This window comes from Sphingomonas sp. T1, assembly GCF_902506585.1.
In the GTDB taxonomy this organism is placed as follows: domain Bacteria; phylum Pseudomonadota; class Alphaproteobacteria; order Sphingomonadales; family Sphingomonadaceae; genus Sphingomonas; species Sphingomonas aerolata.
On the sequence record NZ_LR733875.1, the window covers coordinates 3042185 to 3099325 of the forward strand.

49 protein-coding genes and 1 tRNA gene (1 of these 50 running past the window's edge) are annotated in these 57141 nt (G+C 68.3%); 24 read left to right on the forward strand and 26 right to left on the reverse strand.

Annotation, left to right across the window (positions count from 1 at the left end; all coding sequences use genetic code 11):
• From GV027_RS13870 to GV027_RS13880, 3 genes are all read left to right on the forward strand, one after another.
• A partial coding sequence (locus tag GV027_RS13870; protein WP_236559225.1) for a hypothetical protein occupies positions 1–453 on the forward strand: 453 nt, incomplete at its 5' end.
• Positions 428–1756 (forward strand): aspartyl/asparaginyl beta-hydroxylase domain-containing protein, encoded by a 1329-nt coding sequence (locus tag GV027_RS13875; protein ID WP_236559226.1) that lies wholly within the window; start codon positions 428–430, stop codon positions 1754–1756. The genes GV027_RS13870 and GV027_RS13875, both read left to right, overlap by 26 nt.
• 51 nt (positions 1757–1807) lie before the next feature.
• A complete protein-coding gene (locus GV027_RS13880) occupies positions 1808–2413 on the forward strand; it encodes an energy transducer TonB (RefSeq protein ID WP_236559227.1) in 606 nt (201 codons plus the stop codon).
• Between the two features lie 18 nt (positions 2414–2431).
• Here the strand turns inward: GV027_RS13880 and GV027_RS13885 are convergent, their stop codons facing one another.
• Complete coding sequence (locus tag GV027_RS13885; RefSeq protein ID WP_236559228.1) at positions 2432–3601, reverse strand: aspartyl/asparaginyl beta-hydroxylase domain-containing protein; 1170 nt, start codon at positions 3599–3601, stop codon at positions 2432–2434.
• An 85-nt stretch (positions 3602–3686) separates the two neighbouring features.
• A complete protein-coding gene (locus tag GV027_RS13890) occupies positions 3687–4787 on the reverse strand; it encodes a glycosyl transferase (protein WP_159512235.1) in 1101 nt (366 codons plus the stop codon).
• Positions 4788–4885: 98 nt separating this feature from the next.
• Here GV027_RS13890 and GV027_RS13895 point away from each other — a divergent pair, with 98 nt between their 5' ends.
• Positions 4886–5548: a sulfite oxidase-like oxidoreductase gene (locus tag GV027_RS13895; protein WP_159512236.1), complete on the forward strand. Its 663-nt coding sequence runs from the start codon at positions 4886–4888 to the stop codon at positions 5546–5548.
• Here GV027_RS13895 and GV027_RS13900 read toward each other — a convergent pair.
• Genes GV027_RS13900 through GV027_RS13910 form a run of 3 tightly spaced genes read right to left on the reverse strand, consistent with a single transcriptional unit; the run spans position 5545 to position 8536 of the window.
• Positions 5545–6795 (reverse strand): adenosylmethionine--8-amino-7-oxononanoate transaminase, encoded by a 1251-nt coding sequence (locus GV027_RS13900; RefSeq protein WP_159512237.1) that lies wholly within the window; start codon positions 6793–6795, stop codon positions 5545–5547. The genes GV027_RS13895 and GV027_RS13900 overlap by 4 nt on opposite strands.
• On the reverse strand, positions 6792–7415 hold the full coding sequence (gene bioD / locus GV027_RS13905; RefSeq protein WP_159512238.1) for a dethiobiotin synthase: 624 nt from the start codon (positions 7413–7415) through the stop codon (positions 6792–6794). The genes GV027_RS13900 and bioD overlap by 4 nt, the downstream gene beginning before the upstream one ends.
• Entirely contained in the window at positions 7412–8536 is a 1125-nt protein-coding gene (locus tag GV027_RS13910; RefSeq protein WP_159512239.1) for an 8-amino-7-oxononanoate synthase, read from the reverse strand. Before GV027_RS13910 ends, bioD begins: the two co-directional genes overlap by 4 nt.
• A gap of 170 nt (positions 8537–8706) precedes the next feature.
• Between GV027_RS13910 and GV027_RS13915 the strand changes: the two genes are divergently transcribed.
• The 3 genes from GV027_RS13915 (at position 8707) to GV027_RS13925 (ending at position 11499) form a co-directional block, all read left to right on the forward strand.
• Positions 8707–9714, forward strand: coding sequence for a class 1 fructose-bisphosphatase (locus GV027_RS13915; protein WP_159512240.1), 1008 nt, complete (start codon positions 8707–8709; stop codon positions 9712–9714).
• A gap of 77 nt (positions 9715–9791) precedes the next feature.
• Positions 9792–10274, forward strand: coding sequence for a hemerythrin domain-containing protein (locus GV027_RS13920; protein WP_159512241.1), 483 nt, complete (start codon positions 9792–9794; stop codon positions 10272–10274).
• Between the two features lie 43 nt (positions 10275–10317).
• Positions 10318–11499 carry a glycosyltransferase gene (locus GV027_RS13925; protein WP_159512242.1) on the forward strand — a complete coding sequence of 394 codons (1182 nt, stop codon included), beginning with the start codon at positions 10318–10320 and terminating at the stop codon, positions 11497–11499.
• 27 nt (positions 11500–11526) lie between these two features.
• On the opposite strand, the gene GV027_RS13930 is transcribed toward GV027_RS13925, so the two are convergent.
• The 4 genes from GV027_RS13930 to yajC are packed head-to-tail and all read right to left on the reverse strand — an operon-like array spanning position 11527 to position 14865.
• Complete coding sequence (locus tag GV027_RS13930) at positions 11527–11895, reverse strand: Mth938-like domain-containing protein (protein WP_159512928.1); 369 nt, start codon at positions 11893–11895, stop codon at positions 11527–11529.
• A gap of 39 nt (positions 11896–11934) precedes the next feature.
• A complete protein-coding gene (secF, locus tag GV027_RS13935; RefSeq protein WP_159512243.1) occupies positions 11935–12906 on the reverse strand; it encodes a protein translocase subunit SecF in 972 nt (323 codons plus the stop codon).
• Between the two features lie 16 nt (positions 12907–12922).
• Positions 12923–14527 (reverse strand): protein translocase subunit SecD, encoded by a 1605-nt coding sequence (secD, locus tag GV027_RS13940; RefSeq protein WP_056409036.1) that lies wholly within the window; start codon positions 14525–14527, stop codon positions 12923–12925.
• Positions 14527–14865: a preprotein translocase subunit YajC gene (gene yajC, locus GV027_RS13945; protein ID WP_031395363.1), complete on the reverse strand. Its 339-nt coding sequence runs from the start codon at positions 14863–14865 to the stop codon at positions 14527–14529. The genes secD and yajC overlap by 1 nt, the downstream gene beginning before the upstream one ends.
• Positions 14866–15065: 200 nt before the next feature.
• Between yajC and GV027_RS13950 the strand changes: the two genes are divergently transcribed.
• Positions 15066–15142, forward strand: a tRNA-Pro gene (locus tag GV027_RS13950).
• A 75-nt stretch (positions 15143–15217) separates the two neighbouring features.
• On the opposite strand, the gene GV027_RS13955 is transcribed toward GV027_RS13950, so the two are convergent.
• A complete protein-coding gene (locus tag GV027_RS13955) occupies positions 15218–15676 on the reverse strand; it encodes a DUF3617 domain-containing protein (RefSeq protein ID WP_159512244.1) in 459 nt (152 codons plus the stop codon).
• 58 nt (positions 15677–15734) lie between these two features.
• On the opposite strand from GV027_RS13955, the gene GV027_RS13960 reads away from it, so the two are divergent.
• The 5 genes from GV027_RS13960 (at position 15735) to GV027_RS13980 (ending at position 21191) form a co-directional block, all read left to right on the forward strand.
• A complete protein-coding gene (locus GV027_RS13960) occupies positions 15735–15920 on the forward strand; it encodes a DUF4169 family protein (RefSeq protein WP_056409275.1) in 186 nt (61 codons plus the stop codon).
• A 228-nt stretch (positions 15921–16148) separates the two neighbouring features.
• The gene (locus tag GV027_RS13965; protein WP_107045616.1) at positions 16149–16685 is read left to right on the forward strand and encodes a glycoside hydrolase family 108 protein; all 537 of its coding nucleotides are present in this window, start codon (positions 16149–16151) and stop codon (positions 16683–16685) included.
• Between the two features lie 509 nt (positions 16686–17194).
• Entirely contained in the window at positions 17195–18484 is a 1290-nt protein-coding gene (locus GV027_RS13970) for a c-type cytochrome (RefSeq protein ID WP_236559230.1), read from the forward strand.
• Positions 18481–18972: a (2Fe-2S)-binding protein gene (locus GV027_RS13975; protein WP_159512245.1), complete on the forward strand. Its 492-nt coding sequence runs from the start codon at positions 18481–18483 to the stop codon at positions 18970–18972. Before GV027_RS13970 ends, GV027_RS13975 begins: the two co-directional genes overlap by 4 nt.
• Positions 18969–21191, forward strand: coding sequence for a molybdopterin cofactor-binding domain-containing protein (locus tag GV027_RS13980; RefSeq protein ID WP_159512246.1), 2223 nt, complete (start codon positions 18969–18971; stop codon positions 21189–21191). Before GV027_RS13975 ends, GV027_RS13980 begins: the two co-directional genes overlap by 4 nt.
• A 38-nt stretch (positions 21192–21229) precedes the next feature.
• On the opposite strand, the gene GV027_RS13985 is transcribed toward GV027_RS13980, so the two are convergent.
• From GV027_RS13985 to GV027_RS14020, 8 genes are all read right to left on the reverse strand, one after another.
• A complete protein-coding gene (locus GV027_RS13985) occupies positions 21230–21595 on the reverse strand; it encodes a DUF4440 domain-containing protein (protein WP_031395307.1) in 366 nt (121 codons plus the stop codon).
• Positions 21596–21745: 150 nt separating this feature from the next.
• Positions 21746–24616 carry a TonB-dependent receptor domain-containing protein gene (locus GV027_RS13990; protein WP_328799448.1) on the reverse strand — a complete coding sequence of 957 codons (2871 nt, stop codon included), beginning with the start codon at positions 24614–24616 and terminating at the stop codon, positions 21746–21748.
• A 152-nt stretch (positions 24617–24768) separates the two neighbouring features.
• Positions 24769–25089, reverse strand: coding sequence for an HNH endonuclease (locus GV027_RS13995; RefSeq protein WP_159512931.1), 321 nt, complete (start codon positions 25087–25089; stop codon positions 24769–24771).
• Between the two features lie 31 nt (positions 25090–25120).
• Positions 25121–25618 (reverse strand): metallophosphoesterase family protein, encoded by a 498-nt coding sequence (locus GV027_RS14000; RefSeq protein ID WP_159512247.1) that lies wholly within the window; start codon positions 25616–25618, stop codon positions 25121–25123.
• Positions 25615–26133 carry a peptide-methionine (S)-S-oxide reductase gene (locus GV027_RS14005; RefSeq protein ID WP_159512248.1) on the reverse strand — a complete coding sequence of 173 codons (519 nt, stop codon included), beginning with the start codon at positions 26131–26133 and terminating at the stop codon, positions 25615–25617. The genes GV027_RS14000 and GV027_RS14005 overlap by 4 nt, the downstream gene beginning before the upstream one ends.
• Positions 26130–26933 carry an SDR family NAD(P)-dependent oxidoreductase gene (locus tag GV027_RS14010; protein ID WP_159512249.1) on the reverse strand — a complete coding sequence of 268 codons (804 nt, stop codon included), beginning with the start codon at positions 26931–26933 and terminating at the stop codon, positions 26130–26132. The genes GV027_RS14005 and GV027_RS14010 overlap by 4 nt, the downstream gene beginning before the upstream one ends.
• 10 nt (positions 26934–26943) lie before the next feature.
• Positions 26944–28482, reverse strand: a complete 1539-nt coding sequence (locus GV027_RS14015) for a GMC family oxidoreductase (protein ID WP_159512250.1) — start codon at positions 28480–28482, stop codon at positions 26944–26946.
• On the reverse strand, positions 28479–29837 hold the full coding sequence (locus tag GV027_RS14020; protein WP_201302625.1) for an alpha/beta hydrolase: 1359 nt from the start codon (positions 29835–29837) through the stop codon (positions 28479–28481). The genes GV027_RS14015 and GV027_RS14020 overlap by 4 nt, the downstream gene beginning before the upstream one ends.
• 203 nt (positions 29838–30040) lie before the next feature.
• On the opposite strand from GV027_RS14020, the gene GV027_RS14025 reads away from it, so the two are divergent.
• Both GV027_RS14025 and GV027_RS14030 read left to right on the forward strand, forming a co-directional pair.
• Entirely contained in the window at positions 30041–30775 is a 735-nt protein-coding gene (locus GV027_RS14025) for a hypothetical protein (protein WP_236559231.1), read from the forward strand.
• Positions 30776–30812: 37 nt separating this feature from the next.
• The gene (locus GV027_RS14030; protein WP_159512252.1) at positions 30813–31823 is read left to right on the forward strand and encodes an alpha/beta fold hydrolase; all 1011 of its coding nucleotides are present in this window, start codon (positions 30813–30815) and stop codon (positions 31821–31823) included.
• Between the two features lie 9 nt (positions 31824–31832).
• Here the strand turns inward: GV027_RS14030 and GV027_RS14035 are convergent, their stop codons facing one another.
• Positions 31833–32792 (reverse strand): alpha/beta hydrolase, encoded by a 960-nt coding sequence (locus tag GV027_RS14035; protein WP_159512253.1) that lies wholly within the window; start codon positions 32790–32792, stop codon positions 31833–31835.
• An 842-nt stretch (positions 32793–33634) separates the two neighbouring features.
• Here GV027_RS14035 and GV027_RS14040 point away from each other — a divergent pair.
• Positions 33635–33802 carry a hypothetical protein gene (locus GV027_RS14040; RefSeq protein ID WP_156360373.1) on the forward strand — a complete coding sequence of 56 codons (168 nt, stop codon included), beginning with the start codon at positions 33635–33637 and terminating at the stop codon, positions 33800–33802.
• 17 nt (positions 33803–33819) lie between these two features.
• Here the strand turns inward: GV027_RS14040 and GV027_RS14045 are convergent, their stop codons facing one another.
• From GV027_RS14045 to GV027_RS14065, 5 genes are all read right to left on the reverse strand, one after another.
• A complete protein-coding gene (locus tag GV027_RS14045; protein WP_159512254.1) occupies positions 33820–34989 on the reverse strand; it encodes an AMP-binding enzyme in 1170 nt (389 codons plus the stop codon).
• Positions 34986–36275: a sensor domain-containing diguanylate cyclase gene (locus GV027_RS14050; RefSeq protein WP_159512255.1), complete on the reverse strand. Its 1290-nt coding sequence runs from the start codon at positions 36273–36275 to the stop codon at positions 34986–34988. Before GV027_RS14050 ends, GV027_RS14045 begins: the two co-directional genes overlap by 4 nt.
• Positions 36276–36284: 9 nt before the next feature.
• Complete coding sequence (locus GV027_RS14055) at positions 36285–36653, reverse strand: phosphonate transporter (protein ID WP_031441021.1); 369 nt, start codon at positions 36651–36653, stop codon at positions 36285–36287.
• Positions 36654–36721: 68 nt separating this feature from the next.
• Positions 36722–37324 carry a response regulator transcription factor gene (locus tag GV027_RS14060; protein WP_031394609.1) on the reverse strand — a complete coding sequence of 201 codons (603 nt, stop codon included), beginning with the start codon at positions 37322–37324 and terminating at the stop codon, positions 36722–36724.
• Positions 37314–38768, reverse strand: coding sequence for a sensor histidine kinase (locus tag GV027_RS14065; protein WP_159512256.1), 1455 nt, complete (start codon positions 38766–38768; stop codon positions 37314–37316). The genes GV027_RS14060 and GV027_RS14065 overlap by 11 nt, the downstream gene beginning before the upstream one ends.
• A gap of 281 nt (positions 38769–39049) precedes the next feature.
• Between GV027_RS14065 and GV027_RS14070 the strand changes: the two genes are divergently transcribed.
• From GV027_RS14070 to GV027_RS14100, 7 genes are all read left to right on the forward strand, one after another.
• Positions 39050–39706, forward strand: a complete 657-nt coding sequence (locus GV027_RS14070) for a response regulator transcription factor (protein ID WP_159512257.1) — start codon at positions 39050–39052, stop codon at positions 39704–39706.
• Positions 39707–39863: 157 nt separating this feature from the next.
• Positions 39864–41060: a multicopper oxidase domain-containing protein gene (locus GV027_RS14075; protein ID WP_159512258.1), complete on the forward strand. Its 1197-nt coding sequence runs from the start codon at positions 39864–39866 to the stop codon at positions 41058–41060.
• A gap of 26 nt (positions 41061–41086) precedes the next feature.
• Complete coding sequence (locus GV027_RS14080; RefSeq protein ID WP_236559232.1) at positions 41087–42148, forward strand: multicopper oxidase domain-containing protein; 1062 nt, start codon at positions 41087–41089, stop codon at positions 42146–42148.
• Between the two features lie 68 nt (positions 42149–42216).
• Positions 42217–42807: an SCO family protein gene (locus tag GV027_RS14085; RefSeq protein ID WP_159512260.1), complete on the forward strand. Its 591-nt coding sequence runs from the start codon at positions 42217–42219 to the stop codon at positions 42805–42807.
• A 369-nt stretch (positions 42808–43176) separates the two neighbouring features.
• Positions 43177–50400, forward strand: a complete 7224-nt coding sequence (locus GV027_RS14090) for a peroxidase family protein (RefSeq protein WP_159512261.1) — start codon at positions 43177–43179, stop codon at positions 50398–50400.
• A gap of 3 nt (positions 50401–50403) precedes the next feature.
• A complete protein-coding gene (locus GV027_RS14095) occupies positions 50404–52164 on the forward strand; it encodes a type I secretion system permease/ATPase (protein WP_159512262.1) in 1761 nt (586 codons plus the stop codon).
• Complete coding sequence (locus GV027_RS14100; RefSeq protein WP_159512263.1) at positions 52161–53474, forward strand: HlyD family type I secretion periplasmic adaptor subunit; 1314 nt, start codon at positions 52161–52163, stop codon at positions 53472–53474. Before GV027_RS14095 ends, GV027_RS14100 begins: the two co-directional genes overlap by 4 nt.
• Positions 53475–53486: 12 nt before the next feature.
• On the opposite strand, the gene GV027_RS14105 is transcribed toward GV027_RS14100, so the two are convergent.
• Together GV027_RS14105 and GV027_RS14110 are read right to left on the reverse strand one after the other, a co-directional pair.
• Positions 53487–54368: a polysaccharide deacetylase family protein gene (locus GV027_RS14105; RefSeq protein WP_159512264.1), complete on the reverse strand. Its 882-nt coding sequence runs from the start codon at positions 54366–54368 to the stop codon at positions 53487–53489.
• A gap of 102 nt (positions 54369–54470) precedes the next feature.
• Entirely contained in the window at positions 54471–55415 is a 945-nt protein-coding gene (locus GV027_RS14110; protein ID WP_159512265.1) for a GGDEF domain-containing protein, read from the reverse strand.
• 420 nt (positions 55416–55835) lie between these two features.
• On the opposite strand from GV027_RS14110, the gene GV027_RS14115 reads away from it, so the two are divergent.
• Positions 55836–57141, forward strand: the 5' portion of a protein-coding gene (locus GV027_RS14115) for an exopolysaccharide biosynthesis polyprenyl glycosylphosphotransferase (RefSeq protein WP_236559233.1). It continues 215 nt past the right edge of the window; only the first 1306 of its 1521 coding nucleotides appear in the window; it begins with the start codon at positions 55836–55838; its stop codon lies off the right edge, out of view.

The following is a 57141-nucleotide window of genomic DNA, read 5'->3' on the forward strand; positions in this document are numbered from 1 at the left end:
GGTCGGACGGGTCATGGCATCGGGATCGCATATCATGGTCCCGACCGCTACCAGTCTTGGTACGTCCGGATCGGCCAAATTCTCGTTGCGAAACTGAAAGGACCCGTCATGATGCGTCTCGGCAATGCATTGCGGAGCGGCATGATGATGCGGACGACATGGTATGGATCGGCGGTCCGATCGGGTCTCGCCGCGGTGTCGCTGATCGTGGCGGCGCCGTCCGCGCTCACTATGGCAGCGGCCGGTGCGACGATGGCGCACCGCGATGAGGCGCCACCGGCCGCGACACCGCCGGCCGAGCGTCGGATCTGCAAGCGATCGGCGCCGTCGGGATCGCTGATCGAGACGCGACGCGAATGCCATACGCGCGCGGAATGGGACCAGATCGCACAGGCGGGACGTGCCGCGGGACAGGATATGGTCGAACGTGCCGCACGCAGCGGTGCGCAATAACGGCGCCCCGGTGATGCGCCAGCAGCCGGGGCCGTCGCTCGAGATGTTGTTGCAAGCCGCCGAAACCGCGCAGCGTGCCGGCGACGGTGCGCGGGCCTGCGCCGTCTTTCACGACGTGCTCGGCATTGCGCCCGAACATCCTGTTGCGCTCAACGCGCTGGGCCTCGACGCGTTGGCGCGGGGCGATGGTATGGCGGTCGGCTATTTCGCGCGCGCGACGACGGCTGACCCTGCCGCGTCGCCGCTCTGGATGAACCTGGCGAGCGCCTATCGCGGGCTCGGCGACAGCGTGGGTGAACAGACCGCGCTCGAACGCGCACTTGCGCTCGACCAGCGCAATCTGATGGCGAACGTCCGGCTGGCCGAACTGCAGGACCGCGTCGGTAACACTGCGGCGGCGGCGTTTCGCTGGGGTGGGGTGGCCACGATCGTTCAGTCGCTCCCCGAGCGGTCGCCGGCGTTGAGCCAGCTCCTCGTCCGTGCCTCTGATAGGATCGCGCAGCATACACGTGCGCTGTCCGATGCCATCGATACGGCGCTTGCACCGTTGCGGGAGGATGCGGCCGCGGACGACCGACGTCGCATCGACGTCTGTATCGATGCGATGCTCGGTCGTCGGGCGATCCATGCGCCGGTGCCCCACGGGCTGCATTTTCCATTCCTGCCCGCCGACGAATTCTTTCCCCGGCGGCATTTTCCCTGGCTGGCCGCGTTCGAAGCCGCCACGCCGGCGATCCGCGCAGAGCTGGAAAACCTTCTTGCCGATGGGGCATCGGGCTTCGCGCCCTATGTCGCGATGACGCCGGGCACGCCGCCGAACCGGTGGACCCCACTCGACGGGTCGGATCTGTGGAGCGCCCGATATCTGTGGCGGTATGGCGTGCGCGACGAAGCGGTGTGCACGCGGTGCCCGCAAACCGCGGCGATGCTGGAGACGCTGCCGTTGGCGGACATTCCCGGCCGCGGGCCGTCCGCCTTCTTCTCGGTCCTCAAGCCCGGCACGCGGCTGCCGCCGCATACGGGGGTCAGCAATATCCGGTCCGTCGTGCATCTCCCCCTGATCGTTCCCGACCGATGCGGCTTTCGGGTCGGTGGCGAGACCCGAGCGTGGCGCGTCGGTGAGGCGTTCGTGTTTGACGACACGATCGAGCATGAGGCGTGGAACGACAGCGACGAGATTCGCGCCGTCCTGATCGTCGACGTCTGGAACCCGCATCTCACCGCGAGCGAAATCGCGATGATGCGGCGGATGTTCGGGACGCTCGGCGCGCAGCTGGGCATGGCGGGCGACGTGGTGGATTGAGCTTGCCCGCGCGAGGCTGCGGTGGTGAAATACTGGCTGGGAGACGAAACTATGCGGACGACGCTGTCATGGGCAAGCCGAGGGTCGTGGGTCATCGCGCTCGTCGGGGGTATGGTCGGCTTATCGGCCGTCGGGGCGCAAATCGCACCCGTCTCCACTGCATCTGGAGACGATCCCGCGCTGCAGGCGCTCCGGGAAAAGAATGCACGGGTTCAGCTCGCCAATTATCCGCGCGGAGCGCTGCGTCGCGGTGAGCAGGGAACCGTCGGGATCAGCGTCACCGTGGACCGGCAGGGGCGGTTGCGCGAATGTGCGGTTTCGAAGAGCAGCGGTTTTGCGTCGCTCGACGAGGCGACGTGCGACTTCCTGTTCTCGCATGCGCAGATTGCGGCCTATGTCGCACCGGGCGGCGGCGGGCCGACGACCCGGCAGGAGGGGCAAGTCGTGTGGACGCTGCCTGCGGGTGTCCGACCCACGACCGCATCAGCAACCGCGGGGCCCTTGCCGGAGAAGAAGATCTGTCGTGCGCAGGCGAGGACGGGCTCGCTGGTCGCGAGCCAGCGCATCTGCCTGACCAAGGCGGAATGGCGACGCCAGTATGAACTGGCGCAGGACGAGACGCGCGAGATGCATACCCGCGCGATGCCGGGCGACTGATCGACACGCCGGCCGCGCTTAGCCGGTATCGACCACGGGACCCTGATACCGGTCGATCGCGGCGAATATGTCGGTCAGCGCGCCGCGTTCGCTTGCGGTCAGTTCGGGACGCCAGACTTCGAACAGCAGGACGATCCGGGTCTGCGTCCCCCGGTTCCACGCCTCGTGCTCGAAAGAATCGTCAAATATCAGCATCCTGCCGTCGCGCCACGGCCGCGTCTCGGACCCTACGCGCAGCGCGCATCCGTCAGGGGCGATGAGGGGGAGGTGGCAGATCAGCCGCGTGTTGAGCATGCCGTGATGCGGGCGGATATGCGTGCCGGGGGTCAGGCGCGAGAAGATCGCCATCGGCGACCGGCCGGGAATGACGGGAATCGGCGCCAGCGACAGCGCGGCCATCGTGTTCGGGCACATCGTTGCATTGGGCTCGACCGGCACGCCACCACGCCAGAGGTGAAAGGCGCCCCAGCCCGGATCGTCGAGCAGCGGGTTCGCCGGCGGTGGTCGACCGGCCATCGTCTGTACATAGGGTGCAAAGCCCTGTCCGGCCGCGAGCACTGCGTCGAGTTCGGCTCGGATCGCGCCGGTCGCCGCTTCGATCGGGGCGACCCAGTCAAACTCTTCGCGCTCGAAATAGGCACGCTGCGCCAGGCCCGGGAAATAGAACATCGAGGGTTGCTGAAGATAGAGCTCGCTCCGGCCGAGCAACAGGTCGAGCGCGTGATGGATCCGGGGACCCGCCACGCGCGGCATGTCCTTGAGAGCCGCGTCGAGATGCGCCGAGAAGCGGCCAGCGACTTCGGTCAGGAAGGTCTCGCCCGCCCGAAGCAGGGGGACGAGCGCGGGGGCGATGGTCGCACCCGGCTGGGACGCGACCGACAGCGCGGTGCGATAGAAGGACTCCGCCGCACGATCGTCCCCACGACGACGCTTGAGCGCCGCCATCGTCAGCAGTGCGCCGAGATGCCGGGGCTCGGTCGCGAGAAAGCGGACGAGCGCGTCGTCGGCCTCATCGTCGCGCCCGAGCGCCTGCGCCGCCTGCGCGATCAGAAACCAGGGCGCGGGCGTGCCCGGCGCGCCGTCGCGCAACAGCGACAGCCTTTCATAGGCGACAGCGGCGTCGCCGTTGCGCAGCGCGGTCATGCCCTCACGGGCGAGCGAGTCGGCCTGTGGGCGGGTCAGGTGCATGACGCAGGCTAGCTTGGCAATGAACCGGATACAGCTAAAAACGTCCGGATCGGACCCGCCCGTCTTTCAACCAGATCGTGCCGGTTCAGCGTGTCCAGAGATCGGTGGCGAGCCGGTCGAGATAGTCCGCGGCGCTGGCGGCGGCGGTGGAGGTGTGGAGGCTTGCGAGCGCTGTGGGATCGAGCGCCTTGGCGGCGTCCAACAGGCCGCGCCACGGGGTCGATGCACCGGGCCAGCTTGGCACCAGGATCGCGGCGCCGAGTTCGGCCAGGCGTTCGGCCTTGCGCATCTGTTCGTCGAAATAGCGCCACTCGGGCGCGCAGACATACGGGCGGCCGATGCGCGCGATTTCGTGGACGATGGTATCGCCACTGGAGGCGACGACGACGTCGGCGGCGGCGATGTGCGCGGTGATCGTCGACACCCAGCCGCGCAGGTGGAGATTGCCGAAATCGGTCTCATGGCCTTCGCGCTGGACGGGGCCGAGCACCAGCCAGTCGGTCTCTGGCAGCGCGCGCGCGGCCATGGTCAGCGGCGCATAGGGCGTGCCTGCGCCGCCGCCGCCGGTCAGCACGACGACGATCTCGCGGTCGGGGGAGAGGCTGAGCATCGCCCGCGCCTCCGCCTTGCCCGGCACGACGTCCTGCGCGGTGCAGAGCCCGCCCGCATAATGGGTCATGGCGCGGATCCAGTCAGGGGTCTCGGGCTGTTCGAGCGCTTCGTCGAAGGGCGCGAGCAGGCCGACACAGGCGCGATAGCCGGCGAGATGCGCGGCATCGCCGCGGTTGCCGTGCATCCGGATCCCGATCGCAGGGACGCTGGCGATGCGGGCCAGCAGCGCGATCTCGGCGGAGACGTCGACCACGAACAGCGCGGGATCGACCGTGTCGAGATGGTCGAGGATCGTCCGCATCGTCGCGCGGATCGCCGCGTCGCCGATCGGTGCGCGGTGGAGGATGTCGGGGGTGGGCTGCGCGGCGAGCGCCGGCGGGGGGCTGTCGCTGGCCGCGCCCTCGTCGGGCAGGGGCACCAGCGTGACGGCGCGCGCGAACCCGTCGAACAATGCGGGGCGTGCGGTCAGGATCGTGACGGCGCGCTCGGCGGGTAACGCGTCGATGATCGCCATTGCGCGATTGGCATGGCCGCGGCCCTGATGGCCGACATAGAAGGTGATCGGTTGAGGCATTGTCGGGGGATACCCGCTCTGCAGCGTGAAATCCCCTGGGAAATCCCGCGGGAAATCGACGGTGGCCCCGTCGCCGCAAGCCGCCTAGTCTGTGCCGCATGAGCGATGATGACAGGTCCGAACCGACCAAGCTGACGCGGTCGAAGCAACGCTGGGCAAGCGAGGGCAAGTTCCTGACGGGAGCGACGGACCGCGCGGAGGGCGACCGGTTGCCGCCGGGGCAGCATCTGGTCCGCGACTGGCCGGTGCTTGATCTCGGCCAGCAGCCCGATATCGCGCGCGAGCGGTGGCGGCTGACGATCGACGGGCTGGTCGAGCGGCCGGTGACGCTCGACTGGGCGGGGTTCATGGCGTTGCCGCAGACCGCGGTGCGGTCGGACATTCACTGCGTCACGACCTGGTCGCGCTACGACAATGACTGGTCGGGCGTGGCGACGCGCGACCTGCTCGACCATGTCGGCCCGGGGGATGCGGCGGCGTTCCTGACGCTGCACGGCTATGACGGCTACACCACCAATGTCCCGCTGGCCGATTTCGCCGCGGCGGACGCGCTGCTCGTGCACAGCTGGCAGGGCAAGCCGCTGACGCGCGAGCATGGCGGCCCGGTCCGCCTCGTCATCCCGCATCTCTATTTCTGGAAAAGCGCGAAGTGGATTTCGCGGATTGAATTCCTTGGCGCGGACAAGCCGGGCTTCTGGGAGGTCAATGGCTATCACAGGCGCGGCGATCCCTGGGCCGAGGAACGCTACAGCGAGGACTAGAGCAAGGTCGCGCACGCCTCCTCGATCGCGGCATAGATCGCGTCGAGATCGGGCTCGTCGATGCAATAGGGCGGCATGACGTAGACGGTGTTGCCGAGCGGTCGCAGCAACAGGTCGTGTGCGGTGAAGAAGCGCAGCAGTTTCGGGCCGAGATCCGACAGATAGCCGCGATCGCCGACCTGCAGGTCGACCGCGGCGATCGTGCCGATGCGGCGCGGGTTGGTCACGCCGGGCAGGCGGGCGATGCGGTCGAGATGCGCCGCCTGTCGTGCGCCGAGCGTCGCGATCCGGTCATGCACCGGCTCGTCGCGCCAGATTGCGAGGTTCGCGTTGGCGGCGGCGCAGGCGATCGGGTTGGCGGTGTAGCTCGAGGAGTGGAAGAACATCCGCGCGCGGTCGTCGGACAGATGCGCGTCGAAGATTGCCGCGGTCGCCATCGTCACCGCGAGCGGGACCGCGCCGCCGGTCAAACCCTTGGACAGGCAGAGGATGTCCGGCACGACGCCCGCCTGTTCGCAGGCCAGCAGCGTACCGGTGCGGCCCCAGCCGGTCATCACCTCGTCGGCGATGAACAGCACGGCGTGACGGGCGCAGATCGCGCGCATCTCGGCGAGCACGTTCGGCGGATAGATCAGCATGCCGCCCGCGCCGAGCACGAGCGGTTCGACGATGAACGCGGCGGGTGCGGCGCGGCACGCTGCCTCAAGCGCGTCGAGCGTGGCCTGTTCGGCGCCGGGGTGGGGGAAGGGGATGGTGCCGACGTCGAACAGCAGCGGCGCATAGGCGCGGTTGTAGACGCCGCGTTCACCGACCGACATCGTCCCGATCGTGTCGCCGTGATAGCTGTGTTCGAGTACCAGGATCCGGTCGCGCGGTTCGTCGCGGTTGCGCCAGTAACCGAGCGCCATCTTCAGCGCGACCTCGACCGCGGTCGAACCGGAATCAGAGAAGAAGACGTGGCGCAGCGCCTCGGGCATGATCGCGACGAGTCCGCGTGCGAGCGTTTCGGCGGGTTCGTGCGTCCAGCCGGCGAAGATGATCTGGTCCATCCGCCCCGCCTCCTCGGCGATCGCGGCCATGATCCGGGGATGGCGGTGGCCATGCGTCGTCACCCACCAGGACGAGATCGCGTCGACGATCCGCCGCCCGTCGCTAGTGTGGAGCGTCGCGCCCTCGGTCCGGACGATGCGGGGGATCGGGTCGCCCAGACCATGCTGGGTGAAGGGATGCCAGATCGGCGACGTCATCGGAAATCCTCGAGCCGGAAACTGGCGGCGAAGGCGGCACTGAGCGCGGCGGCGTCGAGCCGGGGGAGCATCGGCAGCCGGCCGAGATGTCGCACGTCGCCCAGCCGGACGATCGCCGCCTCGCTGTGCGGGACCGCATCGCCGACGAACGCGACGCCGAGGATCGGCACGTCGCGGCAGCGCAGCGCCTCGATCGACAACAGGCTGTGGTTGATCGTGCCGAGCGCGGTGCGCGCGACGATCACGACGGGCAACCGCCACTGTGCGAACAGGTCGGCAAAGACGCGGGTGTCGGTCAGCGGCACCATCACCCCGCCCGCCCCCTCGATCACCAGCGGGCCGGGCAGCGCGGGGGGAACGAGCCGGTCGAGGTCGATCGTCACGCCGTCGATCGTCGCCGCGCGGTCGGGCGAGCAGGGCGTGGTCAGCCGATAGGCCTCGGGCAGGATCCGCTCGCGCGCGAGGCCGGACAGCGCGGCGACGCGCGACGCATCGCTGCCGCCGTCGAGCCCGGCCTGAACGGGTTTCCAATAGCTTGCGTTGAGCGCTCCCGCGAGCGCGGCGGCAAAGACGGTCTTGCCGACATCGGTGTCGGTGCCGGTAACGACGAGGCGGGTCATGACAGGGCCTTTTGCAACGCGTCGCCGAGCCCCGCAATCTGGGGTGCGGTGACGTTGAGCGTGAGCGAGATCCGCAGGCGCGACGTGCCCCTGGGCACGGTCGGCGGGCGGATCCCGCGAACGTCGAACCCTGCCGCCTGGACCGCCGCGGCGACGCGCATCGTCGTCGCATCGTCGCCAAGCACGAGCGGCAGGATCTGCGATCCGGTCGGCACGACGCCGTAGGGCGCGAGCACGGTTTCGGCGGTGGCGATGAGCGCACGCAGGGCGGTGCGGCGGTCGGGTTCGTCGGCGAGGATCTGGAGGCTCGCGCGCGCGGCGCTCGCCATCAGCGGCGAGGGCGCGGTCGAGAAGATGAACGCGCGCGCGCGGTTGACGAGGAAGTCGCGGACCACTTCGGGGCCGCAGACCAGCGCGCCCTCGCACCCCATCGCCTTGCCGCAGGTGCGCAGCGTAACGATGTCGGGCCGTCCCTCCAGATGCCCGGCGAGGCCGCGGCCATCGTCGCCGAACACGCCGGTGGCATGCGCCTCGTCGATCAGCACGACGCCGTCATGCGCCTCGGCGAGCGCGACGAGATCGTCGAGCGGCGCGCGGTCGCCGTCCATGCTGTAGAGGCTTTCGACCGCGATCCAGGGCCGCCCGGTGCCGCCCGCTCGGCGCCACTGCGCGATCGCATCGGCGAAGGCGGTGACGTCGTTATGCGCTGCCGAGACCGTCTCCGCACGGCCGAGCCGCATCCCCTCATGCGCGCTCGCATGGATCAGCGCGTCGTGGACGACGAGGTCGCCGGTCTGCGGCAGCGTCGCGAACAGCGCGGCGTTGGCGGCGTACCCGGTCGAGAAGTACAACGCCGCCTCCGCACCGAAGAACGCCGCCGCCTCGGTTTCGAGCAGGATATGTTCGGGGTCGTTGCCGCGGAGCAGCCGCGATCCGCCCGAACCGACCGCGACGCCGCGCGCGAGCGCGGCCGCGACGGCCGCCGCGATCCGCCCGCTCTGGCCAAGCGCGAGATAGTCATTGGACGCGAAATCAACCCCTTGCCGCGCAATCAGCGCGCGGCGGCGCGTTGCTGTGGCAAGCGTGGAGAGGTCGCGATGATGCTGGTCGAACGCGGACATCGCGGCAGCCTCTAACGGCAATGCCGCGCCAGCGCGAGCCGATTGGCCGAAACACCCCGTCATAAACAGGGATCGTTCGGTCGGATCGGGCATTTCTCTCCTATGGTATAGCAGGATCGGCTTGGCTAACCACGATTGCATTCTCCATTCCGGTCGAAGGTACCCTGCCCATGAAGCGCAAGACGCTGACCCAGTTCCTGATCGAACAGCAACGCGAGGCCGGCACGCTGCAGCCGCAGCTGCGCCTGCTGATCGAGGTCGTCGCGCGGTCGTGCAAGGCGATCAGCCATGCGATCGGCAAGGGGGCGCTGGGCGGCGTGCTCGGCAGCCTCGAGAGCGAGAACGTCCAGGGCGAGGTGCAGAAGAAGCTCGACGTGATCGCGAACGAGATGCTGCTCGAGGCGAACGAGTGGGGCGGGCATCTGGCGGCGATGGCGTCGGAGGAGATGGAGACGATCCACCTCGTCCCCAATCGCTATCCCAAGGGTGAATATCTGCTGCTGTTCGATCCGATCGACGGGTCGAGCAACATCGACGTCGACCTGTCGGTCGGCACGATCTTTTCGGTGCTGCGCGCGGCCGAGACCGCGTCGGGCGCCGATGTGTCCGAACAGGACTTCCTTCAGGCCGGGCAGACGCAGGTCGCGGCGGGCTATGCGGTCTATGGTCCGCAGACGATCCTGGTGCTGACGGTCGGCGCGGGGGTGCACGAGTTCACGCTCGACCGCGAGATCGGGTCGTGGGTGATGACCGATACCAACATCCGCATGCCCGGTGGCAAGCGCGAATTCGCGATCAACACGTCGAATGCGCGGCAATGGTCGCCCGAGGTGACGCGGTTCATCGACGAGCGGATCGCGGGCAAGGACGGGCCGCTCGGTACCGATTACAACATGCGCTGGACCGGATCGATGGTCGCCGACGCGCACCGCATCCTCAAGCGCGGCGGCGTGTTCCTGTACCCGCGCGACGTCCGCCAGCCGGGCAAGGTCGGCAAGCTGCGGCTGATGTACGAGGGCAATCCGATGGCGATACTGATGGAGCAGGCCGGCGGCGCCGCCACCGATGGCGAGCAGCGCATCCTGTCGATCGAGCCGAGCAGCCTGCACCAGCGGATCGGCCTGATCATGGGCGATCCCGCAGAAGTCGAAGCGATAACGACCGCCTATCGGGAGTAGCGCGCATCGTCATCCGCCGGCGGTCGGGGGTTGGGGCATGACGGACGAGGGCGCGCGTTGAAAAGGGGAGAAGTTCGATGGAAGTCACCTCACAAAGACTCGCCGAACAGCGTGACGACCGGACGTCGTGGCGACGCCTGATCGACGATCATGACCGTATCGCCGAACGCTGCGCCGACCTGGTCGCGCTGTTGCAGCGGCGCGGGCATAATTGCGCGGCGGCGTCGCGCAAGCTGCTCGAGCTCGCGGTGCTGGTCGCGGATCATCTGGGCGTCGAGGACGAGGTGATCGACCTGACCGCGATCGCGACCGAGGCGGACTATTCGCCCGAGACGGTCGCGGTCATGGCCGCCGAACTCGACGCGCTGCGGCGCGAATGGCGGGTGTTCATCGCGCACTGGCTGCCGACGATCGAGCCTGCGGACTGGTATGAGTTCTGCGGCGAGGCCGAGGCGATGCTCGCGCGGCTGACGCATCAGGTGCAGCGCGAAAGCGCGCTGCTCTATGACGATGCGCTGCGCGCGGGGGTGATCGCGACCGGGCCGGTCGACCTGCAATAATCGCGGCGACAGGGTTCTTAACCCGGCGGCGATATCAAGGGCCATGATGCGCGTCCTGACCCTGTCCACGCTGTTTCCCGATGCGAGCCGGCCCAATTTCGGCGTCTTCGTCGAGCGGCAGACGCTGGGGCTCGCAGCGCATCCGGGGGTCGATCTGCACGTCGTCGCACCGATCGGCCTGCCGCCCGGGCCGCTGCGTCTGATGCCGCGTTTCGCGCCGCTCGCGCAGCTACCGCTCGAGGAGAGGTGGCGCGGGGTGGGCGTGCAGCGGCCGCGGTTCACGACGATTCCTGCGACCGGGGGGCGGTGGCATGCCGCGGCGCTGACCCGCGCGCTGATCCCGGTGCTCGACGCCGTGCGGCCAAGTTTTCCGTTCGACGTCATTGATGCATCGTTCTTTTTTCCCGACGGCGTCGCCGCAGTCGCGCTCGGGCGACGCTATGGTGTGCCCGTGTCGATCAAGGCGCGCGGGGCGGATATCCATCACTGGGGTCGCGCGGCCGGCACACGCGCGCAGATCCGGCGTGCGGGCTGCGCGGCGGACGGGCTGCTCGCGGTCAGCGCGGCGATGCGGGCGGACATGATCGCGATGGGGATGCCGGCGGCACGGATCCGGGTGCATCATACCGGGGTCGACCAGGCGCGGTTCCGCCCGATCGAGGCGGCGGCGCGTGCGGCCGAGGCGGCGCGGCTCGACGTGACGGGGCCGCTGGTGCTGTCGGTCGGGGCGCTGATCCCGCGCAAGGGGCATGACCTGGTGATTGAGGCGGTCGCGCGCCTGCCGGGTGTTTCGCTGAGGATCGCGGGCGAGGGGGGCGACCGGGCGCGGCTGGAGGCGCTGATCCGCGATCTGGGCGTGGGAGACAGGGTCCGGCTGCTCGGCAGCGTCGCGCATGAGGCGATTCCGCGGCTGGTCGCGACCGCCGATGTGATGGCGCTGGCCTCGGCGTCCGAAGGGCTGGCGAATGCGTGGGTCGAGGCGCTCGCCTGCGGGACGCCGATCGTGATCACCGGTGCGGGCGGCGCGGGCGAAGTGGTCACGTCGGACGAGGCGGGCCGGATCGTGCCGCGCGACGCGGCGGCGTTCGGTGCGGCGATCGCGGGGATCCTGGCGGCACCGCCGGCCAGAGAGGCGACGCGGCGTGTCGCGGCGGGCTTTACCTGGGAGGCGAACAGCGCCGCGCTGTTCGCGCATCTGGCGGGGCTGGTCGGGGGCGGGGCCTAGCGCGCCCCACCAAATACCTGAAAGGCCTCAGCCTTCGAGCGGGTAGAGCGCGGCGGCGATCCAGCGGCCTTCGCCGCGGAGCACGGCCCAGGCGCGCGCGGCGGCGCGGCTGTCCATCGCCTCGATCCCGACGCCCTGCGCCTCGACCGCGCGGCGGAAGGCGGCGGCGGGCTGGCGCAGCTGCGATCCGGTGCCGAGCAGCAGGAATTCGGGCCTGGGTGACAGCGCGAGGACGCTGGCGACATCGTCCGCGCCCAGTGCCTCGAACGGCGGCGGGGTCCAGCCGTCGGCGCGCGACGGGGTGATCAGCAGCGCGGTGTAATAGCCGTCGTCGACCCGGAACCCGCCGTGACCGATCGCCGAGATCATCGGTCCGTCGGTCTTTTCCTTGTCCATTCTCACGCGCTTGTCCTCACGTGCCGGGCCCGCCGCGCATCAGCGGCCGGCCTTCGGACCCACGCGCTCGGCGTCGTCGCGGTCGCCCTTGCGGCCCTCCGGCTCGGCGCGCAGGCCGAGCGTGATGAGCAGCGACGACGACACGTAGATCGACGAATAGGTGCCGACGACGATGCCGAGGATCATCGCTGCGGTGAAGCCGCGCAGCACATGGCCGCCGAGGATCAGCATCGCGAAGAGCGCGAGCAGGATCGTGACCGAGGTCATGACGGTACGCGGCAGCGTCTCGTTCACCGACAGATCGATGATCTCGCGCATGTCCATTTTCCGGTAGCGGCGCATATTCTCGCGGATACGGTCGTCGATGACGATCTTGTCGTTGATCGAATAGGAGATGATCGTCAGCACCGCCGCGACGATGTTGAGATCGACCTCAAAATAATCCCGCATCAAAGCGAAAAAGCCGAGCGTCATCAACAGGTCGTGAACGATCGCGACGATCGTCGACACGCCGAACTGCCATTCGAAGCGGACCACTGCGAACAGGCCGATGCCGAGAATGGCCAGTGCCACCGCAAGCGCACCGTTGCGGATCAGCTCGTCCGAAACCTTGCCCGAAATCGTGTCGTATTTCGAGAAGGTTGCGCCCGGGAACTTGACGGCCAAGTCGTCGGACACCCTCTTCACGAGCGCGTTGGTTGCACCCTCGTCGTTCGTCTCGGGCAGCGGCAGGCGGATCGACAGCGTCCGGGGATCGCTGAAGGACTGGATCGACGCTTCGCCGAGTCCGAGCTGGTCAACCTCGGTCCTGACCGCCTCGATCGACGGCGGGGTGGCAAAATTCTCCTCGATCAGCACGCCGCCGACAAAGTCGACGCCCATGTTGAGGCCGCGGACCGCGACCAATCCGACCGCCAGAACGGACAGGAGGATGGTCAGCCCGAACGCCCATTTGCGGAGCGAGACGAACTTCAGGTTGGTGTTGTCGGGTACGAGTTTCAGCAGGCGCATGATGATGTCTCCCGCCTCAAATATTGATCGTGGTGGGGCGGTTCTTGCGCAGCCAGAGCGCCACGAGCATCCGCGTGAAGGTCACCGCGGTGAACACGCTGGTGCAGATGCCGATCAGCAGCACGACCGCAAAGCCCTTGACCGGGCCAGAGCCGAGCAGGAGCATGATCACGCCGGTGATCGCGTGCGTGACGTTGGCCTCGAAGATCGTCCGCGACGCCTCCTTGTAGCCGAGCTCGACCGCCTGAACGATGTTGCGTCCGCGGCGGCGTTCCTCGCGAATACGCTCGTTGATCAGCACGTTGGCGTCGACCGCGGTGCCGATCGTCAGCACGAAGCCGGCGATGCCGGGCAGCGTCAGCGTCGCGTTGAGCATCGCCATGACGGCGACGATCACGAGGATGTTGATGACCACCGCGAGGTTCGCATAGAGGCCGAACCGGCCATAGGTCACGAACATGAACACGATCACCGCGAGCGCCGCGACGATGCTGGCCAGCACGCCGGCGCGGATCGAATCCTTGCCGAGATCGGGGCTGACGGTGCTCTCGGCGATGATCTTCAGATTGATCGGCAGCTTGCCCGACCGCAGCGAGATCGCGAGCGAATTGGCCGATTCGACCGTGAAATTGCCCGAGATCGAGGCGCGACCACCGAGAATCGGCTCGTTGATGTTGGGCGCGGAGATCACCGAATTGTCGAGGATGATCGCGAACGGCTTGTTCGTGTTTTCCTGCGTGACCTTGGCAAAACGTCGGCCACCGACCGCGTCGAAGGTGATCGCCACCTGCGGCGCGTTGGTCTGCGGCTCGAACTCCTGGCGGGCATCGGCGAGCTGATCGCCCGAGATGATCACCGATCGCTTGACCGCGATGAACGGAATGCCCTGCGGATTGCCGGGATAAGGAATGACCTGGCTGCCGACGGGGGCGATGCCCTTGACGAGATCGGCGGGGTTCGCGGTCTCGTCGACCAGCTTGAATTCGAGCTTTGCGGTCTTGCCGAGCAGGTTCTTGAGCGCCTGCGGATTCTGCAGGCCCGGCACCTGGACGACGATACGCGTCGCGCCCTGGCGGACGATCGTCGGCTCCTTGGTGCCGAGTTCGTCGATGCGGCGGCGGACGACTTCGGTCGCGTCCTTCATCGCGGTATCGATCGCCTGCTGGAGCCCGGCCTCGGTCGGCTTGAGCACGAACCGGCTCGTGTCGACGACGTTGATGTCCCATTCGCGCTGGCCGCTCATCCCGGCGCCACCGCCGGTGATCGAAAGCAGCCGCTCGCGCGCGGCATCGACCTGGCTCGGATCGCGGAGCAGGAAGCTAAGCTGCCCGCCACGCACCGAAATATCGCCGATGGCGATCCGCGGCGTGCCGTTGCGCATCGTGCCCGCGATGCTGTCACGCATCGCCTCGATCCGCGAATTGGCGAGATCGGCGGTGTCCGCCTCGAGCAGCAGATAGCTGCCGCCCGCCAGATCGAGACCCAGGTTGATCCGCTTATGCGGAATCGCCCCCCACTTGCTGGTCGTCGATTCGGAGAAGAAGCTCGGGATCGCAAGCGCGCAGAGCACGGCCAGCAGGCCGATGATCGACGCGACCTTCCAGCGGGGGAAATCCAACATCAGTCGTTCGCCGGCTTCGTGTTCGGGCTGGTGATGTCGGTGAGCGTCGCCTTGACGACGCGGACGCGGGTGTTGGGCGCGATCTCGATCTCGACGATCGCGTCCTCGACCTTGGTCACCTTGCCGATGATGCCGCCCGCGGTGACGACGCTGTCATTCTTCTTGACCGCCGCGACCGACGCCTGGAGCGCCTTCATCCGCTTTTGCTGCGGACGGATCATCAGGAAATAGAAGACGACGAAGACGAGGAAGAGCGGCGCAAGGCTCAGAAACGAGGCGATGCCGCCCGATGTCGCCGTCTCGCCGGCGGCCTGCGCATATGCTGGGGAAATGAACATGGAGTCCCGTTTTGGCTGGTGGGCAGGCGCCATACGCCCGCGCTCGCATGGGCGATGCCGCTATCACCGGTTGCCGCCCCGCGCAACCAATGTGCGCCGGTGAAGCGTGGCCGGGCCGCGATGAGACGGACGAATATGGGCTTTGCCGCAATCGCGTGCTTGCATCGCGCGCAACATCCGCATAATGCGCGCCCTTCGGTCGGGGCGTAGCGCAGCCTGGTAGCGCATCACACTGGGGGTGTGGGGGTCGCAGGTTCGAATCCTGTCGCCCCGACCAGAAATTTCCGGAGCCGGCCGCCAGAGGCGATGCCGCTCCCGGGCACGAAATATCGTGCCATTCCAGATCCTGGCGTCAGCGTTTGCAGACAGGACCGGTGTGTGCCGCGACCTGATCCGCGACGATCCGCATCGCGCCCTTGTCGGTCTCGCCGGTCATCGTCATCCGTGCGGTAAAGCCGGTCGCGCCATAGCTGCCCGCGCGGACGATCCGCATCGGCGGCCCCTTTTTCTGCGGACAGCTCATGACATGGTCGATCCGCCCGCCCGCGAACTGCGCGCGCTCGACGGTGCAGCGCGCCTCGGGCTTGGGGACGAACAGCGCGGCGACGCCCGACGATGCCTGTTCGGGGGGCAGGCATTTGCGCTCGGTCTTCGATTTTCCGCGCATCATCCGCAGGATAAACCCCGGCGCACCCGGAATAACGAGCTCGACCGCGGTCGAGGTGATCGCCCAGGCGCCGGGCGGCAGCGCCTGCGCCGACGCGGCGGCGGGGAGCAGGAGGAGGGCGGACAGCAGGACGGGATGGCGCATAGGAGGGGCAGTCTGTAGCGCCGGCGGGGTGCTGGCAAGCGGTGTGACAGGGGTTTTCATGGGCGAGATCATCAATTTGCGGCGGGCGCGCAAAGCGCGGGTGCGGCGCGAGGCGGGGGTGGTGGCGGACGCGAACCGGGCGGCGTTCGGGCGGACCAAGGCGGAGCGCGCGCGGGATGCTGAGGAGCGGGCGCGGGGGGAGCGGGTGCTGGATGGGGCTCGGCTTGATGGGGAGGAAAGCTGAGGTTTGGGAGCGGGTTGCTGGGTGATCGAGGGGGTGGGTTTTCCTTTTTCGTCATCCCGGGCTTGACCCGGGACCCAGGGTTACGGGCGCTTGCGCTGCTTGGCTCTGGGTCCTGACTTTCGTCAGGATGACGATGGGGGGTGTTTGTCTTTTACCATTACCGGCTCCGATATTGCTTTTTGCTAACCTATATGGTTATAGAGTGCGCGGCGAATCGGGGGATCGGGGATGGAGATCGGTGGGCTGATCGATGCGGTGATCGATCGTGAGGGCGGGTACGGCGATCATCCGGCGGATCGCGGGGGGGCGACGCGGTTCGGGATTACGCAGGCGGTGGCGCGGGCGCATGGGTTTGCGGGGGACATGCGGGTGTTTCCGCGGGCGGCGGCGGTCGCGATCTATCGGCAGGCTTACTGGATTGACCCGGGATATGAGGGGGTTGGCCGGATCGCGCCGGATATTGCGGGGGAATTGTTCGACACCGGGGTGAATATGGGGCCGGCGGTCGCGAGCGGGTTTCTGCAGCGGGCGCTGAACGCGCTCAATCGCGGGGCGAGCGATTATCCCGATCTCGTCGTCGATGGCCGGATCGGGGCGGGGACGCTCGCGGCGCTGGCGGGGTTCCTGAAGCGGCGCGGCGCGGGGGGCGAGGCGGTGCTGCTGAAGGCGATCGAGGCGCTGCAGGGCGAGCGCTATGTCGCGCTGGCGGAGCGGCGGCCGGCGAACGAGGCGTTCCTCTATGGCTGGCTCGCCAACCGGGCGTGAGGCGAAAAGCGCCACTTTTCCAGGGGGGTGTCATGACGAGAGGCGTTGAGGAGGGGGCGGAGCTGCCCGCCGATCCGTGGGTGACGCGGGCGCGGCCGGGGTTTCTGTATGTGATGTACGCGTTGCTGCTGGGGGCGATCCCGGTGGGGCTGCTCGCGGCGGTGCGGCCGGGGGCGGCGCAGGCGATCGCGGCGGGCGTGGGGGGTGGGGGTGTGGTCGGCGCGGGGGGCTGCGCAGCTGTCGCCGACACGGTCAACGCGGCGCCCAGCAGGGCCGCCGCCGTCAGGATCACGCGCATCTCCGCCCCCCTCATAGTGTCGGGTCAGCCTAGCACAGCGCGGGCGGAGTGCGAATCGATGCGGCGGGTCGGGATTATCTCCCGGCGCGGGGAGATTGTCGGCATCCGGATCGTTCAATCCCCGTCCGATCGGCCCGTGCGTCCGATGTCACACGGGGGAGACGAGACGATGCATCGGACGGCGTTCGGCGACTCAAGGGTCTAGGCGAGGATGAGCCGGCCCGGGATCAGGCGCATCGTCGTCATCGCCGTCGTGCTGCTGGGTCTGTGCGGGATCGCGTTTGCCGCAATCGCCTACCGGCCCGCGATCGCCCGCGTGACGCGCCCGGATCCCCGGCAGTTCGATCCCGCGCTGGTTGCGCGCGGCGCCAATCTGGCACGGCTTGGCAATTGCGTCAGCTGTCATCAGGCGGCGGGCGGGCGTCCCTATGCGGGCGGCTATCCGATCAAGACGCCGTTCGGGACGATCTATGGCAGCAACATCACGCCCGATGCCGCGACCGGGATCGGATCATGGTCGCCCGTCGCGTTTCGCCGGGCGATGCACGAGGGCGTCGGGCGCGACGGCAGCCATCTCTATCCGGCCTTTCCCTATACGCATTATGCGGGCGTGGCGGACGGCGATGTGGACGCGCTCTACGCATTCCTGATGACCCGGCCGGCGGTGCGCGCGGTGCCGCCCGCGAACCGGATGATCCCGCCGCTCGGCTTCCGGCCTCTGTTGGCGGGCTGGAAACTGCTGTTCTTCGATCCGCAGCCGGTGATCGCCGATCCGCGCCAGTCGGCCGCATGGAACCGGGGGCGCTATATCGGCGAGACGCTGGCGCATTGCACCGCCTGTCACAGTCCGCGCGGGCTGTTGCAGCAGGAGAAGCGCGGCGACCGGGCCTATGACGGCGGCTGGTCGGGCGGCTGGTATGCGCCGCCGATCAACGCACGCTCGCCCGCGGTCCGTGCCTGGACCGTCGAGCGGCTCGACGCCTATTTCCGGACCGGGCTCAGTACCGCGCATGCCGCGGCCGCGGGGCCGATGGGGCCGGTTACTTATAATCTCGCGCGCGCGAAGCCGGCCGACGTCCGCGCGGTCGCGACCTATTATGCGTGGCAGATGCGCGCTGCGCCTGCCGCGCGGGCCGAGCCGCGGCTCCCCGATCGTCGCGCGCTCGCGAGGCAGCGGCATCCCGAGGGCGCGCGGCTGTACGACGGCGCGTGCGCGGTCTGCCACGAGCCGGGGGCGGCGATGATGGTCGCCGGGCGACCCGCGCTGTCGCTCGGCACGCCGCTGCACGAGGCGAACCCGCGCGACACGATCCAGGTCATTCTCAAGGGGCTGAAACCGCCGGTCGCGCCGCGTGGGCCCTATATGCCCGCCTTTGCCGATGCGCTGGACGACCGGCAGGTGGCGGAGGTCGTCGCCTATCTGCAGGCCCGGCACGGGACGGGGCCGGCCTGGCCGGACCTCGAGAAGGACGTCGCTGCGGCGCGCAAGGAGGGTGAATGATCGACCTGACCGTCAACGGGGCGACCGCGCACGTCGATGTCGATCCCGCCACCCCGCTGCTCTATGTGCTGCGCGACGACCTGCGGCTGCATGCAGCGAAGTTCGGGTGCGGGCTGGGGCAGTGCGGGGCGTGCACCGTGCTCGTCGACGACCGGCCGGTCTTTGCCTGCCTGCTGCCCGTCGGTGCGGTCGGTACGCGCACGGTCACGACGGTCGAGGGGCTGGGTACAGCAGCGGCGCCGGGTGACGTCCAGCGCGCGTTCCTGCACGAGCAGGCGGCGCAGTGCGGCTATTGCATCCCCGGGATGATCGCGCGTGCCGAGGGGCTGTTGCGCAAGACGGTCACGCCGACCGAAACCGAGCTGCGCAGCGCGATGGCGCCGTCGCTCTGCCGGTGCGGGACGCATATGCGGATCCTGCGCGCGGTGCGGCGCGCGGCGGTGATGCGCGGCGGCGGGGTGGTCGAGCCTGCGGAGCCGGTGACGTGAGCGGACAGGCGTCGCGGCGCGACATACTCGGCGGGCTGCTGGTCGCCTTCGCGCTCGCGCCGACGGCCGGGCTGGCACAGACCGGCGGCGGCGAAGGCAGTGGTGGACCGCCGACGGTCGCGCCCGATTTGCCGGGGACGCTTGCCAAATTCCCCGATCTCGACGCGTGGATCCGCATCGGTGGCGATGGCCGGGTCACGGTGTTCACGGGCAAGGTCGAGCTCGGCACCGGTGTGAAGACCGCGATGGCGCAGCTGGCCGCGGACGAGCTCGATGTCGCGATCGGGCGGGTCGACCTGATCACCGCGGATACCGCGCTGACCCCGAACGAGGGCGTGACCGCGGGCAGCCAGACGCTCGAGCAGAGCGGGACCGCGATCGCCAATGCTGCCGCCTGTGTCCGGCTGCTGCTCGCCGAGACCGCGGCGGCGCGCTGGGGCGTGGCGGCGACGACGCTGTTCACGCGCGACGGTGTCGTGCTCGACGGGCAGGGACGGCGTGCGACCTATGCCGAGCTCGCCGCGTCGACGTCGTTGGCGGTGCGCGCGCGCGCCGATGTGCCGCGCAAGCCCGTGGCGGCGCGGCGGCTGATCGGGCGACCGGTGCCGCGCGTCGACCTGCCCGCCAAGCTGACCGGCCTGCCGAGCTATGTGCAGGACATGCGGCTGCCGGACATGGTGCATGCGCGCGTCCTGCGCGGGCCGTCGTCGGGGACGCGGCTGACGCCCGATCTTGCCGCGCTGCGACGGCAGCCGGGCGTCGCGCGGGTCGTTGAGGTCGGGCGGTTCGCGGCGATCGTCGGTCCGCGCGAATGGCCGCTCGAACAGGCGCTGCGCGTCGCCAATCAGAGTGTGTGGGCACGCGACGCGGCCGTGCCCGCGCTGCCGCCGATGCCCGACGGATTGCTGGAGATGCGGCGCGAGAGCACAGTGATCGACACGCGGCGCGACGCGGCCGCCGCGTCGGGCGTACGGCGGCTGTCCGCGCGGTACGACCGGCCCTATCTGATGCACGGTGCGATCGGGCCGTCCTGCGCGGTGGCGCTGATGGCCGAGGGGCAATTGACGGTTTGGACGCACAGCCAGGGCGTCGAGCCGCTGCGCACCGCGATCGCCGAGCTGGTCGCGATGCCCGCCGACCGCGTCCGCTGCGTCCACCGCGAGGGGGCGGGCTGTTACGGGCATAATGGGGCGGACGACGTCGCGGGCGATGCCGCGCTGATCGCACGCGCTATGCCCGGCGTTCCGGTCCGGCTGCAATGGAGCCGCGAGCAGGAGCATGGCTGGGAACCGCTCGGGCCGGCAATGCTCGCGCAGATCGACGCGACGCTCGATGCGTCGGGACGGATCGTCGACTGGCGGCATCAGGTGTGGAGCAACACGCACAGCACGCGGCCCGTGGCGGCGGGCGACCTGCTCGCGGGCGTGGAGGTGGTGCCGCCGTTCGCGCCGACGCCGCCCAAGCCGATCCCGCAGCCCAATGGCGGCGGCGATCGCAACGCCATCCCGCTCTATCGCTTTGCCAACCAGAGCATCGTCAGCCATTTCCTGCCCGACATGCCGGTGCGGGTGTCGGCGCTACGCGGGCTGGGCGCGCATCTGAACATCTTCGCGCTCGAAAGCGCGATGGACGAGCTGGCGGCGGCGGCGGGGCGCGATCCGGTCGCGTTCCGGCTGGCGCATCTCGACGATCCGCGCGCTGCAAAGGTGATCCGGCGCGCGGCGGCGCGGTTCGGGTGGAGCCGCTACCGGCCCCGGCCCAATCGCGGGCGGGGCTTCGCCTTTGCGCGCTACAAGAATCACGGCGCCTATTGCGCGGTCGCGCTCGATGTCGAACGGATCCCCGACGAGGGGCGGCTGATCGTCCACCGCGCGGTCGTCGCGGTCGACAGCGGCGAGGCGGTCAATCCCGACGGCATCCGCAACCAGGTCGAGGGCGGGGTGCTCCAGTCGCTGAGCTGGACCGCCTACGAGGCCGCGGGGCACGACGGCACGCGCCGGACCGATTATGACTGGAGCGGCTATCCGATCCTGCGGTTCGCGGACGTGCCGCACAGCGTCGCCGTCGAGGTCATCGACCGGCCGGGCACGCCGTTTCTCGGCACGGGGGAGTGTGCGCAGGGGCCCACCGCCGCCGCGCTCGCCAATGCTCTGGCGGCGGCAACGGGGGTCAGGACCAGGAGCATGCCGCTGGCGGGGGGGCTGGCGACGCGCTCCTGATCATCGGCGGTCGTGGGGCGACCGCCGTATTGGTTGGGTCAGGCGCCGCCGGCGACCGGGGCGAGCGTCTGCTGGTGCTGGACCACGCGCCATTCCTCATGCTCGAGCCGGCGCATCGTCGTCGTGCAATAGGCGGTATAGCCGGTTGCGCCTTCGCGGCTCGCCTCGGCCTTGTAGGCGATCGCGATCAGGCCTTCCTGCGGGCGCATGATCTGCTGTTCGCTGAACCGGACCTCCGACCAGCGCGGCGTGTCGGCGACCGCCTCGATCGCCTGCGCGCCGGTCATCACGAAGGGCTGCTCGGGAAGCACCATCACGCATTCGTCGTCGATCAGCGTGTGATACTGGTCCGCGTCGCCCGTCCACAGGCTTTCTTCAAATGCCCAGACCCTGGTGTCGTCCATTGCTCGTCTCCTTCTGTCGGGGTCGAGCGCGGGGACGGCCTACTTCGTTCCTCACAATCGGTGAGACGAGGGTCTTTTGGCGATCGGAGCATCCTATGTTTCCGACGCCTGTGTGGCTGCCGACCGGCGCGCCAGTCGGCAGCCCGCGTCCTACAGCCCGTAGGAGAGCCGCAGGTACCCGAACCGGCCCGGGATGTCATAGGTCGTCGGGTCGAAGTTGTTCAGGCTGCAGCTGAAGCAGGCGGGGGGATCCTTGTCGAAGACGTTGTTCACGCCGAAGGTCAGCGCGAGCTTCGAATCGAGCCAGGCCGGCCGGAACTGGAGCTGGACGTCGCCGTAGAGGCGGCTCTTCAGGGCGTTCTCTGCAGCGATCTCGTCGACATTGTCGATATAGCGTCCGGTGACGCTCGCGGTGACCGGCCCCACCGACCAGTCGATCGTGCCCAGTCCCTTGAAGTGCGGATAGGTCTGATCGGGCGAGCCGCGTTCGGTGCCGACATAGTCGGTCGTGACGAAGCCGTCGGTCGCGGGCGTGCGCTCGCTGTACTTGAGCAGATAGTTGCCCGAGACGTAGAGGCCGAAGCGCCCGGCGCCGGTCTCACCCGAGCGGACCGTCAGCGTCGCGTCGATGCCCTTGGTGCGGATGCCGCCGGTGTTGAGCAGCAGGCCGTTGATCGCGGTCACGATGCCGCTGGGGGCACGCCGCACCGCCGCGCAGCTGAGCGCGTCGCCGGTCTGGGCGCAGCGGCTGAGCAGCACCTGGGCGGGGATCGACGCGATCGAGTCGTCGACCTTGATGTCGTGGTAGTTGACCTCGAGGCTGAGCGCCGAGAGCGTGCCGCCGCGGGCCCAGCTTGGGCTGTAGACGCCGCCGAACAGCAGCGTCCGGGCGGTTTCAGGGCGCAGCTCGCTGTTGCCGCCGGTGAGCACCGGCAACTGGCCCGAGGGTTCGGCGTAGCTGCCACTGGCGGGGACGCCGTTGGCGACGCAGTTCGCGCGGACCGTCGGGTTGGACTGGAACAGCCCGCCCGCGGCGCTGGTGCAGGGATCGTCGATCGAGGCGTCGAACCGCGACTGCGCGCCGAACAATTCGCCGATCGACGGTGCGCGCAGCGATTCGGCATATTGGGCGCGCAGCAGCAGGTCGCTGACGGGCTTCCACAGCGCGCCGCCGCTGAGCGTCGTATTGCCCCCGAAGGTCGAATAGTTCGAGTGGCGGACCGCGCCGTTCAGCTCGAGCGAGGCGATACCGGGAATGTCGCGCAGCAGCGGCAGGCGGATTTCGCCATAGACCTCGTCGACGTTGAACTTGCCGCTGGCTGCCTGTGCCGGGATGTCCGCGCCGAGGCCCGCCTGGATGATCGGGTCGGGCGTGAAGCTGCCGAACTGATAGCGATGCTCATAGCCGACCGCGATGCCGACCGGCCCGCCGGGCAGGTCGAACAGCTCGCCGGAGATATTGGCGGTATAGTCGTTCAGCTTCTGGCGGCTGCGGTCGCGTTCGTCGAAGCCGATATAGCCGAGCATCGCCGGGGTGATCGAGCCGACCCCGCCGAAGAAGTTGAACGGTACGCATTCCCCGGTGCACTGGCTGATCGGGCCGATCGCGCGGGCAAGGCGCGCGGCGTTGATGTTGCCGGTAAACAGCTGCTTGGCATCGTTATAGCCGATGACCGCGCTCGCATCCCAATACCAGTTGTGCCCGAACATCTGGAACTTGCCGTCCAGCGTGCCGGTCAGCGACATGGTGTCGACCTGCTGGCTGTAGGTGCGCTGCCCCGCCTCGACGAGGCGGCGGAAGATCCCGGTGTAGTTCTGCCCGGGGACGAGCGTCACGCCGAACGGGTTGAACGGGTTGGTGGCATCGACCGAGAGCGTGTCGAGCATGTTGCCGTTGCCGACGTCGGGACCGATGCCGAGCGGGAGGAACGCCGCCTGGTTCTGCGAATTGCGGCGGTTGTAGACCGCCTTCACGCGCAGGTTGAGCGCCTCCGAAAACTCGGCGCGCGTGTTGACGAAGCCGCCGAACCGCTCGACCGGCGTCAGGAAATAGTTGAGCGGGGCGAAGTTGAACCGGTCGGCGGCGGTGAACGCCTTGAAGTCGCCGGTGGCGAGCGTCGGGTCATAGACCGGCCGGCCGCTGGCGACGGGGCCGCGCAGCGTGATGTTCTGGCCGTTCACCAGGAACCGGCCGAAGGGCGTGAAGCTGGAGCAGCCGCCGATGGGTTCGGCGCAGCTGGTCTGCCCCGGATTGGGGAATTGCGAGATGTCGCGGTCGGCGGCGCTGACCGATTCCTGCTTGGTGTAATAGCCGCCCGCGACGACGTGCACGCCCTGGCTGCCGAAGCCGTAGCTCAGTTGGTAATCCTGCGTCTTGCCGTCATTGTCGCCGAGATACTGGCCATATTGCGCCGATCCCTTGAACCCCTTCTGGTTCTGTTTGGTGATGATGTTGACGACGCCGGCGATCGCGTCGGACCCGTATTGCGTAGAGGCGCCCGATTGCAGGACCTCGATCCGTTCGATCATCGAGGACGGGATCGAGTTGAGATCGACCGTCGCCGGGATGCCGCTGGCCGACGCGCCGTTGACGAAGCGCAGTCCGTCGACGAGCACGAGCGTCCGCTTGGGGCCGAGATAGCGCAGGTCGAGCACCGCGGAGCCGGCGCCGACGCCGCCGCCATCGGGCGGGTTGCCGAAATTGCCCGAGCTGTTGAACTTCGAATTGAGGCCGCCCGACGAGGCGGGCAGGCGCTGCAGGATGTCCGCGACGGACGACAGGCCGGTGCGCGCGATCGCGTTCTCATCGACGGTGATGACGGGCGATGGCTGATCGAGCGGGTCGCGGCGGATGCGCGATCCGGTGACGATGATGTCTTCGGTGGGGGCCTCGGTCGCCGCGGGGGCGGTGGGCGTCTGGGGGTCGGTCGCCAGTTGCGCCGCGGCGCCATTGGCCGCGATCAGCAGGCCCGCGCCCATCGCCATCCGCGACGAGCGCATCATCCATTTCGTCCAACGCATTTCTGTCCCCCTTGTGACACCCCGTTTTACGGCGGTGCACCATGGTTACGACGAAAATGGTTTTTATGACCATATGTTGCTGCTCCGTTACGATCAGCAATGGTAAATTGCGAAAAGGGTGTTGCTTGCGGGTTACACCATCGGGCGTCCGTTCAGGGGGTGCTGCGTTTGCGTGTGGGAGCGCGGAAGTCCGGGGGCTTGTCGATGATCCAGCGCAGATAGCGGCCGATATCCTCGCGCGCGCGAAGCTGGTCCATCGTCGCATAGCTGGTGGCGAGGTCGCGGTTTGCGACGAAGGCGTGGATGGTGCGGTGACAGATCGGGTGCACCGGCACGGTCTGTGTACCGCCCTCGCTCTTGGGGACGACGTGATGGCGCTCGACGCGGTGGCCGAGCGGACGGCCGCACAGCGCGCAGGGCGGGTCGTCCGCAGCCTGCGCGGTCCGTGCCGCCGCCTCGGCCAGTCCGGCCATCCGCTTCACGCGCCCGCCCATCCCCTCGCACCTATCGCCGGGGCGCGAGCAGGCTGTCGAGCCCGACCGGTGCATAGTCGTGACCCTCGACATCGACGCCGACGTCGAACTGGCGGAGCATCGGCTTCAGCCTGCCATGGCTGTGCCCGTGGAGATTGATCGCGCCGCGGTGCTGGCCGTTCCAGCTGCGGAACGGGTAGTGACACAGGACGAGCCGCCGGTCGTCGAGCGTGATCTCCGCATAGTCGGCGACGCTGGCCCAGCCGGGTGCCGCCAGCGTCGCGTCGGGATCGTTGTTGCCGCGCAGCAGGTGCTTGGTCCCGTGCAGTCGCGCGAGCAGCCCGGCCACGTCCGCGGGGCGACGCGCGACGTCGCCAAGGTGCCACACCACGTCCTGCGGCCCGACGACCGCGTTCCACCGGTCGACAAGCGCTGTGTCCATCGCGGCGGTGTCGGCGAACGGTCGGCGCGCGATGTTGATCGTGCGGTGGTCGCCGAAATGCGTGTCGGCGGTGAAGAAGACGCTCAACGGTGCGGCTCCGCGACCGCGGGCAGGGCGACGGCGGCGAAATGGGTGCGGATATAGTCGAGCTTGGGATCGATATAGCGGCGGCAGAAGGGCCGGTCGGGATCGGTCCGGTAGTAATTCTGGAAGCGCGCGTCCGAGGGCCGGAAGCCGGTGCACGGCAGGACCAGCGTGCGAGCCGGTGCCGCCGTCTCGGCTGCGAACCGGGCGATCGCGGCTTCGGCGTCGGGGCGCTGGCCGTCCTCGAACACATAGATGGCGCTGCGATAGCGTCCGGCGGGGGAATAGCCGGATTTCGCCGAATGCGTGCGCAGATGGACCTCGGCCAGTGTCGCGAGGGTGATGGCGGCGGGGTCGAACGTCACGATGACGCCCTCCGCCCAGGCGTCCGACGGGGCCTCGGACTGAAGGAAGCCCTGCTCGACCGCCGGCACGCCGCGGAGCGCCTGAAAGACGCCCTCGGTGCACCAGTGGCACCCGCCGCCGAACCCAATTCGGTGCACGCGCTGTTCCGTCATCCGGCGATCGTGAACACCGAGCCGGAATCGACGCGGATGCCGGCGCCGTTGATGAAGCTCGCGCGCTCCGAGCAGAGGAAGGCGACGGCGGCGGCGACCTCCTCGGCCTTGCCGCGACGCTTGAGCACCATGCCCGGGCGTTCCTTCTCGAGGAAGCTGTCGATCGCCGCGTCGAAGCTCTCGCCGCGTTCCTCGGCGCGCTTGCGCATCATCTTGTCGGTCATCGGCGTGGCGATGAATGCGGGCGAGACGGTGTTCACGAGGACATTGTCGCCGCCATAGGCCTTGGACAGCCCTTTCGCGAGCGCGAGGATCCCCGCCTTCGACGCGCAATAGGCGAGTTCGTCGACATAGGGCTGCACCGCATCCTCCGACGCGAACAGCACGATCCGGCCCCAGCCGCCCTTGCGCATCGCCGGAATCGCCTCGCGACACATGCGCACCGCGCCCATGAGGTTGATGTCGAGCGTCTGCTCCCAGCCCGCATCGTCGACGTCGAGAAAGTCGCCGGTCGCGCCCGTCACGCCCGCGGCGTTGACATAGATGTCGGGATCGCCGAGCCGCTCGCGCACCTCCGCCCAGATCGCGCGGACATCGTCGAGGCTGGTGACGTCGCCGGTCACCGCGACGACCTCGCCGAGCGGCGACAGTTCGGCGAGCGCCGCGTCGAGCGTGCCGCCCGGCTGATCGGTGATCGCGACGCGCACGCCCGCTTCGAGCAGCAGCCGTGCGGTCTCCTTGCCCATGCCGGAATCCGCGCCGCTGATCAGCGCGATACGATCCTTGATACCCAGATCCATGTGAAACTCCTCAATCGTCGGATGCGAGAAAACGGTCGGCGGTGCGCAGCGACAGCGCCATGATCGTCAGCGCGGGATTGGCCGCCAGTGCGCTCGGGAAGATGGAATTGTCGCAGATCCGCAGGTTCGCAATGTCGAAGCTGCGGCCGTCGGAATCAACCACCGCGGTGTCGCCGTCATGCCCCATGCGGCAGGTGCCGATCGTATGCGCCGAGCGATCGACCGCGAAGATGTCCTGCGCGCCCGCCGCCGCCCAGATGTCGCTGAGCGTGCGCCGCGCGTGGCGATCGATCGCCTGTTCGTTGGCGTGATAGCTGAAGTCGATCCGCGCCTTGCGGTGGCCGAAGGCGTCGACCTCGTCGGCGAGCGTCAGCCGGTTGTCGGCATGCGGCAGGCATTCGCCGTTGATCCCGATCCCGGCCATCCGGTTATAGCCGCGCAGGAGCGTCTGGAGCCGTTCGCCCCACAGGCCGGCGCCGCGGGCGAGCCCGGTGGCGAGGTTGACGGGGAGCACGCCAAGACTCTGGATCAGATAGCCGCCAGCGCAGCCGGCATCGCCGGGTCGCATCATGTCCTCGCTGATCAGCGACGAGGGATAGCCGCGGTTCATCCGCATCTCGGCGTCGAACCGGCCCCAGACCTGGGTTGCGACATGCGCCATGAAGTTGCGTCCGACCTGACCGCTCGAATTGGCGATGCCGAGGTTGAGCAGCAGCCGCGGCGTTTCGATTCCGCCGGCGCACAGAAAGACCGCGGCGCAAAGCTGGCGATGCTCCTGCCCGTTCTGGCTGTACACGACCGCGCTGATCCGGCCGCGGCCGTCATAGTCGAACGCGATCACGCGCGCACCGGCGCGGATCTCGGCCCCATGCGCGACCGCGAGGGGCAGATAGGTCGTGTCCATGCTCGTCTTGGCGGCGTTGCGGCAGCCCTGGTGGCAGGCGCCGCAATTGACGCAAGCCTGGCGCTGTCCCCAGTGCGGCTGGTCGCGATCGCGCGAGACCAGGGCGGCGGGGGCGTCGGTCGCGGTGATGCCGAGCGCCGCGCAGCCGCGCGCCATCGCGTCGGCGGCGGCGTTGCGCGCGACCGGGGGATAGGCGTAGCGGCGGGTGGCGTCCCACGGATAGTCGGCCGGGCCCGAGACGCCGGTGTACGCCTCGACCTCCGCGATGTACCGGGTCAGCTCGTCAGGATCGATCGGCCAGTCGGCGCCTTCGCCGGTCAGCGTCTTGAGCCGCAGGTCGCGGGGATCGGGACGCGGGCAGAAGGCGCCCCAGTGCAGCGTCGAGCCGCCGACCCCCATGCCCGAATTGTTCGCCCCGAACGCGGTCGGCGTCGATCCGCCGCTCAGCCGTTCCTCCATCCAGTAGATGTCGGCCGCGACCTCGTCGGCGACATGCTCGTCGGGGCGGAAGGCGCGGCCCGCCTCGAGCGCGACGACCGACAGGCCCGCCTGTGCGAGCCGGGCGGTGAGCGGCGCACCGCCCGCGCCGGTGCCGATCACGACCGCATCGACGACGTCATTCGCTCCATGCTGCCTCGTCGTCACGCCCCGCGCTCCTGCGACGGGCGCTGCCACGCTTCGGGATCGTCAGCGCCGGTGCGGGTATAGCCCTGCTTGCGGGGACCATCGCCGCCTACCGCAAAGCCGTCATAGCCGATCGCCGCCATCGTCGCGGGCTGCGCCATCCAGATGCGGACCGTCTCGGCGCGGACATCCTCGAACCAGAGGCGCATCTGCACGGGCGACAGGCGGGTCGCGTCCTCCTCGATGCCGACCGTGCCGCCGGCGATGCGATCGAGCCAGCCGTCCTGGTCCGGATCGGCCAGCGCGACGAAACCGCCGGTCGCCGTATCGAGCGTCGCGAGCCCGCGCGACCAGGCCGCGCGGTCGTCCGGCAGCTCGGCGAAGCGCCAGCCGTCACCGACACCCTGCGCGACCGAGTCGAGGATGCGACCCGCCAGCGCACGGTCGGCGCCGCAATCGGGAAGGATCCGGGCCACCAGCGCGGCGACGGTCGCATGGTCGGCGTCGTCCCATAACGCGGTACCGACGGGCATCGGGTAGATCCGGTCGAGCATCGCGGCGCGCGTTCCGCTGCTGACGCGATCGGAGTCGAGCAGCCGGGCGAAATCTTCGGGCAGCGCAGCCGTCGTCGCCAGTGCCGCATGCTCGCGGATCAGCGCGGCGAGCGCGCGGGGTTGTTCATAGGGGATGAGGTGCGCGGCACCCTGGACGACGCGCATCCGGGCATTGGCATAATGCGGCAGGTTAAGCCGGCGCTGCGCATCCTCGCCGAGATCGCCGTCTTCGGTCCCGGCAATGATCAGCGCGGGGAGCGCGAGTTGCCCGACCGCGGCGGCCCAGTCCTCGCGGCTGCCGCGTTCGAGCCAGCCGAGCCAGGCCTCTCGGTTCGAGCGCCGCACGTCGTCGATCGCCTGGTCGCGCAGGGCCTCCGGGAGCGTCTCGGCGCTGTTGGCATCGACGAAGGTTTCCGCGTCGTCGCGCGAGGCCGGGCCATCGGCGAACCACGTGATCATCTCCGCCCGGCGCGTTTCGTCCATCGGTTCGGGCGAGGGGGGCGAGGCGGCGACGAGCACGACACCGAGGATGTTCGCAAGACCAGGCTCGCCCGCGGCGGCGCGCGCGGCGACGAGCGTGGCGATCTTGCCCCCCATGCTGTGCCCGACGAGCACGCAGGCGGTGAGGTCGCGGGCGCGGATTTCCTGCGCCAGCCAGTCGGTCATCGTCCCGACATCGGCATGCCCCGCATCGGCCGCGTCGCCGAACCCCGGCAGGTCGAGCGCGATGCAATCATGGTCGGACAGGTGATCGGCGACCTGCTGCCATTCGCGCGCACTGGCGCCAAGGGCGTGTAAAAGCAACAAGGTGGGTGGGGTCATGGGGCCTCGCGAAACTGACCCCTACCGGACGATGCAGGCGCGAGACTGTTCCCTCGCATCGGCTATAAGTATTGACCTAGATCAACTTGGGGGTCGATCTGCGACCACTTTGGGTGCGTCTGTGGCGCCGCGCGGGTCTGGACCGGGCGCGCAAAGACCGGCATCCTCGCGCGATGGACGACAATAGCGGTCAGCGCGCCCCGATGATCGACCGTGCCCGCAGCGTCGCGGCAGGGTTTGCCGATGTCGGGCTCACCCAGGCCGAAGAGCTGCTCCGGCGGCTGTCGCCCGAAGGCCGCGAGCAGGCGCGGCGCGAGCGCGAGGCGCGGGCGCGTCGGCAGAAGCGGCTGATGGTCCGGCTGGTCCTTGCGGCGATCGTGTCGCTGCTCGGCGGCGCGGCGCTTGCCGCGGTCCTGCCGGCGATGCTGGCGCTTGCCGTCGCCGCGGCGCTGATGCTGCTGCTGGTGATCGTGATCGTCGCGCAGGCCGATCCGCGCGCGCCGGGACGCGAGGCGCTGGTGGAAGCCGGGCTGGCCGGGCTCGCCGAACAGGCGGGGATCTGGCTCGTCGCGCAACGCCGCGGGATGCCGCTGCCTGCGCTGCGGCTCGCCGATGCTTTGGGCAGCCGGTTCGAGGCGCTGGCGCCGCGCCTCGCCCGGCTCGATCCGCGCAGCCCGGCCGCGGCGTCGATCCACAAGCTGGTCGCGGTCGAGCTGCCCGCGCTGGTCGACAGCTGGCGGATGGTCGGCATTTCGGCGCGGCGCGAAATGCAGGCGGATGGCCGGACGCCCGACGATCACCTGATCAACGGTCTGCGCCTGATCGACGCCGAGCTCGCGCGCGCCGGCGAATGCCTCGGGCGGAGCAGCCTCGACGAGATCGCGATCCAGGGGCGGTATCTCGAACTCAAATATGACGCGGACGGCCCGGGCCTGTAGGACGGGACACCTCGCGTCAGCCGGTCGTTAGAGGCGGATGATCCGTTTCAAAATCCCCGCCGCGATCGCCGTCGCTGCCTTCGCCGTCTCCGCCACGCCGGGCCTCGCCCAGACCGTGCCGCTCGGCGCCAATCTCGAGCGCTTTGCCTATCCGGTGTCGCTGCGCTGGTATGACGGGTCGTCGCAGGGGCAGGCGGTGCGGATGGCGTATCTCGACCTCGCACCGACCGCGCGCGCGAACGGCACGACGGTCGTGCTGCTGCACGGCAAGAATTTCTGTGCCGCGACCTGGGACGAGACCGCGCGCGGGCTTGCGGGTGCAGGCTACCGCGTGATCGCGCCCGACCAGGTCGGCTTCTGCAAATCGTCCAAGCCGACAGGCTATCAGTACAGCTTCAATGCGATGGCCGAGCTGACCCGCGGGCTGCTCGACCGGGCCGGGGCAGGCAAGGTCATCCTGGTCGGCCATTCGACCGGCGGGATCCTCGCGACGCGGTTCGCGCTGCTCCATCCCGAGCGCGTGTCTCGGCTCGTGCTCGTCAATCCGCTCGGGCTGAACGATACGCTGGCGCAGGGCGTGCCCTATACCGATCTCGGCGCGCTGCGGACCGAGGAGGCGAAGACCGATGCCGCGTCGATCAAGGCGTATCAGCTGCGCAACTATTATCACGGGGAATGGCGCCCGGCCTATGATCGCTGGGTCGCGATGCTGGCCGGGCAATATGCCGGTCCCGACGGCGATGTCGTGCGCGATGCGCAGGCGCGGCTGTCCGACATGATCCAGACCCAGCCGGTCGCGGCCGAGCTGTCGCGGCTGGCGATGCCCGTGCGGCTGATCATCGGCGACCGCGATCTCACCGCATTCCGGGCGAACCGCGCGGCACCCGACCGGCGCGCACAGGTGCAGACCGTGCCGCAGGCGGCGGTGACCGCGGCACGACGCATCCCCGACGCACGGCTGATCCGCCTCGAGGGGCTGGGTCATGCGCCGCAGGTCGAGGCGCCGGCGCGGTTCCTGCAGACGCTGGAGGCGGCGATCGCGTCGTGAGGCGCGCGGTTACTGCGCCGGCTTGATCCAGCCGTGCATCGCCATCCAGCGCGCGAATTCGTCGAACCAGCCGGTGCTCGTGGTGGTCTTCGGATACATGCCGAAGCCGTGCCCGCCCTGTTCGTACAGGTGAAACTCGACCGGGCGTTTGGCGGTGCGCCAGCTGTCGATCAGCCCGTAGCCGGCATTGCCGAATAGCGGATCGTCCGCCGCCAGCGCGACGAACATCGGCGGGGCGTCGGCGGGCACCGTCATCGCGGCGAGCGGGCCGTAGATGTTGCCGATGAATGCGGGCTTCGCGTCCTGACCTGCCATTGTTGTCGCCATCGTCAGCATCGCGCCCGCGGAAAAGCCGACCATGCCGATGCGCGCCGGATCGACGTGCCATTCGCCCGCCCGCTTGCGGACGAGCGCGAAGGCCGCGCGCGCATCGGCGATCTGCGGCGCGAGGCCTGCCATCATCGCCGCGGGGTCCCGGCGTGGCGGGGTTGCGCCAGCGGGGGCACCAGCGGGGGCGGGACGTGCGAAGGTTTCGAGATCCGCCGGCGTCTGGTTCAGCCGGTATTTGAGCACGAACGCCGCGACGCCCCGCGCGGCGAGCGCGCGCGCCACGTCCCAGCCCTCATTTTCCATCGACAGCGTGCGGAACCCGCCGCCCGGCGCGACGATCACCGCGGTGCCGTTGGCCTTGGCGGGATCGGGCAGGACGGGGGTCAGCGTCGCGACCGTGACGTTGCGCGCGAACACGCTACCATATTGGCTGTGCCAGGCTTCGGGAGCGGTCGCTCCGGGGAGTTTCCCGGTGCCGAGGTCGATTGCGCCGGGCTGCGCGGGGATGGCGATCGACGCCATGGTGTCGGAGGACTGCGCCAGCGCGGGCGGGGCGACCGCGATCGTCAGGCCGACCAGCCATGCAAGACGACGTCTTGCCCCTCGAGCGACTTCGTTGCCGCGACATCCGATGCGCATATCCGCTCTCCCCTTTTCGACTGTTTTCGGGATGATATCGATAGCGCTATCACTGCACAATGGTGGTTGGACGGTTTTTCCTTGCGATCGGCGGTTGTGGGGAAGGTGAAAGGCGGGTGCGATAAATCACCGCTGCAATGCGCACAGACTTTGCTGCGGTGCGGCAATGTCGAAGGGCGTAAAGGCTCAGACCTTTGGCGAACATCCTTGCGAGCGATGGCGGGCTTTGCTGGTTCATCTGCCGCGTCCGGCCGTTGGGTGAGTCTCGCTGGTCCGGCTGTACTTGCGTAGAGCGTCGGCCGCGATCGTTGATGCTGTCGTGACGGCGTAGGCCGCTGCGCTGGCTGCGTGGCGAACCGCGTCCCCGCGCGGCGCGGGGCGCTGTGTCGGTATGGGACAAGCCGTTGCCCCTTTTGTAAGAATCTGTGCATGGGGCGGACGACGCGACGACAGCAGTGGGGCCGCAGGATGCCGGATTTCGCAAGAGACTGTTTGAAAGCCAGAAATGACGGCCGTATCGCCGCCAGCGATCCGGTCGGCCATCTCGCGCTTTGCCCCTATGACGAGATTCGCGATCCAGTGCTGCGCGCGATGTGGCAGGACGGGTTTGTTGTCACGCGTCTATATGGGTCAGAATCTTAACTCAGATTACACGGCCGTGACGGCGACCGTGACGGCGGAAATCCGCGATGCCGATGCCGGAATAGTATCTGCAGCCGTGCGACGGCGCCCGGGCATGCGCAACCTCTCTGGCCGGTTAAGCAGCGTTTTAAGGAGGTTGCGGCCGGAGGCAGGCCATTTATCGTCACGGGACATCGTGAAGAGGAATGAACGGCAGACCCATGCCAGACCAAGACCCGACCCCCGACTATGAGCGGCTGACGATCGACGCGCTGGCCGCGGCCGCGGCTGCGGAGACCGACGAACAGCGTCACCTGCTCCTCGATCAGGCGGCGATCTACGCCGCGCTCGGCGAGAAGACCCGCGGCTATGCGCTGACTGGGCGCTAGACGCTGTCGGGGCCGCATCAGCCCCAGTCTTCGAGCTTGCCCAAGGCCGTGCGCGGAACCGCCGTGCCGAAGCGATAGGCTTTCGGGCGCTCGGGATCGGTGAGCCGGGCCGCCGCGACATGCTCGATCCGCGCGGACAGCCGGGCGGGGTCCTGACCGGGTTGCGGCACGACGAACGCCTTCAGCCGGCCATTGCCGTGCAGCCGCACCGCGACGTCCGCGACCCCCTCCACCGTCCGCAGCACGCCGGCGACACGCCCGGGCCAGACATTGTGCCCGGCGACCTGGACCGCGCCGTCGCGCCGACCGGTCGGCCGAATGACGCGCTCGCCGAGACGCGCGACATGGTCGGGCAGGTCGTGGTGCCGGCCGTCGCGGTCGACGAGCCGCCACTCATCCGGATCGGCGGCGGTGAGCTGCCAGCGGGGCAGCAGCTCGTAGTCGAGCGCGGGCAGCATGCGGATGGCGATACCGCCGGTTTCGGAGGCGCCGTAGATATCGGCCAACCCGGCAAGCCCCGCCGCGAGCAGCACGGCGGCGATGGCGTCGTCGAGCGGCCCGGCGGAACTGATGCCGATGACATCCCCCGGCCAGTGGCGCATCATCCGCGACAGCGCGCGCCACTGGTCGGGCACCGCGACGACGAGATCGCCCGCCTCGAGCGACAGCGGTGCGCCGATCGTCCGCACGGCGACGGGAATATCCAGCACGTCGGGCAGCAGCGCGGTCCAGACCAGCCCGTAGAGATGATCGGCGGGGACCAGTGCGACGACCCGGCGCCGATCGGCGAACCGTGTCGCGAAGACTGCCGCCTCGTCGAGCAGGTCGGGGACGGCATGGACGCAGAGGCGCGGGCTGCCGGTCGAGCCGGACGTCCGCACCGCGATCCGGCCGGGCCCTGCGGCGTGCGCACGCAGGATCCAGTCGGTCCAGGCGCCGACCGTCTGCGGCGGACCCTCGCCGAGCGTATCGTCGTCGAGGTCGAACGCCTCGGCGAGCGCCCCCAGCGCGCCGAGCTGCTCCATCGAATCGAGCCCGAGGCCCTCGTCGCCGATCGGCATGGCTTCGGGCCAGTCGCCGCGTGTCGCGGCCGGCGGCGCCGGATCGCGCAGCCGCGCCATCTCGGTCGCGACGACCGCGCAGGCGATGCGGTGCACCGCGGCGCGCGACAGTCCGGCCCGGGTCACGCGGTCGCGGTCTCGCGCGAGCGGACCCGGTTCCGACCGGCATGCTTGGCGGCATAGAGGCGATCATCCGCGAGCGCGAGCAGCGCATCGATCGAACCGTCGGTTTCGTTCAGCGTGGCGCAGCCCAGGCTGGCGGTGACGTGCAAGCCACCGCGCGGCGTGTCGACCGCGATTCCGGCGATCGCCTCGCGCATCGCCTCGGCGAGCGCCGCCGCCTGATCCTCGTCATAGCGCGGCAGCAGGACGCCGAACTCCTCGCCCCCGAGCCGCGCGAATATCCCGCAGGGCGGGAGCAGCGCGGTACACACATCGGTTACGCGGCGGAGCAGCGTGTCGCCGACCGGATGGCCATGTGTGTCGTTGACGGCCTTGAAATGATCGAGGTCGAGAACGATCAGCGACAGCGATTGCCGCAGCTCGCGCCAGTGCCGCTGTTCGCGTTTCAGCACCTCGCCGAAATGCCGTCGGTTGGCGGCGCCCGTCAGGTGATCATGGTTCAACAGGCGGCGCATGTCTTCCGCCGCCTCGCCACGCCGCGGCACGTCGCGCAGGATGACCGAGAAGCCGGAGGCGCGCGGCTCGCCCCGTTCGGATCGCGCGACGACGAGCCGCTGGCACCAGTAGCGCTCGCCATCCGCGCGCTGCTGCCATCCCTCCTGGAGATGCCAGCCCTCGCGCGCCGCGATCAGCAGCTGCTCGTCGAGGCGAAGATCGCCGCCGCTCGCCTCGCTCCCGCCGATCTCGGCGAGGTGGCGTCCGATGACATCGGCGGCGGCGTGTCCGGTCTGGCGGGCGAAGCAGGCGTCGGCGGACTGGATCTCGCCGCTGGGGGTGATCGTCAGCGCGGCATAATGGCTGACGCTGTCGAGCAGGGTCGCAAACCAGGTATCCGCCTGACGCAGCCGCGCCTCCTGGGCGACCTGTTCGCTGATATCGGACAGCGTCGCCATCAGCCGATCGGGGCCGAGCTTGACCAGGGTGCACGCCAGCACCTTGGGCGCGGTACCGCGGCGACGCGTGGCGAGATCGACGAAGATCCGGTGGCCGTCGCAGATCCGTCCCGTCGCCGGCGCATAGGCCGCGAAGATGCTGCGCAATTCGGGCGCATGATGTTCAAGCGCGGCAAAGAGATTGCCGGGATCGCGCGGCCCGGCGAGCGGCAGGAGATGCTGCATCGCGTGCGGGTTCATCATCGCGATCGCGCCGCTGCTGTCGCACTCGATCAGGCCGACGGGGCAGGCGTACAGAAACTCGAGAAGCTCTTCCTCGCTCGACCTATCGCTCATCGAAGCGGCTTAGCGTTCGATGAGGATATAGCGGCGCGCAATGCCGGGTGTCGCGAGCAGACGCAGCCGGACCCTGGTCGGGCGCATCCGCAGCGTGAGGACATAGGGGACGATGTCGTCGATCTCGGGCTCGTCCTCGAACCGCTGCGCGACCATGAAATTGTTCATGCACTGCGCCACCGCATCGAAGAACGGCACGCCCATGACGGTCGCGGGATCCAGGCCCGACATCCGCGCCTCGGTCGCGTTATAGACCTGGACGAGCGTGTCGGCATTAAACCCGACCACCCCGAACGGCAGGGTGTCGCGGTCCTCGACGCGCATCGTGTCGAGCTCGGGCAGCGCGACATTATCAAAACTGTATTGTTCCAGTACCATAGCCACGGTCTCCCTGCGACGACGCTATGGGGCGGCGGAGTTAAGCATAGCCTAAGATCACCTGTTTCTTACAACGGCACGCACGTGACGCGCGCCTCGACCGCGAACCGGACGAGCTGCGCCAGGCTGGTCGCGCCCGTCTTGCGCATGAGATGCTCGCGGTAGGTTTCCACCGTGCGCGGGCTGATATCCAGCCGCGTCGCGATCTGTTTCGCGGTCAGCCCCTCGACGATCTGGCGCAGGACCTGGCGTTCGCGGTGCGAGAGCGAGGCGAGGCGCTGCTCGAGCAGGGTCGACTGCAGGATCCGGTCGCGGACCGCCGCCACCGCGCCGAGCAGCCGTTGTGCCTCGAACGGCTTTTCGAGCAGGTCGGCGGCGCCTGATTTCATCGCCGCTACCGCCATCGGGATATCCGCGTGACCGGTGACGAGGATCACCGGGTCCGACCGGTCGAGCGATGGGAGGGTCTGCAACAGCTCGAGACCGCTGAGGCCGCCCAGCGCGACGTCGCTGAGGATGATCCCGGGCGGAAGCCGCGGGAGGTCGCGGATGAATGCCTCGACGCTGGGGAAGGACCGGGTCTCGAAATCCTCCAGCGCGAGGAGCATTTCGAGCGAGCGGCACATCTGGGGCTCGTCATCGATGATGTAGATCGGCCGGTCACGCGGCATGGGCGACCATTTCTCCACTGGACCCGATACCAGGACGTTGTGGCAGCGAGACGCGGAAGGTCGCGCCGCCGCCGCTGTTCGTCGCGGCGGTGATCGTCCCCTCATGCGCGTCGACGATCGCGCGGCAGATGGCGAGCCCGACGCCGAGGCCATGGGGCTTGCTGGTCCGGAACGGGGCGAAGATCGCCTGTTCCTGGCCGGCTGCGATGCCGGGGCCGGTGTCCGAGACGGTGATCGTGCACTGCCCGTCCGGCCCCGAGACGGCGCGCAGATCGATCACGCGGACCGCCGTGTCGGACACCGCATCGGCCGCATTGGCGATCAGGTTGAGCAGGACCTGCTGGATCTGGATCGCATCGATCCACAATTCGCCGAGATCGGGCGCGATATTGACCTTCAGCTCTGCTCCGGCCTGACGGACCGCGAGCATGCCGAGCATCGCCCCCTCCGCGATGATGTCGCGCGCATCGACCCATTGCGCCTGCAGCGGGCCGCGCTCGACGAACCGGCGCAGCCTTTTGAGCACGGCGGCCGCGCGGAAGATCTCCTGGACCGCGCCGTCGAGCGCCGCGCCGACCTCGACGGTGTCGCGGCCGCGCGCCAGCGCCGCCTGCGCGACGGTGGCGAAGTTCGCCGCGGTCGCCAGCGGCTGGTTCAGTTCGTGCGCGATCGCCGAGCCGAGCTGGCCGAGCGCCGTGGCGCGTGCGAGCTGGTGGAGCTCCGCCTGCAGCAGCGCGAGCCGTTCGGCGGCGGCGTCCTGTTCGGTCTCGTCACGGAGATGGAGCGTGCGCAGCCCGGTCGCGGCGAACGGCAGCGGCCCGCTCGACAGCGACAGCGCGAGACGCGTGCCATCGGCGCGGCACAGCTCGTGCGCGGTCGCTGTCTCGCCGGACAGGTCGGGCAGGCCGGGGAGCAGGTCCGCGAGCCGCAGGCGTCCGGTATCAGGGTCGGTGATCCCCAGGATGCCGCGCGCGCTCCGGTTGATCGCGAGCACGTCGCCCGCCGCGTCGACGATGAGCATCGCCGCGGGGGTGGTGTTGAAGATCGAGTGGAGACAGAGTTCGCGCTGGTGCGACCGGCCCTGCGCGAGGCCGGCGCGCTGGCGCAGCAGCGTCATGCGACCGCCGAACAGCGCGAGGATGATCGCAAAACCGGTCACGACCAGCGTGTTCAGCGGCGTCACGAGCGGATGGTGCGCGCTGAACACCAGTGCGGTGGGAATCGTCGTCGCGGCGCCCACGCACGCGGTCAGCGCACCCCCCAGGACGGCGCCGATTGCGATCGCCGCCAGCGCGAAGGTGAAGGGCAGGTCGATCCCGAACAGGTTTCGGCCGACCGCCGTGGCAACCAGCGCGGCGCTGCCGAAACCCACGCCTTGCAGCAGGTTCCAGCGCCAGTCGGACGCGGTCTCCTGCTGGTCGACGATGGCCCATAGCCGCTGCACGATCGCTCCAAATTCGAATCCGCCGGAAAGAACCAAAATGCTACGCTTTCCGCATAGGGGTTTCCAGACACCGGCCGGGGTCTTCGTGCAGTGCAACCGTCTCAAATTGAAGCAAAGCCGGTGTGGTGGTCATGGTGTGCCAAGCCTGAACAGACTGTCTGGGGTCCGTATCCGTACGGACTTGCCTAAGAGCCGGCGTGGTCGCAGCCTCGGCCAATGGTCTAGGCAGCTTTGGTAAGATTATCGCGTAATATTACAAAAACATCCAATGGAGGGGCGTCATGAATGAGCAGATCATTCGCAATGATGAATTGGATAGATCCAACGCTATTGTCGCAAGCAATGCCGAAATATTACGCTACGCCATATCGAGCATTCTCAGCCAGCAGCATCTAGCCGATACGGTTCTGACGACATCGAACTGGAGCAGCGTCCAGGCGCATCTCGTGAGGGCGCACTGCACCAAGCTCGCCGTCATCAATACCGATGTTCTGAACGGCCAGGGTCACGGGATGATGCGCCGGCTGCGCCTGTCCTACCCGCACCTTCGGATCATCGTCGTCGGGCAGACGCGCGAGCGGATGAAGATCCTGTCGCTGATCAGCGCGGGCGCGCACGCCTATATCCTCGAATCCATGCCGATGGACGAGATCGCCAAGGCGGTGCGGATGGTCGCCGCGGGCCATATCTACCTGCCCGACATGGTCGGCGACCTGTCGGCGCCCGAACCGGACTCGGTGCGGGCCGAGGGCGCGCTCACCCGGCGGCAGCAACAGGTGCTGCAACTGCTCGTCGGGGGGGCGTCGAACAAGGAGATCGCGCATGCACTCAACCTCGCCGAGGGGACGATCAAGGTGCATCTGTCGGGGCTGTTCAAGGCGCTCGGGGTGCACAACCGAACCGGTGCGGTGGCGTCGGTGCATGCGCAGGCCTATTGACCCGGCCTGCAACCATGCCGCGCGGCGACCCGCCCGGGCCCTGCATCGTCCATGGTCTTAGACCGAGCGGCCTACTTGATCCTGCAGCAGCGTCTGGCACCTAAATACCGGGAAATCGGGCAGATATTGCGCTGCGCGAACGTCATGGGGATAGTCGATGGAGCGCCGGGACTTTCTGAAGATTGGGGCCGGCGCAACGACGGTGGCGCTCGCCGCGACGGCGCAGCAGATGATCACGCCGACCGACACGCCGCTCAGCAGCCCGGCGCCGACGCCGATGTCGCTGTCGGGGTCGTCCGATCTTGCGCAGTCGCTCCGGCTGGTCATCGAGCCGGTCGAGAAGGAGATGATCGACGGCAAGATCGTCTACATGGTGTTCTATTTCCACGAAAACGGCCAGCCGCAGCCGGTGCTGCGGTACCGCGAGGGCGAACCCGTCTCGATCAGCGTCACGAACAACGACCTCGTCCCGCACGGCTTTGCGATCACCGGCATCCCGCAGGCGACCGTGCCCGAAATCCCCCCCGGCCAGACGCGGCAGGTGCCGGACTTCGTCGCGCCGGTCGGCGGCTCCTATCTCTATCATGATCCGTATGAGCCGCCGCTCAACCGCATCCTCGGGCTGCACGGCGCCTTCATCGTCGACCCTGCGCTGGGCACGACGGTTGCGGGCTCGGCGACGCCGTTCAGCCGCGCGATGCACACGCCGCAGATCGCCGCGGTGTTCGATGCGTTCGGGCGGCACCCGCGCTTTCCCGGCGAGGGGTGGAAGGCGGGGGATCCGGCCCGCGACAAGCTGTGGCTGTTCTCGCAGACCGATTCGGCGATCAACGCGCGCGTGGCGGCGGGGTATCGGATATCGGGCCAGGCGCTGATCGATGCGTTCCTGCCCGATTATTTCCACATCAACGGCCTGAGCGGGTTCGATACCGCGGTCCACGACACCACGGCCAGCGTCGACCGGGCGGCCGCGCAGGCGATCGAGCCGGTCGGGAAGCAGGGCCAGCCGACCTTGCTGCGGGTGATGAATGCCGGGCTGTGCACGCATTCGGCGCACATCCACGGCAATCACCTGTTCGAGTGTACCGAGGCGGACGCGAGCGGCGTCCCCTATTGCGAGACCAACGTCTACGAACGCGACGTGTGGGTCATGCGGCCGATGGACCGCAAGGACATGATCCTGCCGTTCGAGCGACCGCCCGACGTGCCGGTCTGGCCGCCGAGGGAGGAGCCGTTCCCGCTGAAGTACGTGATGCACTGCCACACCGAGATGTCGCAGACCGCGGGCGGGGGCAATTATCCGCAGGGACTGGTCACGCACTGGACGATGACCAGCCCGATCTACGCCTTCTGATCCGGTCGAGACGATGGGGAATGACCATGGGCGATGAGAGTATCAGTCCGTCGGGGATCGACTGGACCAAGACCGCGGCACAGGGCGTCACCAATTTCCAGACGTTCGGGTGCAACGTCTTCAAGGCGAGCCTGCCGACGCCCGACCGGCTGACGCCCGACATCAGCTTCGTCCGGCAGGTGACGACCAGCGGCACCCTGGTCGCGCCCGACGGGGTACGGCTGCGCTACTGGGCGTTCGAGGATCCGGCGAGCGGCGTCAAATCGCCCTATCCCTCGCCGCTGATGCGCGTGCGGCAGGGGCAGATCGTGCATGTCACTTTGCTCACCGCCAAGCATGCGCACACGATCCACCATCACGGCATCGAGCCGACGACGATGCATGACGGCGTCGGCCATGTGTCGTTCGAGGTGGCGAACCAGTTCACCTATCAGTGGAAAGCGTCGAGCCCGGGCACCTTCTTCTATCACTGCCACCGCAACACGCCGCTGCATTTCGAGATGGGGATGTTCGGCGGGCTGATCGTCGATCCGCCGGAGGGGCCCGGCTATCTCTATTCGTCGCCGATGGCGAATGCGCCGCACCAGCGCTATCAGGTCGAGCGGCTCTGGGTGTGCGACGACATGGATGCGCGCTGGCACAATGTGCTGAGCAACAACCATGATGCGGGCATGTGCGGGGAGAATGTCGGGTTGAACCGGTTCGAGCCCAAATATTTCCTGATCAACGGTGTGTTCCCGACCAAGACGATGACCGATCAGAAGGTTGCGGCGAAGGCGCGGGTCGGCGACACGATCCTGATCCGGCTGCTCAACGCGAGCTACTCGATCCTTCGGGTGACGTTCCAGGTGCCGGTGACCTGCGTGTCGTGCGACGGGCACCGGCTGGGCAAGGAAAACTGGAATGCGCCGATCGTCTTTCCCGCGGGCACGCCGATCGAGCTGACCAGCGCCGCTCGGCTCGATTTCCTGATCACCGCGACTCAGCGCGGCGCGATCAACGCAACGATCGAATATCTCCACTGGATCACCCGCCGCGTCCAGGACAATGGCCGCGGCGTGGCCAAGACGCAGATTGTCGTATCATGACCACATTCCCGACCCGATCCGCCCCCCCGTCCGCCTCCCCGTCCGCGCGTCCCGGCCATGCGACGCATGTGGCAACGCCCACGCAGTTGGGCGGAGCGTTCGACTTTTCCGATGTCGCAGGCCGCCCGATCGGGCCTTCGGACTTTCGCGATCGCTGGACGCTGCTGTTCTTCGGTTACAGCCGCTGCCGCGCGAGCTGCCCGATGGCCATTCCGCGCATGGTGCAGACGGCGGAACGGCTGCGCCAGTCGGGGATCGCGGCGCGTGCGCTGTTCGTCGACATCGACGTGCCGCCGCTCGGCGTGGTGCGATTCCGCCGGCCGGGTGCGGCGGCGGCTATGGCGCTGCAGGCGCCGCCGCATCACGGCCATGGCGAGCTCGATCGCATCGCGGCGATGCGCGCGCTGGCCAAGAAGTTCGACGGGCGGCTGGTCGTGGCGACCGGCACGCGCGCGCAGCTGAACGCGGCGACGCAGGCGTTCAACGTCGCGCGCGAGCACATCCCGCCAAGGCCCGGCGAGATGGGGCACAGCATCAACCATTCCTCGCTCATCTATGTCCTCGCGCCCGACACGCGTGTCGCGGGCTATGCGATGCACGACCAGCCCTCGGTCGCGCTCGAGGACATGATCCGTCATCTGGCACGCCGCCGGGGCTGACCCGGCGGCTCTAGTGTCCAGTATCGTCTCGACCGGCTGACTCGCTCGCCGGATCGGGACCCCGCCGCCGGAACGAGCCCCCCCTCACTGGCGGCGGGGTAGCGCCGCGCATGGCCCCGCTCGACCTCGCACAGACCGGGATCCGAAGCGTGTTCGGGTCCATCGCCAGGCGGAACGCCCGCGAACCCGGCCGTTCGGCCTAGGACAGGGCCTAGGCTGCCAGGGGCCGGCGTAGGTCCTTCATGGGCCTTATCCCGCCGAACGAAGAATGGAAGGTTGGCGTCACGACGTGTGCCGGTCTTCGATCACGACCCGATCACGATCGCTCGAGACGTTTCGCGTTTCGTCATTCAGAGGGGAAATTGCATCATGTCTGGTGACTTTACCGTCGATCTGGGAGATCTGAACTTCATCCTGGCGCAGATCAGGATCAGCGAGCGCAATGCCGCTGGCGAGTCGCTCGCGGATATCCTGGGCCCCCAGGCGCAATTAATCCCCTATGGTCTGCGGACCGTCGATGGCAGCTACAACAACTTGCTGCCGGGCAATGCGGTGCTGGGCGCGGCGGATCAGCTGCTGCCGCGGCTGACGACGCCGGTGTTCCGCAATCTGAACGACGGCGCGACGTTCGGCACCGGGCCCGGCGGGCCGGTCCTGACCAACACGAATTACGGCACGCCGGGCAGCGTGGTCGATGCCGACCCGCGGCTGATCAGCAACCTGATCGTCGACATGACCAACACCAATCCCGCGGCGATCGCCGCCTGGTACGTCAACGCGCATGCGCAGGCGGCCTATGCCGACGCGCATGGCGGCGCCGCGCCGCCCGATGGCTATATCCCGACCAACGAGGAACTGGCGTCGATCCCCAACATCTCGCCCGACATCGGCCTGTCGCCGTCGTTCAATGCGTGGATGACGTTCTTCGGCCAGTTCTTCGATCATGGTCTCGACCTGATCACCAAGGGCGGCAACGGCACGGTGCTGATCCCGCTGCAGCCCGACGATCCGCTCTATAAGCCCGGCGGCCCCAATTTCATGCCGCTCACCCGATCGACCCAGTATGACGCCAACGGCAACCAAGTCGTCGGCGGGACCGAGACGGTCAACACCACGACGCCGTTCATCGACCAGAACCAGACCTATACGTCGCATGCGTCGCACCAGGTGTTCCTGCGCGAGTATGAGTTCTCGGTCGATTCGGACGGCGACGGGGTGAAGGATTCGCATGCGATTTCGACCGGGCGGCTGCTGGACGGCGCGATCGGCGGCATCGCGACCTGGGCCGATACGAAGGCGCAGGCGCTGACGATGCTCGGCATCCGGCTCGACGATTATGACGTGCTCAACGTGCCGCTGCTGCTGACCGACGCGTACGGCCGGTTCATCCCCGGCGCGAACGGCTATGCGCAGATCATGCTGAAGGACGGCACGCTGCTCGAGGGGACGGCCGAGGGCGTGGCGGTGCCGGCGAACGCGTACTTCACCGGCCATGCGTTCCTGAACGACATCGCGCATCATGCCGAGCCGGTGTTGGTCGACCTCGACCATAATCCGGCGACGCCCGCGGTGCGGCAGACCGCCGATACCGACATGCTCGACTATAATGGCGACGGCGTGTCGGACGAGGCCGATCTGGTCGCGGGCGCGGCGCGGATCGTCGATGCGGACGGCGACGGCGAGATCACGCTCGCCGACCTGCGCGACGTCAACCTGGATGGCGTGATCGATGCGCGTGACCTGATCGCCGACGACAACAACCCGCTGACCTATGACAACGAGATGCTCGACGCGCATTTCATCACCGGCGACGGACGCGGCAACGAGAATATCGGGCTGACCGCGGTCCACACCATCTTCCATTCCGAGCATAATCGCGTGGTCGAGGCGGACAAGCTGACGATCATCGCATCGGGTGACCTTGCTATCGTCAACGAATGGCTGCGCCCCGCCGCGGACGGCACGCGCAGCGCGATCACGCAGGCGGAGCTCGATGCGATCGAGGCGCTGACCGGGACAGCGAAGACGCAGGCGATCGATGCACTCGACTGGGATGGCGAGCGGCTGTTCCAGGCGGGGCGCTTCAGCACCGAGATGCAGTATCAGCATCTGGTGTTCGAGGAGTTCGCGCGCCGGATCCAGCCCAATGTCGATCCATTCGTCTTCAGCAACACCGCCGACATCGACCCTGCGATCACCGCGGAGTTCGCGCACGCCGTGTACCGGTTCGGCCATTCGATGCTGACCGACACGATCGAGATCACCGATCCGACGCTGTCGACGCAATCGCTGAGCCTGGTCGAGGCGTTCCTGAACCCGCAGGCCTTTGGCGAAGCCGGTCTGGATCCCGTCACCGGCGAGGAGGATGCGGCGATCGCCGCGGGCGCCATCATCCGCGGGATGACGCGCGTCGAGGGGAGCGAGATCGACGAGTTCGTGCCCGATTCGCTGCGCAATTTCCTGGTCGGGCTGCCGCTCGACCTCGCCGCGCTCAACATCGCGCGCGGCCGCGATGCCGGCGTCGCGGCGTTCAACGTGGTGCGTGCGGAGCTCTATGCCTCGACCAACGAGTCGCAGCTCAAGCCCTATACGAGCTGGTTCGACTTCGCGCAGAACATCAAGAACCCGCTGTCGATCGTCAATTTCATCGCCGCTTATGGCACGCATCCGCTGATCACCGGCGAGACGACGCTGGAGGGCAAGCGCGCCGCCGCGACCCTGCTGGTGATGGGCGGCGCGGATATCGTCGTCCATGCGAATGCCGCGATGGGCGTCGAGGAGCATGTGCTCCAGGCCCCGGCCGATCGGCTCAACTTCCTGCAGAGCAAGGGCAACTGGGCGCCCAGCATCGTCGACGGGGTCAATAGCCACGAAACCGGGCTGAACCTGGTCGATCTGTGGATCGGCGGCCTGGCCGAGGAGAAGATGGAATTCGGCGGGATGCTGGGTTCGACGTTCAACTATGTGTTCGAGCACCAGCTCGAAAGCCTGCAGAACGGCGACCGGTTCTATTATCTCAGCCGCACCCAGGGCATGAACATGCTCAACGAGCTGGAGAAGAGCAGCTTCGCCGATCTCGTCATGCGCAATTCCGACCTGGGCGACGTGCATTCGACGCATGTCGACGGGCAGATCTTCAACACGGCGGATTATATCCTCGAACTCGATCCGCTGACGCCGCAGATCACCAACCTCGGCGAGGACGGCGAATATCTGGCCGGGGGCACGTTTGATCCGATCTGGACGAACGGATTCCAGCAGGCGATCGATCCCAAGGTGGTCCGGATCGCGCCCGGCCTTGACGTCGACGGCGACGGCTATGGCGATGGCGGGATGCTCAAATATAGCGGCGGCGAGCATGTCGTGCTCGGCGGGACCGAGGGCAATGACCGGCTGTACGGCGACAAGGGCATCGATACGCTGTGGGGCGATGGCGGCGACGATTACCTGAATCCGGGCATGGAGTCCGACCAGGTTTATGGCGGTGACGGCGACGACATCATCGAGGATCCGTTCGGCGACGATTTCCTGCGCGGCGGCGAGGGCAACGACGTCGTCAGCGGCGGCTCCGGGCTCGACATCATGTTCGGCGGCGGCGGCAACGACTTCATGGTCGGCGGCACCGATGCGAAGGAGATGTTCGCAGGCCGCGGCAACGACTTCCTGCTTGGCGGCAGCGGCAGCGACAATCTGATGGGCAATGAAGGCGACGACTGGCTCGAGGGCGGCGACGGCTTCGACGGGCTGACGGGCGAAAATTCGAACCTGTTCTTCAACAGTCCGATCATCGGCAACGACATCATGAACGGTAACGGGAACGACACCGATTATGACGGCGAGACCGGCGACGACATCATGGTCCAGGGCGCCGGGATCCAGCGCAACAACGGCATGGCCGGGTTCGACTGGGCGATCCACCAGGGCGATCAGACCGCCGCGAATTCGGATCTCGGGCTGAGCGCCGCGGTCAACCAGCAGGCGTTCACGCTGCGCGACCGCAACGACCTGGTCGAGGCGCTGTCGGGCTGGAAATATGCCGACACGCTCACCGGCCGTCAGATCCCGCTCGGGCTGGTCGGCACGGGCGCCAATTTCCCCGACCTGCTCGGCGACACGAACCCCCGCATCCTCGGCAACGACCTATACGAGGACGGCGTCCGGCTGATCACCGGGCTTCGCGAGCTGCTGAGCTTCAAGACCTGGGACGAGAGCGACGTCAACGCGCTGGTGCTCGACGGCGACACGACCGACGACCTGCTGATTGGCGGCGGCGGTGCGGACGTCATCAAGGGGCGCGCGGGCAACGACATCATCGACGGCGACGCCTATATGCACGTCTTCATCAGCGTGCGCGAAAACAAGGACGGGTCGGGCGCCGAGCTGTTCCGCGCGGATTCGCTGACCGAGATCCAGGCGCGGCTGGTGAACGGCACGATCAATCCGGGGCAGCTCGTCGCGTCCCGCGAGATCGTCTACCGCGAGACCGTCAATGGCTATGCCACGGGTGCGGCGACGATCGCGTCGGGGCTGGATACCGCGGTCTATATCGGCAACCGCTCCAACTTCACGATCACGCTGCGGCCCGACGGGCGGGTCAGCGTCGTCGACAATGTCGGGGACGAGGGCAGCGACATGCTGCGCAACGTCGAGCGGATCCAGTTCGCCGACAGCGTCGCCGAGATCAACCGTCAGCATTCCGGCAGCTTCGAGATCGATAACGTCGAGCCGGAAATCGATCAGGTGCTGAAGGTCACGACGGGCAGCTTCATCGATTATGACGGCACGACGAGCTTTGCGCGGCAGTGGCAGCGTCAAGTCGAAGGGACGTGGGTCGATATCGCGGGGGCGACCGACGACACGTACAAGGTCACGGTCGACGATATCGGCCAGCCGCTGCGCGTCGCGACCAACTATACCGACAATCGCGGGTTCAGCACGCAGGGGACGAACCAGCCGGAATCGGTGGTCTATTCCGACGCGACGATGGCGGTGGCGATCCCCGATTACGCGATCCTCGGCGACGGTGAGGCCAATTTGCTCACCGGCACGGCTGGCGACGACCTGATCTTCGCGCGCGGGGGCGATGACACGCTGCTCGGGATGGACGGGAACGACCGGCTGTTTGGCGAAGCGGGCAACGACAGTCTCGACGGCGGTGCCGGAGCCGACCGGATGGCGGGGGGGCTGGGCGACGACACCTATGTCGTCGATGACGGTGGCGACACGGTCGTCGAGGGCAGCGAAGGCGGCACCGACACGGTGACCAGCAGCATCAGCTACACGCTGGGCGCGAACGTCGAGAATCTGGTGCTCGGCGGCTCTGCGGGGATCAGCGGTACCGGCAATGCGGGCAACAACGTGCTGACCGGCAACAATGCCGCCAACACGCTGACGGGGCTCGCCGGTGCCGATTTCCTTGATGGGGGAGCGGGCGCCGACACCATGGCGGGCGGGCTGGGGGACGACACCTATGTCGTCGACAGCACCGGCGATGTCGTCAGCGAAAGCGGTGGCGACGGGACCGACACCGTCCTCAGCAGCATCGGCTACACGCTCGCGACGGGGCTGGAAAACGTCACGCTGACTGGAAACGCGGCGCTGAACGCCACCGGCAACGCGGTCGCGAACATCGTCACCGGCAATGACGGGGACAATAGTCTGGCGGGGCTCGCGGGGGACGACCGGCTGACCGGCGGCGGCGGCAACGACCGGCTGGACGGCGGCACCGGTGCGGACGCGATGGCGGGCGGGCTCGGCAACGACACCTATACGGTCGATAATGTCGGTGACGCCGTCGACGAGACCGGCGGGGACGGGGTCGACCAAGTCAACAGCAGCGTGAGCTTCGCGCTGGCGGCCGGGGTGGACAATCTCACGCTGACCGGCACTGCGGCGATCAACGCGACGGGCAATGCCGATGCGAACGTCCTGACGGGCAATGCCGGGGTGAACCGCCTCTCCGGGCTCGACGGCGCGGACACGCTCCGCGGGCTGGCCGGCAACGACCAGCTGATCGGTGGCGGCGGGGCCGATGATCTCGACGGCGGCACCGGCGCGGACGCCATGTCCGGCGGCACGGGCGACGACAGCTATACCGTCGACAATGCCGGCGACGTCGTCGACGAGACCGGCGGCGACGGCGTCGACCTAGTCAAGAGCAGCGTGACCTTCACGCTGGCCACGGGCGTCGAGAATCTGACGCTGACGGGGAGCGGCTCGACCAGCGGCACGGGCAACACCGCCGCCAACATCCTGACGGGCAATGGTGCGGCGAACACGCTGACGGGTCTCGACGGCGACGACACGCTGATCGGGTTGTCGGGCAACGACCGGCTGAACGGGGGTGCGGGCGCCGACATCCTGAACGGCGGTACCGGTTCGGACATCATGACGGGCGGTGACGGCGACGATCTCTACATCGTCGATGCGGTCGGCGATGTCGTCGACGAAACCGGCAGCGACGGTATCGACACCGTCACCAGCAGCATCACCTACACGCTCGGCGCCGGCGTCGAACGCCTCACCCTGAGCGGGACGGGGGCGACCGCGGGGCGGGGCAATGCCGCCGACAACGTCATCACCGGCAATGACGGCGCCAACGCGCTGTCGGGCTTTGCCGGCAACGACCAGCTGTCCGGCGGCGCGGGCGCGGATACGCTCGACGGCGGCACGGGCCAGGACGTCATGTCCGGCGGGCGCGGCAACGACAGCTATATCGTCGACGATATCGGCGACGTGGTCGACGAGACCGGCGGCGACGGCCTTGATACGGTCACCAGCAGCGTGTCCTTCACGCTGGGGGCGGGGGTCGAGCGTCTGACGCTGAGCGGGGTGGCGGCGATCGATGCGACGGGCAGCGCGGATGCCAACATCCTGACGGGCAATGCCGGCGTCAACATCCTGTCGGGCATGGAGGGGGCCGATACGCTGCGCGGGATGGCCGGCAACGATCAGCTGTTCGGCGGTGGCGGCGCCGACACGCTCGACGGCGGCACCGGCGCGGACGTGATGGCAGGCGGTCTCGGCGACGATATCTACATCGTCGACACTCTGGGCGACAGCGTCGACGAGACCGACGGGGACGGCGTCGATCTCGTCACCAGCAGCATCACCTTCACGCTGGCCGACGGGCTCGAAAACCTGACGCTGACGGGCACTTCCGGGGTGCACGGCAACGGCAATGCCGGCGCGAACGCACTGACGGGCAATAGCGCGGGCAATATCCTGTCCGGGTTCGACGGCGACGACCTGTTGCAGGGGCTGGGGGGCAATGACCAGCTGCTGGGCGGCGCGGGGCAGGACCGGCTCGTCGGCGGCACCGGCAGCGACCGGCTGACCGGGGGCACGGGCGACGACGTGTTCGTCTTCGCCACCGGGCAGGGCAATGACACGGTGGTCGATTTCGACTTCGATGCGGCCGGGGGACAGGACCTGCTCGATGTTTCGGGTTGCGGCATCACCGCCGCCAATTTCGGGGCGCAGGTGCTGATCTCGCAGGTCGGCGTCAACACGGTGATCACGATCGGCACGCAGACGATCACGCTCACCGGGGTGAACGCGACGACGATCGACCACAGCGATTTCGGGTTCTGATCGATGATGCAGATGTTCGAGGACCGGCTGCCGCTCCCGGTACGTGACGCGGTCAGGCACTGCCGGTCGCATGTGGTGGCCGCTCTGCTGTTCAGCGCGCTGGTCAACATCCTGTACCTCGCGCCGACGCTGTACATGATGCAGGTCTATGACCGGGTGGTGCCGACCGGGGGCGTCGTCACTCTGGTGATCCTGACGCTGGTGCTGGGGGCGGCGATCGCCACGATCGGGGTGCTGGAGGCCCTGCGGTCGCGGCTGATGGTCAAGGTGTCGCTGCGGCTCGACCAGCGCGTGTCGCGGGCGATCCTGGCGCGGCTGATCGAGCGCGGTCACACCCGGCAGCGCGACCCGACGACGGCACAGGCGATGCGCGAGTTCGACACGCTGCGACAGGTGATCACCGCGCCGACGCTGGTCGGGATCTTCGATGCGCCCTGGACGCCGATCTATGTTCTGGCCGCGGTGCTGATCCATCCGCTGCTGGGGCTGTTCATCATCGCTGCGGGCGCGTGCCTCGCGGTGCTGACATGGATGTCCGAGCGGGGGACGCGCGGGCTGATGACCGTTGCGCACACCGCCAATGCCCGGTCGGCGATCGTCCAGGAGGATATCGCCCAGCAGGCCGAACTCGTCCGCGCGCTGGGCATGGGCCGCGCGATGGTCGACCGGCAGATCGCCGAACGCAGCGACGGGCAGGCGGCGCTGGCCGCGGCGCAGATGGCGACCGCACGCTATGCTGCGATCGCCAAGTTCATGCGGCTGTTCCTCCAGTCGCTGGCGCTGGGGCTCGCCGCGATCCTCGCGGTCCAGCGGCAGATCTCGGTCGGATCGATCATCGCCGCCTCGGTGCTGCTCAGCCGCGCGCTGCAGCCGGTCGAGCTGCTGATCGGCGGCTGGTCGAACCTGCAGAGCGCGAACGAGGCACTGAAATCGCTGAAGCAGCTGTTCGACACGGACACGGCGGCGGCGCCCGCGACCGTCCTGCCGGCGCCGCTCGGCCGGATCACCGCGCGCAAGATCACCACGCGCAGCGCCGATGGCGCGGCGATGCTGCTCAAGGGGGTGAGCTTCGACCTGCAGGCGGGGCAGATGCTGGGCATCGTCGGGGCATCGGGGGCGGGCAAGACGACGCTGATCCGCATCCTCGCCGGGGGTATCGCGGCCGAATCCGGACAGGTGCTGCTCGATGGCGCGGACTCGATCCTCTGGGATGCGCAGCGGCTCGCGCGGTACCGCGGTTATGTGCCGCAGGAGCCCGGCTTTCTGACGGGCACGGTGGCGCAGAACATCGCCCGGTTCGCCGATCCGAACGCGGTGGACCCGGTCTCGTTCGACCGGCGGGTGATCGACGCGGCCAAGGTCGCGGGGTGCCACGCGCTGATCCTGTCGCTGCCCGGTGGCTATGACTGTCCGATCGGGCGCGGCGGCCTGGCGCTGTCGGCGGGGCAGCGGCAGCGGATCGCGCTGGCGCGGGCGATGTTCGACGACCCGCCGATCCTCCTGCTCGACGAACCCAATGCCGCGCTGGACGCGGAGGGCGAGGCGGCGCTGATGCGCGCGCTGGAAACCAGTCGCCAGCGCGGCGCGACGATCGTCATCGCGGCGCATCGTACCAGCGTGCTGGCCGCCGCGGATCGGCTGCTCGTCCTCAACGCAGGGTCGGTCGACTGCGAAGGTCCGGCCGAGGAGGTTCTGGCCGAGCTGGCGCGCCGCGCCGGCGGAAGCCGCGGCAATGTCGTCGGACTGAAGGGGGCGGTGTCATGACCATGATCGACGATTCGGCGCGGGTGGAGATCCGGCGCGGCCTGCGCGTCGCGGCGCTGTTCTTCATCGGGCTGCTGGGGGGCGCGTCGATGATGCCGCTCGACGCCGGCGTCTATGCCCGCGGCGCGGTGATCGTGTCGGGCAAGCGGCAGGCGGTGCAGAATCGCGACGGCGGCATCGTCACGGCATTGCGCGCCGTCGAAGGCCAGAAGGTCGCCCGCGGGCAGGTGCTGCTGGAGATCGCGTCGGCGGACCTGCACGCGCTTGAACGCGGGATGACCGCCGAGCTGATGATGCTGTTTGCGCAGCGCGAACGCCTGCTCGCCGAACGCGACCGGCGCGCGGTGATGGCCGAGCCGGTCGAGTTCCGCGCGCTGCCGGCGGCGGACCGGGTGCTGGCGGAGGATGCGCTGCGCGGGCAGCGGTTGCTGCTGGCGGCGCGCCTGCGGACCGCGCAGACCGAGAAGGCGGTGTGGATGCGGCGCGCCCACGCCAATGCCGAACAGATTGGCGGGTTCGGCGAACAGATCGCGGCGAACCGCCGGCAACGCGCGCTGCTCGACGACGAGCTGACGGGGATGCGGGTCATCGCGGCCAAGGGCTTTGCCTCGATCAACCGGATCCGCGCGCTCGAGCGGACCCAGGCCGCGCTCGACGGGGAGCATGGCGCGCTGGGTGCGCAGATTCTCCAGACGCGCGATGCGATCGGCGAAGCCGAACTGTCGGCCGCGGGCGTCGATCGCCGCCAGATCGAGGAGGTGGAGGGGAGCCTGCGCGATCTGCTGGTCCGGATGAACGAACTGCAGCCCAAATTGCTCGCGGCGCGCGAACAGCTCGCCCGTTCGATGGTGCGCGCGCCGGTGGCCGGCACGATCGTCGGCCCGACGATCTACACGATCGGCGGCGTGGTCTCGCCGGGGCAGACGCTGATGGAAATAGTGCCCGATCGCAGGGCGCTGGTGATCGAGGTGCAGGTCTCGCCCGACGATGCCGACGACATGCGCCCCGGCCAGACGACGCAGGTCCGCTTCACCGGATTCCACGACCGCGCGATGCCCGCGCTCGACGCCCGGATCGACACGGTGTCGGCGGACAGCTTTACCGAGGAGCGGACCGGCAATCGCTTCTTCCGGGCGGAGGCGTCGTTGCTGCCGGAAAGCTATCGAACGCTCGTCGCGCTGAAGGGGCCCGGCGCACTGACGCCGGGCATGCCCGCCGAGATCCTTGTCCCGCTCCGGAAACGGTCCGCGCTCGACTACCTGATCGGCCCGTTGAAGGAGAGCCTGTGGCGCGGCGGTCGTGAAGCCTGAGTGAGTGCGGGGTCAGGCGGCCAGCCCGTTCGCCTCGACATGCGCGGCGATGTCGCCGGCGGTGGTCCACCAGATGCGCGGATCGTTCGCCGCGCGGAGTTCGGTCAGTACGCGGGCCAGTGCGGGGACGCGGTGTGCCTGTCCCATGATATAGGGGTGGAGCGCGATGCCCAGGACGAGCGGACGCCGGTCGCATTCGGACAGCAGCTGTTCGACGCCGTCGCGGATCATGGCGGCGAACGTCACCGCCTCCTGCTTGCGCGCGATGATCGCGGGCAGGTCGTTGATTTCCTGGGAATAGGGGATGGAGAGCAGCCCGCCATGAGAGGTTGCGAGCCGGGTCGGCTGGTCGTCATGCGCCCAGTCGAGGACATAGCGATAGCCATTTTCGGCGAGCAGGTCTGGCGTGATGTCGCTCTCCGATATCCACGGTCCCAGCCAGCCGGTGGGACGTACGCCGAGTGTCGCCAGCCGCTCGGTCACGTCGGCGATCATCTGGGTCTCGCGCGAGCGCGCAAGGGACCCTTGCGCGGTCGCGTTGGTGCCGCCATGCGCCGCGATCTCGTCGCCGCGGTCCCGGCATGCCTCGGCGAGCCCCGGGCAGCGATCGAGGACGTCGGCGTTGAGCAGCGCGGTGGTGCGCAGGCCCAGCCGATCGAACAGGTCGAACAACCGCCACGCCCCGACCCGGTTGCCATAATCGCGCCAGGCATAGTTCATCACGTCCGGGTCGGTCTGCGCGGGGGCCAGTTCCGGACCCAGCCCGCCGCCGAAATCGAACACCTCGTAATTCACCCCGAAATAGATGGCGAGGCGGCGGCCGTCGGGCCAGTCATAGTCCGGGCGGTCGACGATCGGGCGATAGGCGTAGCGGCCATGGTGCGACGTGCTCATCGCGCTGGAACGCGTGGGTCGCGGGATAGAAACGCCCTAATGCAGATACTTATCGAATCCATGATCGCGGCCGGAGCGAGCGAGCCGTCGGGTCCGACCCGCTCAGCCGTCCACAGGGGCGAAACCCTCGACGGTGGCACGGTACAGATCGGCGCGGGCCTGGCTCAGGGCGGCGTCCTGGTCGTCGCCTTGACCCACGACCAGTCCCGCGAGCGCGCGGACCGGGCCGATCCATGCGCCGCTGCCGCGCAGCCTGAGGCGACGGGTTTCGAACGCGGCGATGGCTTCGTCGGCAAAATCGCGGGCTGCCGTCAGGGCGACGTCGGTCACGACGACGACGAATTCATTGCCGGTCCAGCGGATGATCTCCTCGTCGGGAAACACCCGTCGCAGGTTCGCGACAAAGGCGCTCAGCACATTGTCGCCGACGGCGTGGCCGAAGCGCTGATTGACCCCGGCCAGATCGGCGACGCTGAAGATCATGAGGACATAGCTCCGCGCCTGTTCGGCAAGCTGTGCGAAGATCGGCCGCGCGCCCTCGGACGTCAGCGCGCCAGTGGCTGCGTCGCGCATCGGATCGTGCCGCGCCGTACCGAGCGAGCCGAGGTCGGACTGGAGCCGGGCGACGTCGCGGCGCAGCTCGGCCAGCTCGCGTTCGGCATCGGCCAGCCGGGTCACGAGCAGCGTCGCATCGGGCCAGTTCTCCGCCTCGCTCGCCATCGCGCTGACGTCGTGGCTGAGCGACCGCGTCAGCATCTGCGCATCGGTGGTCAGCGCGCCGAGCTGGTTCGCGCGGGCTGTGACCGCGCTGTCGCGTTCGGCGGTCGTGTCGCGCTTGATCGCAAGATGGCGTTCGCTGAGCGTTTCGAGCGCGCGTGCGGTCAGCCTCAGTCCGCCATCCGTCTCGGCCGCCACGGCGCGCGCCAGATCCGATCCGGGATCGGCGACCACGGCAAGCGCGAACGTATAGTTTTCAGCCACCGGTGCGAGACGATGTGCCTCGAGAAAGGCGAGCGCGTCGCGCGCCGCACGAAAAGCCTCTGGCATGCTTGTCTCGAACCTTTTTATGTACTGGATTGTACAACGCGGGATCGCGCGCGTCCGTTTCATCCCGCCGCCCCCTAGCGCGAAAGAGCGTGCGATCAATCCTTGCTCGGCGATCGGTTCCGCGCTCGGGGGCGTGTCGCGGCTACGGGCGGCGGCTGATCGCGGGCGGCAGCGGCGCGGTTTTTCTTATGATGGGGGGCATGTTCCGGGATGGGACGGCCCGCCGGCGCCGGTTGTCCGCTATAGAGGGGTATGTTGCGCCAAGGGGGGAGTCCCGTCGTACCGGTTTCAGTCCATTGCCGGAATAGCTGCACCGGGCTGCTGGGCGGTGCTGCGCGCATGCTGGGGGCGCTGCGACGACGGCAAGGTGGTGGCGGTGGCATCGCGGCGGCGGGCCGCGTTGCGCAGGCGGCGCGGTGCGTGCCGACCGGGTGGCGCCCCGATGGGATGAGCCGCGCATCTCGGCTCTGGTTTCTTCAAACCGCCTATGGCAGAGCCTTGGCCCTGCTGAGCATAAGTCGAGATTGTGGCGGGCAGGGAGCTGGCACTGTGGAAAATACTAAAGTTACCGGCACGCGCGGTGCAGTGTTCGATCGTATTGGCTCGACCTCGCATCGTCACCAACTGCGCATCGCTCTTTATATCCTGTTGGTGTTTGCTGATCTGCTCGCGGTGGTTGCTGCATTCGAGCTCGGTATATTTGCAAAATATGGCCGTTTTGCTGTTACGTCGCATATGAACGTCGTCATCGTCACGGCGCCGATATATGTGCTGACGGCGTTCAATAATGGCGCCTACTCGATCGACGTGCTGCGCAAGGCCCGGGCCGGCATCATGCGCTCGGCGACGGCGCTTTTACTAGCCTTTTCAAGCTTTTTGTTCATCTCCTACTATTTTCGGGCGGTGCAGGCGGAATCCCGGGGCGTCATCAGCATCGGAATGCTCGGCAGCTTCGTGCTTCTGGCAGTCTTTCGATTGGTCATCGATCGGTTTGTCCGCCTGACGATTGGCGGCAACGTGACCACCGATCTGGTGATCTTGGACGACGTCGAATTCGCGGTGCCTGCACATTGCAAAGTCGTCGAGACGCGGGCCGCGAACCTTCGCCCGAACATGCAGGATCCGATGATGCTTGATCGACTCGCTCGCCAATTGCGTGGTGTCGACCGCGTCGTGATCGCCTGCCGGCCCGACAAGGAGCGCGAATGGGCGATGCTCCTGAAGGGGGCGGGCATTCGCGGCGAGATTATTTCGAACGAAATCGACCAGGTCGGCGCGATCGGGCTCGACACTTTCGTCGGGCGGTCGACCCTGGTTGTCGCGGTCGGACCGCTGAGCACGCGCAACCGGATGATCAAGCGGACGTTCGATCTGGCCTTTGCGGTGCCCGCGCTGATCGTCGTGCTGCCGCTGCTGCTGATTACCGCCGCCGCGATCAAGATCGACAGCCGCGGACCGGTCTTCTTCCGGCAGGATCGCGTCGGGCGGGGCAACGCGCTGTTCAAGGTGTTCAAGTTCCGGTCGATGCGGGTCGAGCAGTCGGACGCCAGCGGCAGCGTTTCGGCATCCCGCACCGACGACCGGATCACGCGCGTCGGTCGCGTGATCCGCGCGACCAGCGTCGACGAGCTGCCCCAGCTGCTGAACGTGCTGCTCGGATCGATGAGCATCGTCGGGCCGCGACCGCATGCACTGGGGTCGCTGGCGGGGCAGCAGCTGTTCTGGG

What these genes read in the sequence shown, in the direction of transcription:
- GV027_RS14095 (WP_159512262.1), top strand. Translation starts at nt 50,404, where the DNA reads ATGATGCAGATGTTCGAGGACCGGCTGCCGCTCCCGGTACGTGACGCG.
- GV027_RS13890 (WP_159512235.1), bottom strand. Translation starts at nt 4,787, where the DNA reads ATGCCTCAACCGATCACCTTCTATGTCGGCCATCAGGGCCGCGGCCAT.
- GV027_RS14105 (WP_159512264.1), bottom strand. Translation starts at nt 54,368, where the DNA reads ATGAGCACGTCGCACCATGGCCGCTACGCCTATCGCCCGATCGTCGAC.
- GV027_RS13920 (WP_159512241.1), top strand. Translation starts at nt 9,792, where the DNA reads ATGGAAGTCACCTCACAAAGACTCGCCGAACAGCGTGACGACCGGACG.
- GV027_RS14040 (WP_156360373.1), top strand. Translation starts at nt 33,635, where the DNA reads ATGCCAGACCAAGACCCGACCCCCGACTATGAGCGGCTGACGATCGAC.
- GV027_RS13985 (WP_031395307.1), bottom strand. Translation starts at nt 21,595, where the DNA reads ATGGACGACACCAGGGTCTGGGCATTTGAAGAAAGCCTGTGGACGGGC.
- yajC (WP_031395363.1), bottom strand. Translation starts at nt 14,865, where the DNA reads ATGTTCATTTCCCCAGCATATGCGCAGGCCGCCGGCGAGACGGCGACA.
- GV027_RS13955 (WP_159512244.1), bottom strand. Translation starts at nt 15,676, where the DNA reads ATGCGCCATCCCGTCCTGCTGTCCGCCCTCCTCCTGCTCCCCGCCGCC.
- GV027_RS14025 (WP_236559231.1), top strand. Translation starts at nt 30,041, where the DNA reads ATGATCGACCGTGCCCGCAGCGTCGCGGCAGGGTTTGCCGATGTCGGG.
- GV027_RS14020 (WP_201302625.1), bottom strand. Translation starts at nt 29,837, where the DNA reads ATGACCCCACCCACCTTGTTGCTTTTACACGCCCTTGGCGCCAGTGCG.
- secD (WP_056409036.1), bottom strand. Translation starts at nt 14,527, where the DNA reads ATGTTGGATTTCCCCCGCTGGAAGGTCGCGTCGATCATCGGCCTGCTG.
- GV027_RS13925 (WP_159512242.1), top strand. Translation starts at nt 10,318, where the DNA reads ATGATGCGCGTCCTGACCCTGTCCACGCTGTTTCCCGATGCGAGCCGG.
- GV027_RS13975 (WP_159512245.1), top strand. Translation starts at nt 18,481, where the DNA reads ATGATCGACCTGACCGTCAACGGGGCGACCGCGCACGTCGATGTCGAT.
- GV027_RS13910 (WP_159512239.1), bottom strand. Translation starts at nt 8,536, where the DNA reads ATGTCCGCGTTCGACCAGCATCATCGCGACCTCTCCACGCTTGCCACA.
- GV027_RS13930 (WP_159512928.1), bottom strand. Translation starts at nt 11,895, where the DNA reads ATGGACAAGGAAAAGACCGACGGACCGATGATCTCGGCGATCGGTCAC.
- GV027_RS14080 (WP_236559232.1), top strand. Translation starts at nt 41,087, where the DNA reads ATGGGCGATGAGAGTATCAGTCCGTCGGGGATCGACTGGACCAAGACC.
- GV027_RS14050 (WP_159512255.1), bottom strand. Translation starts at nt 36,275, where the DNA reads ATGAGCGATAGGTCGAGCGAGGAAGAGCTTCTCGAGTTTCTGTACGCC.
- GV027_RS13990 (WP_328799448.1), bottom strand. Translation starts at nt 24,616, where the DNA reads ATGCGTTGGACGAAATGGATGATGCGCTCGTCGCGGATGGCGATGGGC.
- GV027_RS14035 (WP_159512253.1), bottom strand. Translation starts at nt 32,792, where the DNA reads ATGCGCATCGGATGTCGCGGCAACGAAGTCGCTCGAGGGGCAAGACGT.
- GV027_RS13995 (WP_159512931.1), bottom strand. Translation starts at nt 25,089, where the DNA reads ATGGCCGGACTGGCCGAGGCGGCGGCACGGACCGCGCAGGCTGCGGAC.
- GV027_RS13960 (WP_056409275.1), top strand. Translation starts at nt 15,735, where the DNA reads ATGGGCGAGATCATCAATTTGCGGCGGGCGCGCAAAGCGCGGGTGCGG.
- GV027_RS13880 (WP_236559227.1), top strand. Translation starts at nt 1,808, where the DNA reads ATGCGGACGACGCTGTCATGGGCAAGCCGAGGGTCGTGGGTCATCGCG.
- GV027_RS14100 (WP_159512263.1), top strand. Translation starts at nt 52,161, where the DNA reads ATGACCATGATCGACGATTCGGCGCGGGTGGAGATCCGGCGCGGCCTG.
- GV027_RS13970 (WP_236559230.1), top strand. Translation starts at nt 17,195, where the DNA reads ATGAGCCGGCCCGGGATCAGGCGCATCGTCGTCATCGCCGTCGTGCTG.
- GV027_RS14110 (WP_159512265.1), bottom strand. Translation starts at nt 55,415, where the DNA reads ATGCCAGAGGCTTTTCGTGCGGCGCGCGACGCGCTCGCCTTTCTCGAG.
- GV027_RS14010 (WP_159512249.1), bottom strand. Translation starts at nt 26,933, where the DNA reads ATGGATCTGGGTATCAAGGATCGTATCGCGCTGATCAGCGGCGCGGAT.
- bioD (WP_159512238.1), bottom strand. Translation starts at nt 7,415, where the DNA reads ATGACCCGCCTCGTCGTTACCGGCACCGACACCGATGTCGGCAAGACC.
- GV027_RS14070 (WP_159512257.1), top strand. Translation starts at nt 39,050, where the DNA reads ATGAATGAGCAGATCATTCGCAATGATGAATTGGATAGATCCAACGCT.
- GV027_RS14030 (WP_159512252.1), top strand. Translation starts at nt 30,813, where the DNA reads ATGATCCGTTTCAAAATCCCCGCCGCGATCGCCGTCGCTGCCTTCGCC.
- GV027_RS14090 (WP_159512261.1), top strand. Translation starts at nt 43,177, where the DNA reads ATGTCTGGTGACTTTACCGTCGATCTGGGAGATCTGAACTTCATCCTG.
- GV027_RS14075 (WP_159512258.1), top strand. Translation starts at nt 39,864, where the DNA reads ATGGAGCGCCGGGACTTTCTGAAGATTGGGGCCGGCGCAACGACGGTG.
- secF (WP_159512243.1), bottom strand. Translation starts at nt 12,906, where the DNA reads ATGCGCCTGCTGAAACTCGTACCCGACAACACCAACCTGAAGTTCGTC.
- GV027_RS13895 (WP_159512236.1), top strand. Translation starts at nt 4,886, where the DNA reads ATGAGCGATGATGACAGGTCCGAACCGACCAAGCTGACGCGGTCGAAG.
- GV027_RS14005 (WP_159512248.1), bottom strand. Translation starts at nt 26,133, where the DNA reads ATGACGGAACAGCGCGTGCACCGAATTGGGTTCGGCGGCGGGTGCCAC.
- GV027_RS14060 (WP_031394609.1), bottom strand. Translation starts at nt 37,324, where the DNA reads ATGCCGCGTGACCGGCCGATCTACATCATCGATGACGAGCCCCAGATG.
- GV027_RS14055 (WP_031441021.1), bottom strand. Translation starts at nt 36,653, where the DNA reads ATGGTACTGGAACAATACAGTTTTGATAATGTCGCGCTGCCCGAGCTC.
- GV027_RS13900 (WP_159512237.1), bottom strand. Translation starts at nt 6,795, where the DNA reads ATGACGTCGCCGATCTGGCATCCCTTCACCCAGCATGGTCTGGGCGAC.
- GV027_RS13885 (WP_236559228.1), bottom strand. Translation starts at nt 3,601, where the DNA reads ATGCACCTGACCCGCCCACAGGCCGACTCGCTCGCCCGTGAGGGCATG.
- GV027_RS13965 (WP_107045616.1), top strand. Translation starts at nt 16,149, where the DNA reads ATGGAGATCGGTGGGCTGATCGATGCGGTGATCGATCGTGAGGGCGGG.
- GV027_RS13915 (WP_159512240.1), top strand. Translation starts at nt 8,707, where the DNA reads ATGAAGCGCAAGACGCTGACCCAGTTCCTGATCGAACAGCAACGCGAG.